The organism is Streptomyces uncialis, from assembly GCF_001905345.1.
GTDB classification, from domain to species: Bacteria; Actinomycetota; Actinomycetes; order Streptomycetales; family Streptomycetaceae; genus Streptomyces; species Streptomyces uncialis.
The window spans coordinates 461,373-517,487 of the sequence record NZ_LFBV01000004.1 but is presented as its reverse complement, the minus strand read 5'-3'; the positions used below and the strand labels follow the sequence as shown (position 1 = coordinate 517,487).

52 protein-coding genes (1 of these 52 cut by a window edge) are annotated in these 56,115 nt (G+C 72.8%); 22 read left to right on the top strand and 30 right to left on the bottom strand.

Annotation, left to right across the window (positions count from 1 at the left end; translation table 11 throughout):
* Positions 1 to 248: 248 nt before the first annotated feature.
* Positions 249 to 2,036: a glyoxylate carboligase gene (gene gcl / locus AB852_RS19335; RefSeq protein WP_073789982.1), complete on the bottom strand. Its 1,788-nt coding sequence runs from the start codon at positions 2,034 to 2,036 to the stop codon at positions 249 to 251.
* A gap of 398 nt (positions 2,037 to 2,434) precedes the next feature.
* Between gcl and AB852_RS19330 the strand changes: the two genes are divergently transcribed.
* Positions 2,435 to 3,154 (top strand): hypothetical protein, encoded by a 720-nt coding sequence (locus tag AB852_RS19330; RefSeq protein ID WP_073789980.1) that lies wholly within the window; start codon positions 2,435 to 2,437, stop codon positions 3,152 to 3,154.
* Between the two features lie 81 nt (positions 3,155 to 3,235).
* On the opposite strand, the gene AB852_RS19325 is transcribed toward AB852_RS19330, so the two are convergent.
* Complete coding sequence (locus tag AB852_RS19325) at positions 3,236 to 4,873, bottom strand: AMP-binding protein (RefSeq protein WP_073789978.1); 1,638 nt, start codon at positions 4,871 to 4,873, stop codon at positions 3,236 to 3,238.
* Positions 4,870 to 6,546: an AMP-binding protein gene (locus AB852_RS19320; RefSeq protein ID WP_073789976.1), complete on the bottom strand. Its 1,677-nt coding sequence runs from the start codon at positions 6,544 to 6,546 to the stop codon at positions 4,870 to 4,872. Before AB852_RS19320 ends, AB852_RS19325 begins: the two co-directional genes overlap by 4 nt.
* A 117-nt stretch (positions 6,547 to 6,663) precedes the next feature.
* Here AB852_RS19320 and AB852_RS19315 point away from each other — a divergent pair, with 117 nt between their 5' ends.
* Positions 6,664 to 7,551 (top strand): LuxR C-terminal-related transcriptional regulator, encoded by an 888-nt coding sequence (locus AB852_RS19315; RefSeq protein WP_073789974.1) that lies wholly within the window; start codon positions 6,664 to 6,666, stop codon positions 7,549 to 7,551.
* A gap of 179 nt (positions 7,552 to 7,730) precedes the next feature.
* On the opposite strand, the gene AB852_RS19310 is transcribed toward AB852_RS19315, so the two are convergent.
* From AB852_RS19310 to AB852_RS19275, 8 genes are all read right to left on the bottom strand, one after another.
* Complete coding sequence (locus AB852_RS19310; protein ID WP_079184768.1) at positions 7,731 to 9,062, bottom strand: winged helix DNA-binding domain-containing protein; 1,332 nt, start codon at positions 9,060 to 9,062, stop codon at positions 7,731 to 7,733.
* 167 nt (positions 9,063 to 9,229) lie between these two features.
* Positions 9,230 to 10,309: a hypothetical protein gene (locus tag AB852_RS19305; protein ID WP_073789972.1), complete on the bottom strand. Its 1,080-nt coding sequence runs from the start codon at positions 10,307 to 10,309 to the stop codon at positions 9,230 to 9,232.
* Positions 10,310 to 10,419: 110 nt separating this feature from the next.
* The gene (locus AB852_RS19300; RefSeq protein WP_073789970.1) at positions 10,420 to 10,692 is read right to left on the bottom strand and encodes a DNA-binding protein; all 273 of its coding nucleotides are present in this window, start codon (positions 10,690 to 10,692) and stop codon (positions 10,420 to 10,422) included.
* Entirely contained in the window at positions 10,689 to 11,417 is a 729-nt protein-coding gene (locus AB852_RS19295) for a hypothetical protein (protein WP_073789967.1), read from the bottom strand. The genes AB852_RS19300 and AB852_RS19295 overlap by 4 nt, the downstream gene beginning before the upstream one ends.
* Positions 11,418 to 11,430: 13 nt before the next feature.
* Positions 11,431 to 13,506 carry a hypothetical protein gene (locus tag AB852_RS19290; protein ID WP_073789965.1) on the bottom strand — a complete coding sequence of 692 codons (2,076 nt, stop codon included), beginning with the start codon at positions 13,504 to 13,506 and terminating at the stop codon, positions 11,431 to 11,433.
* A complete protein-coding gene (locus AB852_RS40870) occupies positions 13,496 to 13,780 on the bottom strand; it encodes a hypothetical protein (RefSeq protein ID WP_073789962.1) in 285 nt (94 codons plus the stop codon). The genes AB852_RS19290 and AB852_RS40870 overlap by 11 nt, the downstream gene beginning before the upstream one ends.
* Before the next feature lie 319 nt (positions 13,781 to 14,099).
* A complete protein-coding gene (locus AB852_RS19280) occupies positions 14,100 to 14,978 on the bottom strand; it encodes a hypothetical protein (RefSeq protein ID WP_073789959.1) in 879 nt (292 codons plus the stop codon).
* A 147-nt stretch (positions 14,979 to 15,125) separates the two neighbouring features.
* Positions 15,126 to 15,782, bottom strand: coding sequence for a Crp/Fnr family transcriptional regulator (locus tag AB852_RS19275; protein WP_079184767.1), 657 nt, complete (start codon positions 15,780 to 15,782; stop codon positions 15,126 to 15,128).
* A 248-nt stretch (positions 15,783 to 16,030) separates the two neighbouring features.
* Here AB852_RS19275 and AB852_RS19270 point away from each other — a divergent pair, with 248 nt between their 5' ends.
* On the top strand, positions 16,031 to 16,828 hold the full coding sequence (locus AB852_RS19270; RefSeq protein ID WP_073789957.1) for a thymidylate synthase: 798 nt from the start codon (positions 16,031 to 16,033) through the stop codon (positions 16,826 to 16,828).
* On the top strand, positions 16,825 to 17,328 hold the full coding sequence (locus AB852_RS19265; protein ID WP_073789955.1) for a dihydrofolate reductase: 504 nt from the start codon (positions 16,825 to 16,827) through the stop codon (positions 17,326 to 17,328). Before AB852_RS19270 ends, AB852_RS19265 begins: the two co-directional genes overlap by 4 nt.
* A 257-nt stretch (positions 17,329 to 17,585) precedes the next feature.
* Here the strand turns inward: AB852_RS19265 and AB852_RS19260 are convergent, their stop codons facing one another.
* From AB852_RS19260 to AB852_RS19250, 3 genes are all read right to left on the bottom strand, one after another.
* Positions 17,586 to 17,789, bottom strand: a complete 204-nt coding sequence (locus AB852_RS19260; protein ID WP_073789952.1) for a cold-shock protein — start codon at positions 17,787 to 17,789, stop codon at positions 17,586 to 17,588.
* A gap of 333 nt (positions 17,790 to 18,122) precedes the next feature.
* Complete coding sequence (locus AB852_RS19255; protein WP_073789950.1) at positions 18,123 to 19,094, bottom strand: zinc-binding dehydrogenase; 972 nt, start codon at positions 19,092 to 19,094, stop codon at positions 18,123 to 18,125.
* A 222-nt stretch (positions 19,095 to 19,316) separates the two neighbouring features.
* Positions 19,317 to 20,150, bottom strand: a complete 834-nt coding sequence (locus AB852_RS19250) for an MBL fold metallo-hydrolase (RefSeq protein ID WP_073789947.1) — start codon at positions 20,148 to 20,150, stop codon at positions 19,317 to 19,319.
* A 90-nt stretch (positions 20,151 to 20,240) separates the two neighbouring features.
* Between AB852_RS19250 and AB852_RS19245 the strand changes: the two genes are divergently transcribed.
* Positions 20,241 to 20,861 (top strand): ABATE domain-containing protein, encoded by a 621-nt coding sequence (locus tag AB852_RS19245; protein WP_073789944.1) that lies wholly within the window; start codon positions 20,241 to 20,243, stop codon positions 20,859 to 20,861.
* Between the two features lie 661 nt (positions 20,862 to 21,522).
* Here AB852_RS19245 and AB852_RS19240 read toward each other — a convergent pair.
* The 6 genes from AB852_RS19240 to AB852_RS19215 form a co-directional block, all read right to left on the bottom strand.
* A complete protein-coding gene (locus tag AB852_RS19240) occupies positions 21,523 to 22,662 on the bottom strand; it encodes an endonuclease/exonuclease/phosphatase family protein (RefSeq protein ID WP_079184766.1) in 1,140 nt (379 codons plus the stop codon).
* Complete coding sequence (locus tag AB852_RS19235; RefSeq protein WP_079184765.1) at positions 22,659 to 23,630, bottom strand: D-alanyl-D-alanine carboxypeptidase family protein; 972 nt, start codon at positions 23,628 to 23,630, stop codon at positions 22,659 to 22,661. Before AB852_RS19235 ends, AB852_RS19240 begins: the two co-directional genes overlap by 4 nt.
* Positions 23,631 to 23,748: 118 nt before the next feature.
* Positions 23,749 to 25,029, bottom strand: coding sequence for a sensor histidine kinase (locus AB852_RS19230; RefSeq protein ID WP_073789942.1), 1,281 nt, complete (start codon positions 25,027 to 25,029; stop codon positions 23,749 to 23,751).
* A complete protein-coding gene (gene cseB / locus AB852_RS19225) occupies positions 25,026 to 25,673 on the bottom strand; it encodes a two-component system response regulator CseB (RefSeq protein WP_245876855.1) in 648 nt (215 codons plus the stop codon). The genes AB852_RS19230 and cseB overlap by 4 nt, the downstream gene beginning before the upstream one ends.
* Positions 25,674 to 26,052: 379 nt before the next feature.
* Entirely contained in the window at positions 26,053 to 26,730 is a 678-nt protein-coding gene (locus AB852_RS19220) for a response regulator (protein WP_073789939.1), read from the bottom strand.
* 24 nt (positions 26,731 to 26,754) lie between these two features.
* Positions 26,755 to 27,927, bottom strand: a complete 1,173-nt coding sequence (locus tag AB852_RS19215) for a sensor histidine kinase (RefSeq protein WP_079184763.1) — start codon at positions 27,925 to 27,927, stop codon at positions 26,755 to 26,757.
* A gap of 351 nt (positions 27,928 to 28,278) precedes the next feature.
* On the opposite strand from AB852_RS19215, the gene AB852_RS19210 reads away from it, so the two are divergent.
* A complete protein-coding gene (locus AB852_RS19210; RefSeq protein ID WP_073789937.1) occupies positions 28,279 to 28,986 on the top strand; it encodes a hypothetical protein in 708 nt (235 codons plus the stop codon).
* Positions 28,987 to 29,217: 231 nt separating this feature from the next.
* Here the strand turns inward: AB852_RS19210 and bla are convergent, their stop codons facing one another.
* On the bottom strand, positions 29,218 to 30,168 hold the full coding sequence (bla, locus tag AB852_RS19205; RefSeq protein ID WP_073789935.1) for a class A beta-lactamase: 951 nt from the start codon (positions 30,166 to 30,168) through the stop codon (positions 29,218 to 29,220).
* Between the two features lie 170 nt (positions 30,169 to 30,338).
* On the opposite strand from bla, the gene AB852_RS19200 reads away from it, so the two are divergent.
* A complete protein-coding gene (locus AB852_RS19200) occupies positions 30,339 to 31,220 on the top strand; it encodes a LysR family transcriptional regulator (protein WP_245876834.1) in 882 nt (293 codons plus the stop codon).
* Positions 31,220 to 32,125: a serine hydrolase gene (locus AB852_RS19195; RefSeq protein WP_178391062.1), complete on the top strand. Its 906-nt coding sequence runs from the start codon at positions 31,220 to 31,222 to the stop codon at positions 32,123 to 32,125. The genes AB852_RS19200 and AB852_RS19195 overlap by 1 nt, the downstream gene beginning before the upstream one ends.
* 114 nt (positions 32,126 to 32,239) lie before the next feature.
* Here AB852_RS19195 and AB852_RS19190 read toward each other — a convergent pair whose 3' ends face one another.
* The gene (locus tag AB852_RS19190; protein ID WP_073789928.1) at positions 32,240 to 32,989 is read right to left on the bottom strand and encodes a nucleotidyltransferase domain-containing protein; all 750 of its coding nucleotides are present in this window, start codon (positions 32,987 to 32,989) and stop codon (positions 32,240 to 32,242) included.
* 244 nt (positions 32,990 to 33,233) lie between these two features.
* On the opposite strand from AB852_RS19190, the gene AB852_RS19185 reads away from it, so the two are divergent.
* From AB852_RS19185 to AB852_RS19170, 4 genes are all read left to right on the top strand, one after another.
* The gene (locus AB852_RS19185) at positions 33,234 to 33,725 is read left to right on the top strand and encodes a hypothetical protein (protein WP_073789926.1); all 492 of its coding nucleotides are present in this window, start codon (positions 33,234 to 33,236) and stop codon (positions 33,723 to 33,725) included.
* 158 nt (positions 33,726 to 33,883) lie between these two features.
* On the top strand, positions 33,884 to 34,333 hold the full coding sequence (locus AB852_RS19180; protein WP_178391061.1) for an SRPBCC family protein: 450 nt from the start codon (positions 33,884 to 33,886) through the stop codon (positions 34,331 to 34,333).
* Between the two features lie 310 nt (positions 34,334 to 34,643).
* A complete protein-coding gene (locus AB852_RS19175; protein WP_073790500.1) occupies positions 34,644 to 35,123 on the top strand; it encodes a MarR family winged helix-turn-helix transcriptional regulator in 480 nt (159 codons plus the stop codon).
* Between the two features lie 205 nt (positions 35,124 to 35,328).
* Positions 35,329 to 36,534 carry a cytochrome P450 gene (locus AB852_RS19170; RefSeq protein WP_073790498.1) on the top strand — a complete coding sequence of 402 codons (1,206 nt, stop codon included), beginning with the start codon at positions 35,329 to 35,331 and terminating at the stop codon, positions 36,532 to 36,534.
* A gap of 76 nt (positions 36,535 to 36,610) precedes the next feature.
* Here the strand turns inward: AB852_RS19170 and AB852_RS19165 are convergent, their stop codons facing one another.
* From AB852_RS19165 to AB852_RS19135, 7 genes are read right to left on the bottom strand one after another with little or no spacing between them, the layout of a single operon-like run.
* Positions 36,611 to 37,729, bottom strand: a complete 1,119-nt coding sequence (locus tag AB852_RS19165) for a WD40 repeat domain-containing protein (RefSeq protein WP_178391060.1) — start codon at positions 37,727 to 37,729, stop codon at positions 36,611 to 36,613.
* 44 nt (positions 37,730 to 37,773) lie between these two features.
* Positions 37,774 to 38,622, bottom strand: coding sequence for an ABC transporter ATP-binding protein (locus AB852_RS19160; protein WP_143201256.1), 849 nt, complete (start codon positions 38,620 to 38,622; stop codon positions 37,774 to 37,776).
* Positions 38,619 to 39,644 (bottom strand): ABC transporter ATP-binding protein, encoded by a 1,026-nt coding sequence (locus tag AB852_RS19155; RefSeq protein ID WP_079184759.1) that lies wholly within the window; start codon positions 39,642 to 39,644, stop codon positions 38,619 to 38,621. The genes AB852_RS19160 and AB852_RS19155 overlap by 4 nt, the downstream gene beginning before the upstream one ends.
* The gene (locus tag AB852_RS19150; protein ID WP_073789917.1) at positions 39,641 to 40,600 is read right to left on the bottom strand and encodes an ABC transporter permease; all 960 of its coding nucleotides are present in this window, start codon (positions 40,598 to 40,600) and stop codon (positions 39,641 to 39,643) included. The genes AB852_RS19155 and AB852_RS19150 overlap by 4 nt, the downstream gene beginning before the upstream one ends.
* 38 nt (positions 40,601 to 40,638) lie before the next feature.
* Positions 40,639 to 41,604 carry an ABC transporter permease gene (locus AB852_RS19145; RefSeq protein ID WP_073789915.1) on the bottom strand — a complete coding sequence of 322 codons (966 nt, stop codon included), beginning with the start codon at positions 41,602 to 41,604 and terminating at the stop codon, positions 40,639 to 40,641.
* A gap of 13 nt (positions 41,605 to 41,617) precedes the next feature.
* Positions 41,618 to 43,528, bottom strand: coding sequence for an ABC transporter substrate-binding protein (locus tag AB852_RS19140; RefSeq protein ID WP_073789913.1), 1,911 nt, complete (start codon positions 43,526 to 43,528; stop codon positions 41,618 to 41,620).
* A 16-nt stretch (positions 43,529 to 43,544) separates the two neighbouring features.
* Entirely contained in the window at positions 43,545 to 45,515 is a 1,971-nt protein-coding gene (locus tag AB852_RS19135; RefSeq protein WP_073789910.1) for a S9 family peptidase, read from the bottom strand.
* Between the two features lie 141 nt (positions 45,516 to 45,656).
* Here AB852_RS19135 and AB852_RS19130 point away from each other — a divergent pair, with 141 nt between their 5' ends.
* The 4 genes from AB852_RS19130 to AB852_RS19115 all read left to right on the top strand — a co-directional run bounded on the left by AB852_RS19130 (position 45,657) and on the right by AB852_RS19115 (position 49,713).
* Positions 45,657 to 46,628, top strand: a complete 972-nt coding sequence (locus AB852_RS19130; RefSeq protein ID WP_073789908.1) for an Lrp/AsnC family transcriptional regulator — start codon at positions 45,657 to 45,659, stop codon at positions 46,626 to 46,628.
* Between the two features lie 53 nt (positions 46,629 to 46,681).
* Positions 46,682 to 48,025 (top strand): M20/M25/M40 family metallo-hydrolase, encoded by a 1,344-nt coding sequence (locus AB852_RS19125; protein ID WP_073790494.1) that lies wholly within the window; start codon positions 46,682 to 46,684, stop codon positions 48,023 to 48,025.
* Between the two features lie 207 nt (positions 48,026 to 48,232).
* Positions 48,233 to 49,045 (top strand): L,D-transpeptidase, encoded by an 813-nt coding sequence (locus tag AB852_RS19120; RefSeq protein WP_245876833.1) that lies wholly within the window; start codon positions 48,233 to 48,235, stop codon positions 49,043 to 49,045.
* A gap of 128 nt (positions 49,046 to 49,173) precedes the next feature.
* Positions 49,174 to 49,713, top strand: a complete 540-nt coding sequence (locus AB852_RS19115) for a putative immunity protein (protein ID WP_073789905.1) — start codon at positions 49,174 to 49,176, stop codon at positions 49,711 to 49,713.
* Positions 49,714 to 49,717: 4 nt separating this feature from the next.
* Here the strand turns inward: AB852_RS19115 and cynR are convergent, their stop codons facing one another.
* Positions 49,718 to 50,716: a transcriptional regulator CynR gene (cynR, locus tag AB852_RS19110; RefSeq protein WP_079184757.1), complete on the bottom strand. Its 999-nt coding sequence runs from the start codon at positions 50,714 to 50,716 to the stop codon at positions 49,718 to 49,720.
* A 134-nt stretch (positions 50,717 to 50,850) separates the two neighbouring features.
* Here cynR and AB852_RS19105 point away from each other — a divergent pair, with 134 nt between their 5' ends.
* The 6 genes from AB852_RS19105 to AB852_RS19075 all read left to right on the top strand — a co-directional run.
* Positions 50,851 to 51,453 (top strand): carbonic anhydrase, encoded by a 603-nt coding sequence (locus tag AB852_RS19105; RefSeq protein WP_073789903.1) that lies wholly within the window; start codon positions 50,851 to 50,853, stop codon positions 51,451 to 51,453.
* A 97-nt stretch (positions 51,454 to 51,550) separates the two neighbouring features.
* Positions 51,551 to 52,021, top strand: coding sequence for a cyanase (cynS, locus tag AB852_RS19100; protein ID WP_073789901.1), 471 nt, complete (start codon positions 51,551 to 51,553; stop codon positions 52,019 to 52,021).
* A 190-nt stretch (positions 52,022 to 52,211) separates the two neighbouring features.
* A complete protein-coding gene (gene cutA, locus AB852_RS19095; protein ID WP_073789898.1) occupies positions 52,212 to 52,541 on the top strand; it encodes a divalent-cation tolerance protein CutA in 330 nt (109 codons plus the stop codon).
* Between the two features lie 140 nt (positions 52,542 to 52,681).
* Positions 52,682 to 53,269, top strand: a complete 588-nt coding sequence (locus AB852_RS39850) for a hypothetical protein (RefSeq protein WP_178391059.1) — start codon at positions 52,682 to 52,684, stop codon at positions 53,267 to 53,269.
* A gap of 431 nt (positions 53,270 to 53,700) precedes the next feature.
* Positions 53,701 to 54,933, top strand: coding sequence for a helix-turn-helix domain-containing protein (locus AB852_RS19080; RefSeq protein WP_245876832.1), 1,233 nt, complete (start codon positions 53,701 to 53,703; stop codon positions 54,931 to 54,933).
* A gap of 314 nt (positions 54,934 to 55,247) precedes the next feature.
* A protein-coding gene (locus AB852_RS19075) for a helix-turn-helix domain-containing protein (RefSeq protein ID WP_245876831.1) crosses the window boundary here: on the top strand, positions 55,248 to 56,115 show its 5' portion. It continues 335 nt past the right edge of the window; 868 of the gene's 1,203 nt are visible here — the first part of the coding sequence; its start codon is at positions 55,248 to 55,250; the stop codon falls past the right edge of the window.

Here is a 56,115-nt window from a genome sequence, read left to right as displayed (position 1 = left end):
ATGGCCGACAGCACGACATACAGTCAACTCTTCATTGTGAACACTTCGTTCATCACGAGAAGCGCACCCTGGAGCCCCGGAGCGTCGACCCCGCTCCGCGACCGCCGCACACCCAGCCGGACACCCCGGCCGGGACATGACCGGCCGGGGCACCCGGGGATCGCGGGGCATCCGGGGACGCTCAGGGGCACCCCGCGATCGCAGGGCACCCCGGGATCGCGCGGGGGCATCCCCCACCCCTCACCCCGTCAGGGCTTCAGCGGGGTGAGGGAAGTCGGCGCGTGCCACGACTCCGTGGCGATGTCCTCGAACTCCGTGACATCGCTGATGTCGGCCGTCCGGCTCATGGCGATGTTCGTGATCCGCTCCAGGATCACCTCGACCACCACCGGCACCCGGAACTCCGCCGCCAGCTTGCGGGCCTGCGCGAACGCCGCGCCCAGCTCCGCCGGGTCCGTCACCCGCAGGGCCTTGCAGCCGAGGCCCTCCGCGACCTTCACATGGTCGACCCCGTACACGCCCAGCTCGGGCGAGTTGATGTTCTCGAACTCCAGGTTCACCTGGAAGTCGATGCCCAGCCCGAGCTGGGCCTGGCGGATCAGACCGAGATACGCGTTGTTGACCAGGACATGGACGTACGGGATGCGGTGCTGGGCGCCGACGGCCAGTTCCTCGATCATGAACTGGAAGTCGTAGTCACCGGAGAGCGCGACCACCGGGTTGAGCGGGTCGGCGGTGGCGACCCCGAGTGCCGCGGGGATGGTCCAGCCCAGCGGGCCGGCCTGTCCGCAGTTGATCCAGTGCCGGGGGCGGAAGACATGGAGCATCTGCGCGCCCGCGATCTGCGAGAGGCCGATGGTGGTGACGTACCGGGTGTCCGGCCCGAACGCCTTGTTCATCTCCTCGTAGACCCGCTGGGGCTTGATGGGGATGTCGTCGAAGTGGGTGCGGCGCTGGAGGGTGGCCCTGCGCTCACCCACGGAGGCGACCCACTCGGCGCGGTCGGGCAGCTCGCCCGCGTCTCGCAGTTCACGCGCGGCGGCGACGAACAGCTCCAGGGCGGCCTTCGCGTCGGAGGCGATGCCGTAGTCCGGGGCGAAGATCCGCCCGATCTGGGTCGGCTCGATGTCGACGTGCACGAAGGTACGGCCCTCGGTGTAGACGTCCATCCGGTAGCCGGTGTGCCGGTTGGCCCAGCGGTTGCCGATACCGAGGACGAAGTCCGACGCCAGGAACGTCGCGTTGCCGTGGCGGTGCGAGGTCTGGAGGCCGACCATCCCGGCGTTCAGCTCATGGTCGTCGGCGATGGCCCCCCACCCCATCAGGGTCGGCACGACAGGAGTCCCCGTCAGCTCCGCGAACTCCACCAGCAGTTCGGCGGCGTCGGCGTTGATGACACCGCCGCCCGCGACGATCAGCGGGCGCTCGGACGCCAGCAGGTAGGAGAGGGCCTTGTCGATCTGGGCGCGGGTCGCGGCGGGCCGGTGGACGGGCAGCGGGGTGTAGGTCTCCGGGTCGAACTCGATCTCGGTGAGCTGCACATCGATCGGCAGATCGATCAGGACCGGCCCCGGGCGCCCGGACCGCATCAGATGGAACGCCTGCTGGAAGACGCCCGGGACCTGCGCCGCCTCCAGGACGGTCATCGCCATCTTGGTGACGGGACGGGCGATCGAGGCGATGTCCACCGCCTGGAAGTCCTCCTTGTGGAGCACCGCGGTGGGCGCCTGTCCGGTGATGCACAGGATCGGGATCGAGTCACCGGTGGCGGAGTACAGCCCGGTGATCATGTCGGTGCCGGCCGGGCCCGACGTACCGATGCACACGCCGATGTTGCCGGGGTGGGTGCGGGTGTAGCCCTCCGCCATGTGCGAGGCGCCCTCGACATGGCGGGCGAGGGTGTGCCCGATGCCGCCACCCTCCTTGAGCGCCTTGTAGAAGGGGTTGATGGCCGCTCCCGGCACACCGAACGCGTGGCTGACGCCCTCGCGCTTGAGGATCTCGACTGCCGCGCGGGCAGCGGTCATACGAGCCATGGGGTGCTCCTGCTGATCTCGACTGGTCTCGGCCGGGAGTCCGGCTCGCCGTCGCGCCCCGCGACGAGCGGTCTCCGTCCAACTCCGCGCGTGCGTACGCGCCCTCACCGCCGCGGTCCGCGCACCTGACGTGCACTTTCCGCATTACGGAAACTTTATTCTGCTATACGGAAGCAATGTAGGCAGGTGGGCCGGGCAGCGTCAAGGGCGGGGCGCACGGGACGTCCGGGGAGCGCGCCGGCGCGCGGGCATGCCCATAGGCCGGTGGCATACGCGGGGAACGGCTGCGCGGACGGGGAGTTGTGGAGCACGATGGATGTCCTGTCCGCGGGCCGCTCCGAGCGGCGGCCGGGGCGGGGTCCCGTCCACGGACCACCGAGCCGAGTCCTGGAGAGGTCATGGCCGAGAGCGTGCCGGTGCGATGCCCGGTCTGCCGCCGCGATCATCAGTTCACCGCGACCGCCTACCCCTGTCCGTGCGGGGAGCCCGTCGCTCCCCCGCTGGACCCGGGCGGCGCACCCGAGGAGGTGACCGACCGGGCGTGGTCGGCGGACTGGGTGACCGTCCCCTGCCGGGCGTGCGCCCGCGCGGACGACTGGCCCCGGCCCGAACTCGGCTGCCCCTGCGGGGCGGTGCTGCGGATACCGCTGCGCGTCCTCGGGCAGGGCGCGCCGCCTGTGGCCGCACCCTCGGTCCGCCCCGCCCATATCCCGCTGCCCGCGACGGCGCCGGCGCCCCGGCCCGCGTTCCGTCCGATGGCGATCCGTACCGCGCGGGACGCCGTGACGGCCACGGCGCTGTATCTGCGCTGGCTGGGGTTCCGGGAGATCCGGCGGGCCGCCTGGCCGGTGCCGTCCGGGGTGGGGCTCGCGGCCGAGGGGCTGTTCGCGGTCGTCGAGCCGACGGTGCGGGTCACGTCGGTCCGGGACGTGGAGTGCTTATGGCTGACCGCGCTGAGCGAGTCCGTGACCTGCGTCTACGTCACCCTCGCCGGATACGGGGACGGCGCCCGGGAGCGGGCCGACTCGCTGGGCGTCCCGCTGTTCGTGGTGGACCTCGCGGGGGTGCCGCAGCCGGCGAACGGGGCGGGCGAGGAACTGGTGGTCGGCGGGGCGTAGCCCGCCGCGGGGGAACGCGTAGCCCGCCGTAGAGAAAGGAAGGGGTGTCCGGGCCCCGCGCCGACACGGGGCCCGGACGTCTCAGTCCGCGTATCTCTCGCGGAGTTCGATCTTGCGGACCTTGCCGCTGACCGTCATGGGGAAGGCGTCGAGGAGTCGCAGCCTGCTGGGGATCTTGTAGTGGGCGAGCCGGTCGTGGCAGTACGCCCGCAGCTCGTCCAGGGTGACGGGGTCGTCCGGGTCACGGGGGATGACACAGGCCAGGACCTCCTCCCCGTACCGTTCGTCGGGCACGCCGACGACCTGCACATCGGCGATCTTCGGATGGAGGTGGAGGAACTCCTCGATCTCCCGGGGGTAGATGTTCTCGCCACCGCGGATGATCATGTCCTTGATCCGGCCGACGATCTCCACATAGCCGTCCTCGCGCATCACCGCGAGGTCACCCGTGTGCATCCACCGTGCCGGGTCGACGGCCTCCGCGGTCCGTTCGGGCTCGTCCCAGTAGCCGAGCATCACGCCGTAGCCCCGGGTGCACAGCTCACCGGCGGTGCCGCGCGGCAGGGTCGTCCCGTCGACCGGGTCGACGACCTTCACCTCGGTGTGCGGCAGGACCCGGCCCACCGTGGCGGTGCGGCGTTCGAGGTCGTCGTCGCGGCGGGTCTGCGCGGAGACCGGGGAGGTCTCCGTCATGCCGTAGCAGATCGACACCTCGGCCATGTTCATCTCCGACATGACCCGCTTCATCACCTCGGCCGGACACGTCGAGCCCGCCATGATCCCGGTGCGCAGCGACGACAGGTCGTACATGGCGAAGTCACGGAGGTTCAGCTCGGCGATGAACATCGTCGGTACGCCGTACAGGGCGGTGCAGCGTTCCTGTTCGACGGCCTGGAGGGTGGCGACGGGGTCGAAGGACGGGGCCGGGATCACCACACAGGCGCCGTGCGTGGTGGCCGCGAGATTGCCGAGGACCATGCCGAAGCAGTGGTAGAAGGGCACCGGCAGACAGATGCGGTCCGCCTCGGTGTAGCCGACCGTACGGCCCACCCAGTAGCCGTTGTTGAGGATGTTGTGGTGGGAGAGGGTGGCGCCCTTGGGGAAACCGGTGGTGCCGGAGGTGTACTGGATGTTCACCGGGTCGTCGCAGCTCAGTTCGGCGGCGCGGGCCGTCAGCCGGTCCTGGAGGTGCGGTGCCCCGGCGGCGAGGAGGTCCGTCCAGGAGCTCTCCCCGAAGAACGCCGTCTCGCGCAGTTCGGGACACTTCTCCCGGACCTGGCGGACCAGTACGCGGTAGTCGCTGCCGCGGTGGCCCGCCGAGGCGAGCAGGACGGACACCCCGGACTGGCGCAGCACGTACTCCAGCTCGTGCGCGCGGTAGGCCGGGTTGACGTTGACCATGATCGCGCCGAGCCGGGCGGTGGCGTACTGCACGAACATCCACTCGGGGCAGTTGACCGCCCAGATGCCGACCCGGTCCCCCTTGAGGACGCCCCTGGCGAGCAGCGCGCGGGCCACCCGGTCCACCTCGGCGCTGAAGGCCGCGTAGGTCCAGCGGCGGCCGGACTCCACGTCGACCAGGGCCTCGCGGCCGGGGAAGGCGGCGACCGCGCGGTCGAGGTTCTCGCCGATGGTGTCGCCGAGCAGCGGCACGGTGCTGGTGCCGTGGTCGTAGGACGCGGTGGGGGCGGGGGCCGCGAGGGCGCCGGGTGCGGTCATCGGTGGTCCTCCTCGCGGTACTCGGCCGACGCGTCACGGGCGGTGCGTTCCCGCAGTTCGACCCGGCGGATCTTGCCGGAGACCGTCTTCGGCAGATCCGCGAACTCCAGCCGCCGGATGCGCTTGTAGGGCGCGAGGACCCGCCGCGAGTGCTCGAACAGCAGCTTCGCGATGTCCGGGCCCGGTTCATGCCCGGCGGCCAGCACGATGTACGCCTTGGGGACGGCGAGCCGGACCGGGTCGGGCGCGGGGACGACGGCCGCCTCGGCCACCGCCTCGTGCTCCAGCAGGGCGCTCTCCAGCTCGAACGGGCTGATCTTGTAGTCGGAGGCCTTGAAGACATCGTCCCGGCGCCCGACGAAGGTGAGGTAGCCGTCGGTGTCCACGGAGCCGATGTCGCCCGTGCGGTAGTAGCCGTCCGCCATCGCCTCGGCGGTGTGTCCGGGGTCGCCGTGGTAGCCGGTCATGACACCGACGGGACGGTCCGCGAGGTCGACGGCGATCTCCCCCTCGGCGGCGCCGGGTTCCCCGGTCAGCGGGTCGAGGAGAACCACCCGGTAGCCAGGGCTCGGACGGCCCATGGAACCGGACTTCAGCGGCTGACCAGGGCTGTTGGAGACCTGGACGGCCGTCTCCGTCTGCCCGAACCCGTCCCGGACGGTCACCCCCCAGGCCTGCCGCACCCGCTCGATGACCTCCGGGTTCAGCGGCTCCCCCGCGGCGACCACCTCACGCGGCGGGGTGCGCAGCGCGCCGAGGTCGGCCTGGATGAGCATCCGCCACACCGTCGGCGGAGCGCAGAACGTGGTGACCCGCGCGCGGTCCATCGCGGCCATGAGCCGGGCCGCGTCGAAGCGGGTGTAGTTGTGCAGGAAGACGGTCGCCTCGGCGTTCCACGGGGCGAAGAGGTTCGACCAGGCGTGTTTGGCCCAGCCGGGCGACGAGATGTTCAGATGCACGTCCCCGGGCTGGATGCCGATCCAGTACATGGTGGCCAGATGGCCCACCGGGTACGACACATGGGTCTGTTCGACGAGTTTGGGCCGGGCCGTCGTCCCGGAGGTGAAGTACAGCATCAGCGGGTCGTCCGCGAGGGTCACCCCGTCGGGTACGAAGTCCTCGCGCGCGGCGGCGCTCTCCTCGTAGCGGAGCCAGCCCGCGACCGGGGCACCGACCGCGACCCGGGTGAAGCCGCCGGGCACGTCGTCGAACTTCGCGGTGTCCTCCGACCGGGCGATCACATGACGGACCGCGCCGCGCGTCACCCGGTCGCGCAGATCGGCGGGTCCGAGCAGCGGGGTGGCGGGGATGACGACGGCCCGCAGCTTCATCGCGGCGAGCGCGGTCTCCCACAGTTCCGTCTGGTTGCCGAGCATCACCAGGACCCGGTCCCCGGCGCCGACGCCCCGCGCCCGCAGCCAGTTGGCGACCTGTGCGGACCGGCGGGACATCGCGGCGAAGCCCGTCCTGCGCTCGCTGCCGTCCTCCTCGACGATGTGCAGGGCGGTCCGGTCGTTGCCCTCGGCGATCACGTCGAACCAGTCGAGCGCCCAGTTGAAGCGCTCGGGGCGCGGCCAGCGGAAACCCTCGTACGCGGTGTCACGGTCGGTGCGGTGCCGCAGCAGGAAGTCCCGCGCGGCACGGAACTCGTCGGTGGCGCTGGTCGCGTTCATACGTCCTCCTCGTCACGGCTCCACCCGGACCCTTGCCTACCATCGTGCGATCCGTGATACAGGTCTCACTACCCCCGAACGGGGGTGGTGAGCGGCGAACGGGCGGAAGGCGGGCCGGTGGCGGCGGAAACGGTCGGGACGGCCGAGATCAGGACGGCGCTGCTGCGGCTGCGCCGTACGACCGGTCTGCCGGTGGCCTTCGGCGGGCTGATCGAGAGCGGCGGGCGGCAGGTCCGCATCCAGGAGCTCTCCGGCACGTCGACGACCGCGCTGCGCGCCCTCACGGTCTCCTCGGGCAACGGCCTCGGCGGCAAGGCCCTGGCGCGGTCCCGCCCCTGCGCGGTCACCGACTACAGCTCTTCCCGGCACATCAGCCATGAGTACGACGCGCCCGTCCAGGCGGAGGGACTGCGCTCGGTGCTGGCCGTACCGATCGTGGTCCGCCGCCGGGTCCGGGGCGTGCTGTACGGGGCGCTGCGGGACGCCCAGCCGCTCGGTGACCGGACGCTGGGGGCGGCGGTCGCGGTGGCCCGCGACGTGGAACAGGCCCTGGTGGTCCGGGACGAGGCCCGTGCGCTGCTCGCCGCCACGGAGCCCCGGCCGCGGGACGGCGCGGGGATGGGCGCGGGAGCGGGCGTGGCGGTGGGCACGGCGGCGTGGGAGCAGGTCAGGGAGGCGCACGGAGTGCTGCGCGCGCTGGTGCCGCGCATCGGTGATCCCGCGCTCCGGGCCGAACTGCTGGCCGCGTGCGGTCTGCTGGCGACGGCTCCCCTGCCGGACCCGCCCGGCAGAACCGTCCGGACGGCCCCGGTGGAGCTGGCGCCGCGTGAGGTGGATGTGCTCGCGTGCGTCGCGGCGGGCGCGACGAACGCGGTGGCCGGGGAGCGGCTGGGGCTGCGGCCGGAGACGGTGAAGGCGTATCTGAGGTCGGCGATGCGCAGGCTGGGCGCGGGCACCCGGCTGGAGGCGGTGGTGGCCGCCCGGCGGGCGGGACTGCTGCCGTGACGGGGACGGTTACGGATACGGGGACGGTTACGGGTACGGGTACGGGGACGGTTACGGGTACGGGGGTGTGGGCCGTGGCCGGGGTGTGACGGGGCGGGGACGGGGCGGGGTGTGATCGGCTCGGGGCCGCGGCAGTGTCCGGGCCTGGCCTACCCATGCGGCCCAGGCCAGGCCGGGGGCTACGTCCGCCGGACGGCGCCGAAGCGGACCTCGTGGGTGACCGACGGTTCGGCGAGCAGGCGCAGCACGCGTTCGCCCTCGGCGAGGGTGGCCTCCCGCCGGCCGCGGCCGAGCGGGGCGAAGGGCTCGATCGTCAGGACGGCCGAGTCCGCGTTCTCCTCCAGCTTCCACACCCCGGCGACCAGTCCGTCGGTCATCAGTACGCGGTACGCGTAGTTTCCCTGCCAGGTGAGGCCCTTGTACTCGGCCGGCACCACCCGTGACCGGTCGGCGTGCGACAGCAGGAGGTTGTCGTACTCGGGCAGCAGCCGGGGCGGGGCCTCGGTGTCCGCGTCGGGGCGGGGCGCGTCCGGCAGGTCGAAGAGTTCGGTGCCCCGCTCGTCGCGGAAGGTCAGCAGCTCGGGTCGGAGCCGTTCGAAGACCTCCTTCAGCCGGGTGAGCCGGGCCCAGGTCTGCATGTCCTTGACGGAGGCGGGCCCGAACGCGGCCAGATAGCGGCGTACCGCGTCCTCGGCGGACGGCTCGGGATCGAGCGGGCGGCCCAGCCAGCGGTCGACGGTCGTGAGGGCGACCTGGCCGCTGCGGCGCCACAGCCCGCGCGGGGTGACCTGGACCAGCGGGAGGCGGCAGCGCGCGACGAGCGACAGCGCCAGCGGGTCGGCGTCCGGCCACTCCTTCAGCAGCACCTCGCGCAGCTGCGCCATGGTCCGGGGCTCCGACTCGACCAGGTCCCGGCTCAGTGCGACGAGCCGGTCCTGGTCGACCCCGACGAGACCGGCCCGGAAGCCGTGCAGTTCCCGTTCGAGGGCGGGCTGGACGAGGGAGCGCAGGGTCAGGGCGTCGGCGGCGGTGTGGGTGTGGATGGTGGACCGCATGGTGACGATCCGCACGGCGGCGCGGTTCTCCATCGACGCCGACAGCTCACGCGGGTCGAAGTCCTCGATCCGCGCGGCGAGTCCGTAGTAGGGAGGCTTCACGTTCTGGGCCTGGAGACCGACGAGGTGGGTGAGCGCTTCTGCCACGGTGAGGGTGCCCGGGGCGGCGGGCGCGAGCAGGTACTGACGGGCGAGGGTGGCGCGGCCGAGGGCACGGTCGCTGAGCACGGGGGCGGGGGCGGAGGCGGTGCGTCGGCCGGGGGAAGACGCGGAGGGGGTCCGGGTCCCCCGCCGGGTGGTGGCGGAACGCCCTGCCGCACCGCCCGAGGTCGCCGCCACACCTGCCGCTCCCGTACCGGCCGTGGTGTCGGGGGCCGGGTCCGGGGCCGGGTCCGGGTCCGGGTCCGGGTCCGGTCCCGTCGGGCGTCGCGCGCCGCTGTTCCTCGTCGTCGTCATATCCGCACGCTAACGCGGCTTTAGGACAGTTCCTGTCCTCGATCGCCGACTCGGGACACCTCGCACCCGGAATCGCGAACAGCCTCACCGGGGCAGGCTCCTCCTGCGCCCGGCGGCGAGGGCCGTCCTCCCGGGCGGCCCTCGGACGAGGCGGAAGCCGTCGGAGGTCAGGCCTGCTTGAGGGCCACGGCCATGCCCTGCCACTCCTCCAGCACCGTGAAGCTCCGGAACAGTGTCCGCAACGCCGTGCCGATCCGCCGGGCGGGCCCGCGCAGATTCCGGCTGGAGGCACCGAACATATCGATCAGCGCGATCACCTCCTGGAAGCCGACCGCATCGCTCCGCAGCTCGAAGGACGTCCCGGTGAGCTGGTCCAGGAGCCCGGGCATGCTGTCCGGCCATTCGTCGCGGGGTGTGTTCCCCGCCCATTCCAGACACGCGGTGAAGCCGATGGCGCCGATCCGCATACGCTCGGCGAAGCGTTCGGCCGCTGACTCCAGGTCGTGGGCCGGCCCTTCGATGGCTTTGGCCATCCGGTTGATCACCGCCAGCATCGCGCTCGTCGGGGCCCCGGGACGACCGGCCCGGACCATGTCCTCGGCCATGAGTTCCATCATCGCCTTGAGGTCCTCCATCGCGGACTCCACATCGGCCATCTCCCCGGTGATGGCCGCCAGTTGCGCCTCGGACTCCGCCACCAGATCGAACAGACCGGGGGCGTCGTCGTCGGGCTCGCCGACCGGGTCCGCCACGGCCGGTACCACCGCGCCGACAGGCAGAGCCACGCACGGCACCTCGCGCAGGGCGTCGGTCAGCAGTTCCGTGAGCTGCTGCCGGGCGGTGTCGGGGGCCGTGGAATGCGGTGGGATCTCGATGCGGGGGGTCCACCCGGCCCCGGGAAGGGCCACAGCTCCCTCGGTGAGATGGATGGTGCGGCGGCCGAGCGCGTGGCGTACCCCCAGCGCGAAGGACAGCTCCTCGTCGGCGCCGCTGAGGCTCACGACGACGATGTCCACTTCGGAGACCAGGCGCAGCAGTTGGTCCGCGGGCAGACCGGCGTCCGTCAGCTGATCGGCCTGGACGAAGGTGACACCGAGCTCTTCGCAGGTGGGGCGTACGACATCGTCGTAGAAGGTCGTGGACCGCTGCCGCTCGTCCGGGACAGGTCGGCCGGGCTCGTCCGGAACGGGTCGGCGGGAGGGAGGAACGACGGTGGCCGTCGTCCCGATGGCCAGGCAGGTAGGCATGGCGAAGCCCTTCGGATGGTTGGGGGATGTGCCCTGTGGGCGGTGATCGGTGATCGGTGACCGGTGACCGGCCGATGGGCCCGAGGTACGGGTCCGGGTACGGGTCCGGGTCAGTCGAAGAGGGTGAGCGCCGCTCCGTCGGCGATCTCGTCGGCGAAGACGGGGCGTTCGTCGACGCCCAACGCGCGCAGCAGATCCGTGGTGAGCACCCGGTGCCGGTGCCCGACCCGGAGCGTGGGGCAGGGGAACGTGCCGAGGGCGATGAGCCGGTAGGCCGTGCCGAGGCACATACCGAAAGCCCTGGCCGCTGTCCTCAGGTCGACGCTGACCGGAAGGTCGAAGATCTCACGGAAGGTGAGCGGCGTCGGGGCGGGAGCGGTCATCCGTTCCTCCCGACCCGCCGCAGGGAGAGCGTCGCGACCCGGTGGCCCCGGCCCGAGTACCGGGGGTCCGTGGCCGTCCCGGCCAGGCCCCACGCCTGGGCCAGCGCGCCGATCCGTACGCCTTCGACGCGGTGCGCGGGGACGGTGATGCGCAGCCCGGCCGGGAGTCCGGACGGACGAACGGGCGGTTCGTAGTCCGCCTGCCAGACCTCGTCCGTGCCCGTGCCGGGCGAACGCCCGCCGACGTACTCCACGTCCGCCACGGCCAGTTCGGGGCGGACCGACCGCCACGCCGTCCAGGTGCGGGAACAGGCCGACCGCAGGATATGGCCGCCCGGATCGGGGGTGTCCGCCCCGGTCTCCGCGAGGGCTTCGAGGTAGCAGGTGACGAGTTCGGCCTCGACGTCCTGTCGCTCCGCGCGGAAGGAGCGGACGATCCTGGACGCGGTGCGGCTGAGACCTGGCAGCCCCAGCCACACCACCGCCGAAGGCCAGTCGGACCGGTCGGCGTCAAGGCGCCCCCGCTCCGCGATCTGGTGCCACAGCGCGGAACGCGCCGCGGGGTCCGCGGAGCGGTCGTAGAGCGTCCGGCGGGCCAGTTGCATGGAGACCGGGACGCCCGCGGGGTCCGACCCGTCGATCAGTCGCAGCTCCGGGGCGGGATTGCGTTCGCCGTACCGCCGTTCGACGGAGGTGAAGATACCGGGGTGAGGGGGAAGGGACATCGGTTCCTCCTGATCAGTCCGTGTCCGTGTACGTGTTCGTGTCCGTGTCCGTGTCCGTGTCCGGGGTCGCGGCCCTGCCGTGCCACACCGTCAGCAGCCGCGCCGCCGTCTCCTTGCCGGGCATCGCGTCGTGGCCACGGGCGACGGCCATCAACCAGCGGAGGAATCCGGGCTGCCGGGCTTCGGTGAGAGCGTGGAGAAGTTCCTCCAGCCCCGGGTCCGGCCGCGGTGTGCCGTCCGCCTCGCGGCACCAGGAGAGAAGGACGTCACGCATGGACGCGAAGGTGGCCGCCTCGTTCAGGGCGTGTCCGGTCAGCCGGACCAGCTCCGAGGCCGCCTCGCCGCCGGTGAGCATCCGGCTGCCGCACCAGGCGGGGTCCGCCCCCGCCATCGCGGGAAAGGCGAGGGCGGCGATCAGCTCCGACATGTCGTCCGACCCGGCCCATGTCCGCATCCGCTCCAGGACGATCCCCCTGGTACGGGTGTCGCCCGTCGCGAAGCGCTGCACCAGCGCCTCCACGACCGCCAACGCGACGGTCACCTCGTCCGTGCCACCGCCCGTCGTCTCCATGAGCTGGTGCGCCAGCAGCAGGGCCTGCGCGGTCGTCACCCCGCTGTCCGAGCGGCAGGCGTACGCCACCGCCCTGCGCAGGGCGGTCTCGGGCGCGACGCTCCACCGCTCCAGCAGTTCCGCCGCCCCGGCCGCCGAGGCCGGGTCCCGCAGGGCCGTGCCCAGCCCCCGGGCGGCGACCTCGACGGCCGCGGGCCACGGGGCCGACGCCACACCCGGCAGCAGGTCCAGCGTCCGGCCGTCGGTCCCCGCGGCCATGGCCGCGACGGCCCGGCCGGCCCGTTCGACCTGGTCCGGCCGGTCGCCGGTGCGGGCGAGCCAGGTGTGCAGCAGGGGCAGCAGTTCTCCGTGCTCGCGGCACAGGACCCGCCACACGGCGTCGCCCACGGCGGGCCAGAAGAACGAGAGGGTGTCCGGGTCACCCGTCCCCGCGCGTGAGGTGCGGTGCGCCCCGAGAGTGCGCAGGGTCTCGGACAGGGGCCGCTGAGGTGCCGTGCCCTGCGGAGGCCTGTCGGGCCGAGGGGACAAGCGCGGCGCGGCGGTCTCCCGTTCCCCTCCGGACCCCGCCAGCTCCAGCAGGTCCGAGGCCCGTTCCACCACGGAGTCCCGGTCGAGCCCGCCGTAGACGCTGAGCGCGAGCAGATGGGCGAGGAGTACGGGATCTTCCTGTGCCCTGGCCACGAGGTCAGGGGCCTCGGCCCGGGCCAGGGCGTCCAGCACCTCGGCGCAGTCGGCACCTCCGGCGGCACCGAGCCGGGCCACGGCTCGCGCCACCCGCGCCGCCTGGCGGGGCGGCAGTTCCGCGGGCAGCAGCTCCTGGAAGTGGCCCGCTCCCAGGGCCCGCAGCAACCGGCCGCGCACCTCCTCGTCGGAGCAGATGTCCGCCAGGTGGGCGGCGAAGACCTGCCGTGGGTCGGGTGGCAGATGCCGGACGACCGGTGTACCCAGGCGGTTCGCGAGGTCGGACGCCAGGCCGGGCGCCTCCGCCAGCACGATCAGGAGGCGTGCCCCCGCCTCCGCCAGGGGCGCTTCCAGCCGGGACAGGTCCCAGGGGCGGAGGGCGAACGGGTCCGGAGGTTCCATCACGAGATAGCCGTGCACTCCCTGCGACCGCGGCGCCCACCGGGTGAGGTCCACGGACCCGTCCACCTGGAGGAGCACGGGATCTTCCCTGCCGTGGGCCAGCAGATTGAGGGCGTGTGTCTCACGGCCGGTCCCCGGCGCTCCGACCAGTACGGAGACTCCGGAGTCGAGTGCCGTGAGCGCGCTCTCGAACCCGGGCGGGGGCATGAAACGGCGCCGCGCCGTCCTCAGGTCCTTCGCCCGTACGGGTCCCTGCCTCGTCGTTCCGGCGGCAGGGCCGCCACCCATCGCGGCGGTGACCGTCTGCCGTTGGCCGCCTGTCACCACACCGGTGTTGACCGTGCCGTGGGGAGCGAGAACCACCATGTTCCGCTCGGGGGGCAGGGCCGCGACGAGGGCGTCAAGGCCGTCGCCCGGAGGCATGTCAGAGATCATGACCGGCTCCGGCGGCACGGTGACCGGGGAATTCGACGGTCGTGACGTGCTGACCGCCGTGGACGGTGCCGGTGTTGATGATTCCCCGCTCGGCGTTCAGCACCGTGGTCGGCACGGGTTCGGCCGCTTCGACGCCGTCCCGCGTCTCCCGGTGGTCGGTCACCTCCTCCGACGCCGACGCCGCCGCCGCCCGGGGGCGGTGGTTCCGGGGCTGATGCTTGTGCTGGTGCAAGGTGATGACCTCGTCCGCCTGGGGCGCTTCCGCTTCTCGCATGTCGTCCTTTCGAAGCGTTCGGTTGGCCGGGGATTGCTCATGCGCTGTTTCCCGACGACTTGAGATTCGCGGATTCCCGGGTGCCCGTCCGCTTCCGTGGTGCGTACGGAAGGTGTCTGCGGTCACATGCGCGGACGGCACGTAAATCAGCGCGCGAAAGGACGGGCGTGCCACTCCGAGGCAACACGCCAGTCCACTTGTTCGCACATCTCCCGCGCTCCGTACGCCACATCGGATACCTGGCGTCCGCATGCGGATATCCGGTCGACCGCGCACGGGGTCGCCGCGGGACGCGGGGAACTCGTCCCGCTCCGGTCCGTCAGCCCTGACCCCGGACGATGTCGGCCGTGGTCCCCTCGACGTGGTCCCCGGCGACGTGATGGTTGCTCACGCTCTGACCGCCGTGGACCGTACCGGTGTTGATGGCGCCACGGGGAGCGCTGTTCCGCACGCGGGGGCCGCGCGGTCCGGCGCCCCCCGGCGGCCGGGTGCCCTCGCGGGCCTCGGCCTCGTCGCCGTCCGGGGCCTCTTCGTGCAGCGGCCCGGACGGCTGGGGTACGTAGACCCAGGCCCGCTGGGAGAAGGGCTTGCCGTCCACCGTCGCGGCGACCTCCACGAAGTGGTCGGGGTGACGCCCTGTGTACCCACCGGCGACGGCGTCCTCGTAGCAGCGGTCCGAGAGGATGGCCGCGACGTGCGTGATGTTCTCCTTGTGGGAGGCGAGCACCGCTTTGACGGGGCGGGAGTCGAGCAGCCGGTGCGTGTCGTTGCGTACTGTCCCGTTGCCGCCGAACTCGTCGCCGGTGTCCGGCAGCGGGCCGACGTTCAGGCTGACCCGGAGCCTGATGGGCACCACTCCGTGGGACAGCACGTTGAAGTCGGTGAGCACGTCCTGGAGGACGAGCAGCAGGGGATGGATGACGAAGGGCATCAGCGCGGTGTCGAACCCGAACACGTACCCGTCGCCGGTCGAGTTGGGGAACGCCCGGTCGTCCCAGAGTTCCTGGAGACCCGCCCGGGTCAGGGCGGCCTTGAGGAGTTCCGGGACGGCACGGCTGATGGCCTCGTGCTCGATGGCGGGATGTCCCGTGAAGCCTTTGGCGTCCACGGCCAGGACACCCCGGTAGGGGGGCAGGAGGCGGCTGCGGGTGAAGGGCGCCGCGCTCCCCCGGGGCAATTCACCGATGTGCTCGCGCATGGGGCAACTCCTCCGTGAAGCCCTGCCCGGCAGGGGCCGGACAGGGACGTGTCCGTCCGGATGGTCGTGCCACTGGAGCTTCACAGCGCGGGCGCGGACGCTCCGCTCCACGGGTGCGGACAGCCCGTGACGTGAGTCACATCACCGTCACACGCCGATGAAGCCGGCGAGCGCGGACCGCAGACCTTCCACGCTGATCACGTCGATACGGCTCTTCGTGGCGTGCACGCGGTCCGGACCGAGGCGCGCCAGCGCCTTGCTGACGGAGTTGCGGCCGACCCCGATGTGCTGGGCCAGCTCCTCCCGCGTGAGGGAGAAGGAACGCGTCCCCCCGGAGACCTCGACCAGCCGGAGCAGCGCCATGGCCAGGCGTTCGTGCACGGAACCGTCGCCCACCTCGGTCTGCTCCCGCAACCGGCTGGAGGCCAGCCGGGCGAGGGGATACGCCAGTCGGTGCCGGAGAACGAGGCGGTGGAAGTCCTCGGCGGGCACCACGGATGCCGTGCATCCGCTCATCGTCCGCACATCGGCGAGCCGTCGGCCGCCGTCCTGGAGTGCCATCTCGCCCAGGATCTCCCCCGGCCCGCGGAAGGCGAGCAGTCGCTGCCGACCGTCGCGGTCCGTGCGGACCACCTTCACCATCCCACCGGTCAGGGCGAGCACATGGGTGCCCTCGGTCCCCTGCCGCAACAGGGTCAGGTCGGCCGCGTAGGTCCGGGACGGGTAACGGGTCAGCCCGTCCCACGCCTCCGCCGGCAACAGATCCCGCAAGGCTCGCGCCGAGCCGACATATTGTTCGCTCATGCGAATATGTTAGACACACTCTCCTCGCAGGAGAAGGAATTTGGCCCTTTGAACTCGTGTACTAATGCTACGCAGTAAAGTCCGGAAGCACTCATACGGCCTCCCCGACCCCACGGACCAATCGGCCGCGTTCCGGGCGGAGTTCACCGCCGGGGCCGGCGCCGCACCCCGGTACCCGGACGGCCGGCCGCGCGGGGCGAGCCGTCGCCGTCGAACGTGCCCGTCGGTGGCCCGTAGAATCGACGCCTGTGGCCGACACCCAGTACGAAGACCTGTTGCGGCTGGTGCTCACCTCCGGGACCCCCAAATCCGACCGGACGGGCACCGGCACCCGAAGTGTCTTCGGACACCAGCTGCGTTACGACCTCTCGCGGGGATTCCCGCTGATCACCACCAAGAAGGTGCATCTGCGGTCCATCGTGTACGAACTGCTGTGGTTCCTCCGCGGCGAGACGAACGTCGGCTGGCTCCGTGAGCACGGCGTCACCATCTGGGACGAATGGGCCGGACCGGACGGCGAGCTCGGCCCGGTCTACGGCGCCCAGTGGCGCTCCTGGCCCACGCCGGACGGCAGGCACATCGACCAGATCACCGAGGTCCTGGACACACTGCGCCGCGATCCGGACTCCCGCCGGATGATCGTCTCCGCGTGGAACGTCGCCGAGCTGGACAGGATGGCGCTCGCGCCGTGTCACGCCTTCTTCCAGTTCCATGTCGCCGACGGCAAGCTCTCCTGCCAGCTGTACCAGCGCAGCGCGGACCTGTTCCTCGGCGTTCCGTTCAACATCGCCAGTTACGCCCTGCTCACGCACATGGTGGCGCGGCAGACCGGCCTCGAACCGGGCGACTTCATCTGGACCGGCGGCGACTGCCATATCTACGACAACCACGTCGAGCAGGTGACGGAGCAGCTGTCGCGCACCCCGTTCGACTTCCCGGCGCTGCGGCTGCGTCCGGCGGACTCGCTCTTCGACCACACGTACGCCGATGTGGAGGTGCTCGACTACCGGCACCACCCGGCCATCAAGGCCCCGGTGGCGGTGTGAACGTCGGACTGATCTGGGCGCAGACCGTCGACGGGGTGATCGGCGCGGACAACACGATCCCGTGGCGGGTGCCCGAGGACATGGCGCATTTCAAGGCGACCACCCTCGGCCGTCCCGTGGTGATGGGGCGCAGGACCTGGGATTCGCTGCCGCCGCGGTTCCGCCCGCTGCCCGGCCGGCGCAATGTCGTGGCGACCCGTGATCCGGGATGGACGGCCCGGGGCGCCGAGCGCGCCGGGTCCGTCGTGGAGGCGCTGGAACGCGCGGCCGAGCCGCTGGACGGGACGGCCCCTGACACGGTGTGGGTGATCGGGGGCGGGGAGATCTACCGGGCCGCTCTGGGCCATGCGACAAGGCTCTCGGTGACCGAGATCGACTCGCCGGTGAAGGGGGACACCTACGCCCCGGTGCCGGACCCGGCGTGGCGGGTCGCACAGGACACGGGCTGGCTGTCCTCGACGTCGGGGCCGCGCTACCGCATCCGCGAGTACATCCGCTGACCAGGGGTCCGCCCGGCACGGTCGGCGAGGGCCGACGGCGGTCCTGATCGCGGGAAGCCCACGTCCGGTCCCGGGAAGCCCACGTCCGGTCCTGGAGCGCCCGCGTCCGATCGCGGAAAGCCCGGGTCCTCGGACCCGGGCGGTGTGCCGGTGCCCCTGCGGGCGGGGAACGCTCCCCCGCCGTGGGCACCTCCGCCGGAAGGCCGACGGGTGCGTGCCGCCCCGCACCGGTGGGTGCGGGACGGCACGGCATCAGATCAGACCGGTACGACGTTCTCCGCCTGCGGACCCTTCGGGCCCTGGGTGACGTCGTAGCTGACCTGCTGGTTCTCCTCCAGCGACCGGAAGCCGGCAGCGTTGATGGCGGAGTAGTGGACGAAGACGTCCGGGCCGCCGCCGTCCTGGGCGATGAAGCCGAAGCCCTTTTCGGCGTTGAACCACTTAACGGAACCGGTGGCCATATTGTCCCCTTGTCCAGGGTTGCGGGGCACTGGCTTGTCAATGCCCCTGGGGTGAGGTGATCGCCCTGGTCCTCGGGCACTGCTGCACAGCACAGCGCCCACGGGCGAACCGCGGGCGCTGACTTCGAACCACGACTACTGACGAGAAAGTTAGCCGATCCGCGATCGCCTGGCTACACGGCGCAGCAGCAGAGCGCGTTCCCGCCCAGCTCAGCGGCCGGATTTGCTCTCCACGACGGTCATCAGCGGGCTGACGCCGAAACGATCGTCCGACGTCCCTTTCGTGTACGACGGCCCCCTTCGCCGCCTTCCGCCCGCGCGGTCGCGGCCCTGTCACACGGTGATCACCGCCTTGCCCAGGAGTTCGCGGGACTCGATCGCCCGGTGCGCCGAGGCCGCCTGGTCGAGGGGAAAGGTGGCGCCTATCACAGGGCGGAGGGCACCCTTGGCCACCTCTTCGAGGGCGCGCGCCACGAGCCGGGCGCGCTCGTCGGCGGGCAGCTGGACGTCCGCGATGCCGAACAGGCGGATGCCGCGGGCCGCGGCGGCGTCCGGGTCCACCTCGCTGAAGCCGCCCGACGGGGCCCCGTGGGCGGAGAACCGGCCGCCGTTCGCGACCAAGGGGAACGCGGCGGCGCCGGTCGCGCCGCCCACTCCGTCCAGGACGACGTCCGCTCCCGTCCCGCCGAGTGCCGCGCGGGCCTGCTCCACCCAGTCGGGACGGCTCGCGTCGACGACCGCGTCGGCGCCCAGTTCCCGTACCAGTGCGATCTTGCGGTCGCCGCGCGCCGTGCCGACGACCCGTGCGCCCGCCGCCTTCGCGAGCTGTACGAGCACGGTGCCCATACCGCCGGACGCACCGAGGACCAGTACTCGCTCGCCGGGCCGCAGGTCCGTGGCGCGCAGCAGCGTGAGGGCCGTCACACCGTCGTGGACGAGGGCCGCCGCGTCGGTGAGGGAGACCTGGTCCGGTACGGCGGTGAGCGCCCCGACGGGGACCGCGACCAGTTCCGCGTACCCGCCGGACAGGTCGAGGGAGGCGGCGACCCTGCGGCCGGTCCAGTCCGGGTCCACACCGTCACCGAGGGCGCGGACGGTACCGGCGACGCCGCTGCCGGGGACGTAGGGCGGAGCGATCGGGAAGTAGTCGCGGCCCCACCCGGCGCGTATCTGGGTCTCCACGACGAGGGTGTCCACCGCCTCGACGGCGACCAGTACCTCGCCCGGGCCCGCCACCGGGTCGGGCAGCCGCACCGGTACCAGGACGTGCGGGTCACCGAACTCGATCACCTGTGTCGCGCGCATGCCGCCCACTCCTCCGCTCGGACCCCGGACCGTGCCGGGGTGGCCTTGGCCCCCGGACTTCCCGGGGGCCGCTGCGTGAAGTCTTGAACGCCAAGCTTGGTTGAGGTCAAGCGCTCATGGAATGTCCGGCCCGTGGGGGTGCGGGCCGGGCACCGGACCCGCCCGGCCCTTCCGTTCCCCGTCGCGCGGAGGCGTCCGGTCCTCCAGGTCGAGCGGCTGCCCCTACAGGTCCGGCCGACCGGAGAGGCCCGGTCGCTCGCCCAGGCCAGGTCGCTCGCCCAGGTCCAGCCGGTCGGACAGTCCGGCCCCGGCGAAGGCGGCGATCAGCGTGTCACGGCCCTCGGTGAAGTGGGACCAGCTGTCGTGGTGCACCGGGACCACCCGGCGGGCGCCGAGTATCCCGGCGGCTTCGGCGGCCCGGACGCTGTCGAGGACGAGGAGCCCGCCGCCGAAGAGACCGGGGACCCGGGGGGCGCCGGCGAACAGGACGGCGGTGTCCACCGGGCCGAAGCGTTCGGCGACCTGCCGGACCGGGTCGAGCGAGGCGTTGTCGCCGCTCACATAGACCGTGGGCAGGCCGTCACCGGTCAGGACGAAGCCGACGACCTCACCGAGCACCGGCTCGACATCGGCGCGCTCACCGGGGCCGTGCACGGCGGGCACGCCCGTCACCGTGACCGTGCCGCCGCCGGGCCGGTCGAGCCGGACCGGTTCCCAGTCGGCCAGGCCCCTGGCCCGGCCACCCAGGCGCCGGGCGCCACCAGGGGTGGTGAGGGTCAGCGGCACATCGGCGAGGAACTTCCGGCCCGAGTGGTCGAGGTTGTCCGGGTGCTCGTCGTGCGACAGCAGGACGACGTCGACACGGCCGACCCCGGCCGGACCGGCCGCCGAAGGCGCCGTCTTGACCAGGGGCGGACCGCCCGGCACGGGGTACTCACCGGGCGCGTCGAAGGTGGGGTCGGTGAGGAAGCGCAGACCGCCGTGGTCGAACAGGGCGGTCGGACCGCCGAGGACACGGACGGGCATCGGCTCGGCGGGCGGGCGGGATGTGACCATGGGAAAGGCGACCTCACGGTTGAGGGGTGATTTATCCGTGATGAACGTAGCCGTCTCTCACGGATGGAGGCAACCCGTAACATGAGACGGATGAAGGAGACCCTGACCGGCGAGCCCGTACCCGCGCCCGCGCCCGGCGCGGACCGGTATCCCGCGCTCGACCTCGCCAACAGCGCCGTCACGCTGCCCGGCGGCCGGGCCCTCGACCTGCTCGCCACCCCCGCCGACGCCACCGGCTGGCTGACCGGACGCGACCTCGCCCCGGGCGGGTCGGACCTGCGGGAGCCGTGTGCCGCGCGGCTGCGGGCGTTGCGCGCGGAGATCCGCTCACTGCTCGCGTCGCGGGTCGGCGGCCACCCGGCGTCGACCGGGGCCCTCGCCGCCGTCAACGAGGCCCTCACCCGGGCTCCGGCGGCCTCCCTGCTGCACTGGGACCCCGTCCACGGCCCCTACCGCGCCGCCGCCCACCCCACCACCCAGCTCGTCGAGCACGCGCTCGCGGTGCTCGCCGCCGACGCGGCCGATCTGCTGACCGGTCCCGACGCGGAACGCCTCACCGCCTGTGGCTCCGCCCCGTGCGACCGGTATCTGCTGCGGCACGGGCGCCGCCACTGGTGCTCGACCCGGTGCGGCGATCGGGCCCGTGCCGCACGCGCCTACGCCCGGCGCGGGGGCCGGGGGCGGCGTGACCGGGAGACGGCGGAGGGCTGATCCGCCGTTCCTCCTGGCCCGGGTGCCCTGGGTTCCCTGTGCTGGGCGCACTTGTTCCTGGGCCGTTGCTCGTCGTTTTGCGCAGTTCCCTGCGGGTCGCCTTCGCTTGCGCTTCCCAGGTCTGTCCGGCGGGGCGCACTTCGTTCCTGTGCCGTCGTTCGGTGGTTTTGCGCAGTTCCTCGCGCCCCTGGATGCTGCCCCTTCGGGTTTGTTCGTCGGGTGCGGGTCTGCCCTCGTCTTTTGCGCAGTTCCCCGCGCCCCTTTGGGGCGCTCCCGGTGGGTTCTTCGGGTCGGTGCCGGTCGGGATTCTCCGTCCTCGCTCCAACGCGCTCGGTACGGACGTCCAGCGGATGTACTGGTGGCGTCGGAGTCTGCGGGCAGAGATTCCCGCCCACCCCCTTCGCTGAGTCCTGCGACTGCGCGAGGAGGGGGTTCCGCAAGCGACGACCCCGCACCCGACCGACAGCCTGAAGGGGCGCCCCCAAAGGGGCGCGGGGAACTGCGCAACCCACGAGCGACGGCACAGGAACAAGTTCGCCCAGCACAGGAGACCTCAAGGGCGCGGGGGACTGCGTGACCCGTCGTCGTGCTCGCGGTGGGCCTGACGTTCCTGGACGGCTTCGTGCCCGGCGGCAGCCGTCACGCACGGGACGGAGCGGGGTCAGAGCGTGAAGGAGGCGGTCACGGGCAGGTGGTCGCTGCCGGTGCCGGGCAGGGTCCCCGCGGAGAGCGGCCGGATTCCCCGCGCCAGGACGTGATCGATACGGGCCAGCGGGAATCCGGCGGGCCAGCTGAAGCCGAACCCGTCCCCCGCCACGTCCTGCGCGGAGGTGAGCCCGCGCAGCAGGGGGGCCAGCGCACGGTCGTCCGTCGTGCCGTTGAGGTCCCCGACGACCAGGACCCGCCCCGGGCGTTCGGCGGTGACGGCCCGGGCGAGCAGGCGTGCCGCGTCGTCCCGGCGGCCCGTGGTGAAGCCGTGGACCGGGGACACCCGCACCGACGCCAGATGGGCCACGAAGACGGTGAGCGGGCCCTTCGGGGTGGCGAGCGTGGCGCGCAGTGCGCGGGGCCACGGCATGATCTCCACCGGTTCGGCGCCGGTCATCGCGTACGTGCTCCAGAGGCCGACCCCGCCGTGGACGGTGTGGTGGGCGTAGCGGGCGGGCAGTGCGCGGTGGAACGTCTCCCGTGCCTCTGCGGCCAGTTCCTGGACGGCGATGACCTGGGCGCCGGTGTCCGCGAGCCTGCGGGCGGTGCCCGCGGGGTCCGGGTTGTCCTCACCGACGTTGTGGCTGACCACGATCAGCTCGCCACCCGATTCGCGTTTGTCGACGAGCGTGCCCCCGAACCGGACCGGCCAGGCCACCGCGACGAGCACGACCCCGAACAGGACGAGCGGGGCGCGACGGTACAGCCCGAACAGCGTCAGCGGGAGAAGCAAGGCCACCGTCCAGGGCAGGAAGGTCTCGACCAGGCTGCCGAGGTTCCCGAGGCTGTTGGGGAGGAGGGGGTGGGCGAACGGCAGCGCCGCGCAGAGGGCACCCGCGACGGCGAGCCAGGCGCCCCTCCACGGCCGTACGGACCATCGCCGTGCCCCGCGTGCCCCGATGCCCTCGGCGGGCGGTACGGGGCCCTCAGCGGGCGGCAGGGGGCCTGCGGCGGGCGGTAGGGGTGCGCCGGGGGGCGGTGTGCCGGGGACTCCTGGGGCGGGCGGTGGTCCGGTGGCGGCCGGGACGGACGCTGCGGGGGCGTTCGTGGGGAGGGCGGGGGCGTCGGTGGGGGGTGGTGTGCCTGTGGTCATCGTCGGACGCCCTGCCGGGCCGCGACGGCGAGCCGTTCGGTGGCGTCGAAGGCGGCCTGCATCCCCGTGGCCGGGGTGGTGTGGGGCAGCTGGTGCAGGACGACACCGAGGATCAGACCCGGTCGCGCGCCGCGTCCCGGCTCCGCGGCCCACATCAGGGCGCCTCCGGCGGGCGTGCTCGATCCGGTCTTGCCGCCCACGATCCCCGCGATGCCGAGCAGCCGGTTGGTGTTGGCGACGGTGCCCGTGGCTCCGCCGATGGTGCTCTCGCGGGTGGCGACGACGTCCCGGAAGACCGGGTCGCGCATGACCGCGCGGGCGAGCCGGAGCTGATCGTCGGAGGTGCTCGTGGTCGTCGGCTCGAAGCCGCTCGCGCCGGTGTAGGTGGTGCGGGTCATCCCGAGGTCCGCCGCGGCGCGGTTCATCCTCGTGACGAAGGCGCGCTCGCTGCCCGAGTCCCAGCGGGCGAGCAGCCGGGCGACGTTGTTCCCGGAGGGCAGCAGCAGCATCTCCAGCAGCTGGCGCTGGTTGAGCCGCTGGCCCGCCTCCACGCGTGCGGTCGACTCCGAGAGCGAGTGCGACTCGTCCTGTGCCCGCTGGTCGACCGTGACGGTCGGGCCGGGCTCGCCCGGCTTCAGCGGGTGGCGGGTGAGGACGACGTACGCGGTCATCACCTTGGTGACGCTGGCGATGGGCACCGGCTTCTGCTCACCGCTGCTCCCGGATCTGCCGCTGCCCGTGTCGGCCACGCTCGCCTGGCCGCCCATCGGCCACGGGAGCGCCAGCCTGCCGGTGGCCGGGCCGGGGGCGGCCGGCCCTGCGGGGTCCGCCCCGGCCCGGGTGGTGACGGCCCAGCCGCCGAGCAGGGTGAGGAGCAGCGCGGCGACCGCGCCCCACAGCACGGACGCGGGGACCCGCGCCGGTGGCCGGCGGCCGGGGAACGGACCGGGGTCGGACTGGACGCGCAAGGCTGCCTCCGGGGGACGGGTACGCGGTGGTGCGTACGTCGTCCACCCTCGGGAAGGGCTGTGTCCGCGTCGCGGAGACGGTTCGTCCGTCGCCGCTCGGACCTGTGTCCGCCGTGTATCAGTCCGGCGGCCGGTCCCCGTCGGGCAGGCGCAGCACGGCGACCGCGCCGCCGTCGGGGGCGTTGGCGAGTTCCAGGCTCGCGCCGATGACCCGGGCCTGGCCCACCGCGATGGTCAGCCCCAGACCGTGTCCGTGACCGCGTTCCGAGGCGCCGGTACGGAACCGTTGCGGCCCGTCCGCCAGCAGCGCGGCGGGAAAACCGGGGCCGTGGTCACGGACCACCACGGTCGGGCCGTCCACCCGGACCTCGACGCGTCCGCCGCCGTGGCGGTGCGCGTTGAGCACCAGGTTGGCGATGATGCGGTCGAGCCTGCGCGGGTCGGTCGAGACCTGCCGGTTGTCGACGACCGTCGTCAGGGCCGGCTCGCCGGTACGGGTCACCGACGCCTCCACGACGCTGCCGACGGGGACGAAACGCGCGTCGGACGCCTCGGCGCCCGCGTCCAGCCGGGATATCTCCAGCAGGTCCTCGACCAGTGCGCGCAAGACACTTACCCGGTCCCGTACGAGCTCGGTGGCCGGGCCGTCGGGCAGCAGTTCGGTGGAGGTGACCAGGCCCATCAGCGGGGTGCGCAGTTCATGGGCGACGTCTGCGGTGAACCGCTGTTCGTCGAGGAGCCGCTGCTGGAGGGACTGGGCCATCGAGTCGACGGCGGCCGCGATGCCGGTGACCTCGTCCCCGTCGTGCCCGACCTTCCCGGTGCGGGCGTCGAGTTCACCGTCGGCGATGCGCCGGGCGGTGCGTGCGACATGGCGGAGCCGTCTGCTGAGCAGTTCGGTGAGCAGGACGGACAGTGGGACGATCACCAGGAGGGTGGTACCGGAGACCTTGATGATGGTCCGGTCCAGGGCCGCCAGTTCCCGTTCCTCGGTGCCCATGTGCGTCGTGACGCCGAGGATCTCGCCGCCCCCGACGGGCTGCGCGGCCCACAGCCACGGGCCGTCGCGCTCTGTCTCGTCGTACCAGAACGCGATCCCGTTCTCGCTCCTCACCCGGCTCAGCAGTTCGGGCGGCATTTCCGCCTGGTCGTACTCGGTGCCCTCCGGCGGCACACCGCCGTTCCTGTGGTATTTGGCCACCGAGGATTCCAGTGACAACTCGGCCCGGCCATAGGCCTCCTTCTGGAAGCGGTTCGCGGTGGCCTGGTGCACCAGACCGCCGACGGCGAGCGCGACACCGCAGGACGCGGCGATCACCAGCGCGGCGATCTTCCACCGCAGCGATCTCCAGCTCCACAGCCCCGGTCCCCCGGCGAACGGGTGCCTTGCACCGGTCATGGTGAGCGCCGCATCTTGTAGCCGAAGCCGCGGACGGTCTCGACGCGTTCCGCGCCGATCTTCCGGCGCAGCCGCTGCACACACAGGTCGACGACCCGGCTGTCGCCGTCCCAGCCGTAGTCCCAGACGTTGCGCAGCAGTGTCTGGCGGTCGAGGACGATCCCGGGGTGCGCCGCGAACTCCAGCAGCAGCCGCAGTTCCGTGGGGGCGAGCGCGATCCGCTCCCCCGCCCGGAACACGTCCAGGCCGCGGGTGTCCACCGTGAGGTCGCCGAAGACGAGCCTGTCGCGGTCGGCCGGGGCCGTCGGCGACAGTTCCTCGGCGGGGTCCGGGGTGAAGGTGGTCCGGCGGAGCAGGGCGCGGATGCGTGCGACCAGGACCGGGGTGTCGACGGGCTTCACCACGTAGTCGTCGGCCCCCGCCTCCAGGCCCGACACCACGTCCAGGGAGTCACCGCGCGCGGACATCATCAGGATGGGGGCCTGGCTGGACTCCCGTACCCGGCGGCACAGGCCGATGCCGTCCAGCTCGGGCAGCATCACGTCCAGCAGCAGCAGGTCGGGGGTGTGCTCGCGGAACATCTCCAGCCCGGTGAGGCCGTCGGCGGCGGACAGCAGCCGGTAGCCGTAACGTTCCAGCGCCATGGAGACCGAGGTACGGATCACCTCGTCGTCCTCGACCAGCAGGATGACGGGCTCCCGCTCGGACGGCTCGGCACCGTGCCCGGCGTCCGTCTGCGCTTCTGTGCTCACTGCGGGCCTTCCCCACGTACGACGCCTGTCACCGGTCCTCCATCCTGCCCTGCCGGGCTTGTCGGCCGGACCGCCCGGCCCGCCGGGCCCACTGTGCGACAGCCACCCATCCGCCGTACGGAGACCGTGTATCGATCGTGAAGTGGCCGGATGACGGATGGCTCTGAGATTCCGGTCACAGGGCGGTCGTCACCGGGGCCGTGGCCGGGTCCTGGGGGCGCGTGGCGGCGGGGGACGGGGCGGGTCTCGCGCGGTGAGGCCGTGCGCCGGGTCAGGTCGTGCCGGGGGTCGTGGTGCGCTGCCAGGTCCAGGCGGCGATGCCGACCCGGTTGCGCACTTTGAGCTTCGCCTGGATGTTGGCGATGTGGGTCTTGGCCGTGCCTGCGGAGATGAACAGCTCGGTGGCGATCTCCGCGTTGGTGAGGCCGTCCGCCACCAGCCCGGCTATCTCCTCCTCGCGGGGCGTGAGGACGGACGGCGGCGGCACGGGCGGGGCCGGGGCGGTGGCGGCACGCTCCTTGAGGAGTCCGACGGTCAGCTGGGGGCTGATCAGCACATCGCCGGCCATCGCGGCCCGTACCCCCTCGATCAGCAGGCCGGGTCCCGAGCGTTTGAGGAGGAAGCCGCAGGCGCCGTCGCGCAGGGCGGTGCGGACGTGGTCGTCGTGGTCGAAGGTGGTGACGACGAGGACGCGCACCGGGTCGGTGACGCCGGGGCCCGCGAGCCGCCGGGTGACCTCCAGTCCGTCCAGGCCCGGCATCCGGATGTCCGCGACGACGAGATCGGGGCGCAGCGCGCGGGCCAGCGCGACGGCCGTGATCCCGTCCGCCGCCTCACCGACCACCGTCATGTCCGGCTGGGAGTCGAGGATCAGCCGGAATCCGCTGCGGACGTCGTCCTGGTCGTCCGCGAGCAGGATGCGGGTGGTGGGGGTGGTGGACGCGTTCATGTCGGGCCCTTCGGGTGCGGCGGGTCACGGGGACGGCCGGGGTGGTTCGGCGGGGACGCGCACGGCGGCGGGGAAGTCGGCGGTGAGCGCCCAGCCGCCGGTCCCGTGCGGACCGGCGTACAGGGTGCCGCCGAGGGCGCGGACGTGTTCCGTCAGGGCGGGGACACCGAGCCCGCCGGGGGTGCCCCGGCGCGGGAGCGGGGCGAGTGCCGTGCGGCCCCGGTCGTTGGTCACCCGCAGCCGGACCGTGGTGGCGGTGCGGGTGAGCCGGACGTCCACGCGGGTGGCCGCCGGGGCGTGCCGCCGGACGTTCGTCAGCGCCTCGACCACGACCCGGTACACCGCCGCGCCCGCCTCCCGGGACAGCGCGGCGGCCAGGTCCGGGGGCATCCGCAGCCGGGCCCGTGCCCCACCGGGCGAGGCGAAGTCGACGACGAGGGCGGGCAGCCGGTCGAGCCCGGGGAGCGGCTGTGCCGTCGTCCCGTCGTCGTGCAGCATCGCCACCGTCCGGTCCATCGCGGCCAGGGCGTTCAGCCCCGCCTTCTCGATGCGTTCCAGGGCGAGGGCCGCCTGGCCGGGATCGTGCGCGGCCACGAAGCGGGCCGCCTGTGCCTGGACGACGATGCCGCTGATGTCATGGGCCACGAAGTCGTGCAGGTCGCGGGAGAGCTGGAGCCGCTGGTCGCGCCGGGCCGCGGCCACCGCGTCGGCCCGGCGCCGGGCGAGCCGCCGCTGGTGGACACCGAACGCCGTCGCCACGAGCGCGGGCAGCAGCCAGAACACCACCGCCCCGGCGCGTTCCACCGGTCCTCCGCCGATCAGGACGGCGGGCCATACGGCCACCGCGAGGCAGGCCAGGGGCACCGCGGCCCGTCGTGCGCGGGGCGGCGACCAGCGGGTCACCGCGGCGATGAGCAGCAGCAGGGGGACGGCCTCCACGAGGCTCCACCACGCGCGGGCCGGCGCGGACACCCCGGTCAGGGGGTGACCGGCCGTCAGCGCCAGCGAGAGCAGCGCGCAGAGGGCGAGGGGGCGCGCCAGCCGGGTGCGGTGGGCGGGGCGCGCCAGGGCCAGGACGACGGTCGCGGTGGCCGCCAGCGCGGGCAGGGCGGGCAGGGCGGCCAGCGCGTGCCCCAACGCGTCCGTCGTGGCGACCGTCGCGCCCCACGGGACGGCTGTGGTGACGCTCGTCGTCATCGGCTCCCCCTGTCACCCGAGATCATCAGGGTACGAGGGAGAGGCTGTTGACACCCTCACCCGAACGGTGGAGAGCGGTCCGCGCCGGACGGAATTCCTGTGCCGATCGGCGGATGGGCGGGGGGACGGGGCAGGGGCGAGGCTGGTTCCTGTTCGGCGGACGGCGGTCCGGGTCCGGTCAGGTCGGGGTCCGGTCAGGTCCCTGTCGGGTCCGGTCGGGGTTCTTATGCGGGTCCCTGTCGGGTCCGGGTCCCTGCCGGTCCGGGTCGGGTCGGTTCCCGTCGGGTACCGGCGCCTCCGGGCACGTCACCGCCTCGTCACGTCTCATCTCATCGTCCAAGGGAGTTCCCCATGTCCGTCATCACCGCCCGTACCCTCGCCGCTGTCGGCGTCACCGCGCTGCTCGCCGGGTTCGCCGCCGTGGGCCCGCCGGCCGCCGCGTCGACCGCCGAGGCACGAGGTGCCGCGTCCCCGGCCACGGCCCCGTCCGTCGCCACGGCCGGCACCGCACACGAGAAGGCCGGGGTGGCGCGGGTGCGGGGTGCGGGGCGGATCGACTACGTGTACTCGCCCGACGACACGATCCGTTTCAGCGTGGACGCCGAGGCGGTGCCCTTCACCCGGCCGCTGCCCGGTGTCGAACTGCCGGGACTGCCGACGGACGCCCGGGGCACGGTGCGGATCTCGCACCACGTCAAGGCGACCGGCCGGACCGGCTGGTCCGTGGCCGATGTGGACTGTCTGGTGACCGGGGGCGGCACCGCCACCCTGACGGCGACCGTCCGTAAGTCGAACGTCACCGACCCGGGAACGCGGTTCGGTGTCAGCGTGCAGCAGGGGCGGCAGGGACAGCCGGACCGGCTCGGGTTCAGCTGGGGCGTGGTCAATGTGGCGGCCGACACCACGGGCGGGCTCAAGGCGTCCCCCGTGGGCAGTTGCATGGCCCCCGCCCCGTTCGCCCCGGTCACGGACGGCGGGTTCACGGTCAGGCACACCGAACTGCCGCTGCCCCCGGCCGGATCGGCGCGACCGGCCGCACCGCACTCCCGTCACCGCTGAGCGGGCCCGGCGGGCCGGGCGGACGAGCCGGACCGGTGCGGCCGGGAGCCGCCGGTGCGGGACGGTCCCGCCGCAGCGCCACCGGCTCGTACGGCGCCGCCGGCTCGTACCGCACACCGGCCCGTACCGCGATGCCACGGCTCGTACGGGGCGCTACGGGCGCGTGCGGCGCAATGGGCCCAGGGGCGGTATCGCGGGCCGGGGCGAGGCCGTCGGGCGGGGGGCCGGGATTCAGGTCAGCGCGTCGGCGACGACGGACGCCGCCTCCGCGATGAGCTTGTCGTCGTGGACGGCGTCCTTCTCGTCACGGCTCGACATGATCGCCATGACGATGGGGGTCCCGCCGGGGGGCCACACCACCGCGATGTCGTTGCGGGTGGCGTAGTGGCTCCCGGTGCCGGTCTTGTCCCCGACCGTCCAGCCCTCCGGCACCCCGGCCCTGATGAGCGCGTCGCCGGTGGTGTTGGTCCGCAGCCACTTCGTGAGCGTCGCGCGGTCGTCCTTGCCGAGGGCGTCCCCGAGGACGAACGCGCGCAGGCTGCCCGCGAGCGCCCGGGGCGTGCTCGTGTCCCGGGTCTCGCCCGGTGCCCAGCGGTTGAGTTCGGGCTCACGGCGCACCATCCGGGTGACGTCGTCCCCGACCTCCTCCAGTACCTCGTCCAGGCCCTCGGGGCCGTCCAGCTCGTCGAACAGCAGATTGGCGGCGGCGTTGTCGCTGTGGCGGACCGCCGCGTCGCACAGCGCGCTCAGGCTCATCCCGGTCCGGACGTGCTTCTCCGTCACCGGGGAGTGCGGGATCAGGTCGTCCTCGGAGTACTTGACCACCCGGTTCATCCCGCTCGGGGACTGCTCGCGGAGCACGGCTCCGGCGGCGAGGGCCTTGAACGTGGACGCGTAGGGGAACCGTTCGCGGTCGTTGTGGGCGATCTCGCGTCCGGAGCCGGTGTCGACGGCGTGGACACCCAGCCGGGCGTCGAACTTCCGCTCCAGCGCCTTGAGTTCGTCGGCGAACGGCTTCATGGCGGCCCCCGGGTCGCTCGCGCCGGCCGGTGCCGTCCGGTTCGGCTGGGCGGGCGGGGCCGAGGACTGCGGGGAGCCGCCCGGGCCGCAGGCCGTGAGCGGGACGAGGGACAGTGCGGCGAGCGCGGCGAGGGCGGCGCTGCGGGCACGGGTGCGCGGCATGGTCGAATCCTCCGGGGTGCCCCGGGCAGGGGCGCAGGGGGGACGGGGCGCCGGACGGCCCCGTCCCGGTGGGCGGTCACGGGACGCGGGACCACCCTCACCCCCGGCGGTCCATGCGGTCCAATACGCTTCCGCGCGGTTCCATGCCGATCCGGCATAGAGTGCGGACCGTGGATCTGGTGGGAGCGTGCCGCGCGTTCGTCAGTGTCAGCGATCACGGCGGGTTCACCGTCGGGGCGGCCGCGTCCCGGATGTCCCAGTCGGTGGCCAGCCGCCGGGTCGCGGCCCTGGAGGAGCACTTCGGTGAGCAGCTGTTCGAACGCGCCTCGCGGGGGGCCGTGCTGACCCCGTTCGGCCGCGACATGCTGCCGGTGGCCCGGCAGTTGGTGCGGGCGGCCGAGGTGCTGCTGCACGAGGCGGAGGCCGCCCGGCGTCGGCCGTGGCGGCTCGCGGTGCCGGGGATCTGCTCCACGGCCGGTCTGGCCCGGCTCGTCGCCGAGGCGCGCGGCCACGGGGTGACCCTCGATCTGCGGGCGGCCGGTCCGGCCCGGCGCAGGGAGCTGTTCCACGCCCAGCAGGTGCGGGCCGCGCTGCTCGCGGTGCCCTCGGACGAGGCGACCTGGTCCGTGCCGCTCGGGCTCGCCGGTGCCCTGGACCTGGGGGTCAACCGCGTCCATCTGGAGACACTGCGGGTCGGCCGGGCGTCCCCGGGTCCGGCCCGGCGGATCTGGGTCCAGCCGGAGGACGACGTACCGCACATCCGTGATCCGCTGGCCCGGCTGCGGGACGCGGTCGGGCTGCGGCCCGCGCAGCTCGTCACGGCGCCGGATCTGACGACCGCCGCGGCCGAGGTGCTCTGCGGTGGCGACCTGCTGCTGTGCTCCCCCGCGCAGGCCGGGGAACTCGCCCTTCGGTGGCGGCCCCTCGGCGGGATCACCGTCAGCCGGGGGTTCGCGCTGGCCGCGGCGGCGGACGGCCGGCCCGAGCGGATCGAGGCCCGGCTGGACGGCGCGATCGCCCGCTGTCTCGGCGTACCGGAAGGGACGGCGTGATGACGGGTACCGAGGGCTTGCTGGCCGACATGCGGCGGCAACTGCGGGACGGTGGACTGCGCGGCTGTCTGCTCGTCCGGGATCTGCGCTCCGGCGAGGAGGTGGGCATCGAGCCGGATGTCGCGCTGCCCGCCGCCTCCCTGGTCAAGGTCCCGCTCGCGCTGGCGACGGCGGAACGCGTCCGGCGCGGCGAGCTCGACGGGGCGACGGCGCTCGATGTGCCGCCCGGCCGGATCACCACGCCCGGCCCCACCGGGCTGAGCCGCTTCCGTCATCCCGCGCGGATCGCGATCGACGATCTGCTGTACCTGAGCACCTGTGTGAGCGACGGGTCGGCCGCGGACGCCCTGTTCGGGCTGACCCCGCCCGCCCGGGTCACCGCCCTGCTCCAGGAGTGCGGGGTGGACGGCATCACCGTCCGGCACAGCGTGAGCGAGCTGTCCGACACCCCCGTGGAACGCTTCGACGCCGACGGGGCGCATCTCGCGCACGCCCTCGCCATCGACTCGGGCACCGGCGGACGCGGCCACCGGGTCCCGCAGCTCGACACCACCCGCGCCAGCACCGGTACCGCCCGCAGCTGGGTCGGGCTGCTCCAGGCCCTGTGGACACCGTCGCCGGTCCATCCGGAGGTGGCCGGGCGGGTGCGCGGGCTGATGGCGCACAACGTGCTCCGGCACCGGCTCGCCCCGGACTTCGACTCCGACGCGGCCACCTGGTCGTCGAAGACGGGGACGCTGCTCAACCTCCGTCATGAGATCGGTGTCGTCGAGCACGCGGACGGTCAGGCGTTCGCCGTGGCCGCCCTCACCGAGTCACTGGTCCCGGCCGCCACCCAGCCGGGCGCGGACGCGCTCATGGCACACGTCGCCCGCACCCTGCGCGATCACCTCCGCCAGCTCTGAGCGGCCACGCTAGAGGTACGGGTACGGGCGCCGTCGACCGGGCGGTGCCGTTCACCACGCCCCGCCGTTCGGCACACCCCCACCGCACCCCGCCCGTTCACCGCGTCCCGTCGTTCAGCGCGCGGCGTCGAACAGCGCCTCCGCGTCGTCCAGGACCCGGGCGAGGGCGCCGGGTTCCGGGCGCAGCGCGGCCACCAGCGGGTCGACGCCCCGCAGGCCCGCCCGTTCCAGCAGCCGCTTCTCGTTGGTCACCCACTCGCCGCGGGCCGCCAGCACCGCGTGTGCCGTCTGGGCGGCGGCGGTGGCCAGGGCGCCCGCGACCTCGGTGGCCCGGCCGTGGGGGACATGGGCGCCGCGCGCGTACCCGAGCGTGCCGGCCGCCCGGCCCCGCCATACCGGTGGGGCCGCCTCCCGGAGCGCCGCCGGGTAGCCGGGCCGGGGCAGGGTGCCCCGCAGGACCTGGTTCACGGCGAGTTCGGCGACGACCAGATAGCTGGGGATGCCCGCGAGGTGGAACATCAGCGGTTCCCAGTGGAAGCGGCCCTGGCGGGCCTCGGCGAGTTCGTGCTCGACGGAGTCGAGGTCCCGGTAGTGGACATCGACCTGGCGGCCGTCGATCGTGAGCCAGGCACCGCCGTTGAAGACTCCGCCGCCCCAGTCGCCGATCCCGCAGACCTCGCCGTCCCAGCCGACGGCGCGCAGTTCGGCCGGATCGAAGCGGCCCCGGTAGTAGACGGCGAGGTCCCAGTCGCTGCCGGCGGTGTGGGTTCCCTGGGCGCGGGAGCCGCCGAGGGCGACGGCGTGCACGGCGGTCAGTGCGGCGAGGCGGTCGGCGATGTCGTCGAGGAAGAGTGCGTCGGTCATAGGGGATTCCGATCGGGCGCGGTGGGCGAAGGGCGCGCGGGCACGGGGGCGGGACGCCGGAGCGGTAGGGCTCGGACGGCGTCGCACGGACCGGTGTGCCGGGGTCATCGCTTCATGTCGGGCACCCTACCCGCCCCCGCGACGACGGACCGGCGGCCTTCGCGCGGCGCCCGCGAGGTGGTCGGTTCCGCGGCGCCCGCGGGGGCCGGTTCCGCCGTGCCTCGCACCACCTAGACTCCCGGCCATGGACGACTCGGCGCGTATGTGGATCACCGCGGTTCCGCCCTTCGGCCCGGACGACACCGGGGTGCTGCTCGCCCTGGACCACGACTCCCAGGACCCCGGCGAACTGACGGCCCTGGCACTGCTGGACCGCGGCCACGAGGGCGAGGAAGGGGTGTTCTATCTGCTGCCGTTCGACCTCGCGGCCCGCTACGAACGCGTCGGTGACCGGCTCGCGGTCAGGATCACGGCGTCCCGTGAGGTGCTCGCGGACGAACCGGCCGGTGGCCGTGGTCCCGGCGGCCCGTCGGCCGGACTCCCCCCGGACGCGGACGACGCGGACCGGGTCACCTTGCTGCGCCGTGAGCTGGTGACGGATTTCGTGCCGTCCGGGCCGGACGGCGAGAAGCAAGGGGTGCTGCTCATCGATCACCCGGGTCCGGCGTCCCTCCCGGAGCTGTTCGCGCGGTTCGAGCGGGGCGAGTCGGGATTCGCCGTCCTCAACGCGAGCTGAGCGGGGGCGCGTACGCGGAACACCCCGTGCACGGGAACATCGCCACGCACGGGCAACCCCACGCATGGCGGCATACGCGTACGCGCGACTTCGCCGTGCCCGGGACAGTCGTCCGAATTCCGCATTCCATGACGGCCACCACGCGAAATATGGTTTCCTTGCAGAAACCATTCGATCGTGAGGACGCCATGTGGAATTATGAGCACAGCATCACCACCAGTGCGGCGGCGGAAGCCATTTGGGCCTACTACGAGGACCCGGCCCGCTGGCCGGAATGGGACCCGGAGATCAAGGAACTGACGCTGGACCGGCCCTTCGGCGCCGGGGCGAGCGGCTTCCTGCATCTGCACGACCTGCCCCCGGCACCCCTCGCGGTCACCGAGGTGCAGCCGCCCACGGACTTCCGTACCGAGACCGGGATGCCGGACGGGACGGTCATCGGCTTCACACACCGGCTGCGCGCGGAGACCGGCGGGCGGGTACGCATCACGCACGGGGTCCAGATCGCGGGCCCGTCAGCGGGTGCGGAGCTCGGAGCGCTGCTCACGGCGGGCGTACCGGACGCGATGCGTCGGCTCGCCGATGTCGCGGAGGCCGACGCCGGGTAGCCGGTCACCGGCCGCCCTTCACCCGTCGCGCGCCCCGGGTGACCGGTCACCACCGGCCGCCGGTCACGGGTCACGGGTCGCCGCCAGGAAGCGATCCGCGCCCGGGCGGGGCGGCCGCAGCACTCCCCGGGCCGACACCCGCTCCGCCGATAAGATTTCCCAAAAGAAATCGCCTTGAGGTAATCACCGAATGCGGTTCGACCGGCCGGGCGTTGGCCGAAATCGGAACAGCCTGCGGTAAAGTGCGTTCCTCAGTGAATTGAAGGCGGGGGTGCGGCGGCCGGGCACCCCGCGGAAGTGGAGTGCCGCGGTGACCGGACCCGAGACCGTACCGCCCCCGGCGCGGGGCGCCCCGAGTCTGGAGGACGCGCTGTCCTCGCTCCAGTGCGTCCTGGTCGCCCGGCGCGCCGGCAGCGGCCCAAAGCCGATCAACTGGCAGCAGTACGACGTGCTGGAGATCCTGCGCGTCCGCGGCCCCATGACCCCCTCACTGCTCAGCGGGTCGCTCGGGGTGTCCCGGCAGACCGTCTCCAAGTCGCTGCGGGTGGTGAAGGATCTGGGGCTGGTCGTACAGGCGGCGCTCGGCGAGGACAGACGTGAGCAGACGACGTCCCTGACCCGTGCCGGTCATGTCTTCCTCGCCCGCAACGCGCGCGGTCGCCGGGAGAACGCGCGGGCGGCGATGTCGGTACTGGACCCCGACGAGCGGGAGGCGTTCGCACGGATGTGCCAGAAGGCGGCCGACGCCATCAAGGAGTTGCTGCCCGAGCAGCCGCCACAACGGCACTGAGCTGGGCCGATCCACCGACGCGCGCCGGAGCGCGAGGCGCGGCCGGCGGACGGGTGGGCGCGCCCGTTCGAGCCGCGAGGATGAATCTCCGGGGAGGAGCGGCGATCCTGTGTGCGCGGCCGGCGGGCCGGGTACCGCTCTGGTTCCCGGCCAGGGCGCCGCCCCGCCGCCGCGGCATGTGAACCGACCCCCGGAGATCCCCTTCATGCACACCCGTTCCAGCACGCAGCACTGCCCCTTCGACCATGCCGAGGCCCTGGAGTTCGACCCGACGCTCCAGCGGTTCCTGGACGAGGAACCCGTCGCCCGGGTCCGGCTGCCCTACGGCGAGGAGGAGGCCTGGCTGGTCACCGGGTACGACGACGTGCGGACGGTGACCACCGACCGGCGGTTCAGCCGCAGTGCCGTGATCGGCCGTGACTTCCCCCGGATGACGCCGGAGCCGATCGTCCAGGCCGAGGCGATCAATGTGATGGACCCACCGGTCAGCAGCCGGTTGCGGCGGCTGGTGGCCAAGGGGTTCGCCCCGCGGCAGATCGCCCGGATGCGGCCCCGTATCCAGAGCGCCGTGGACGAGCTGCTGGACGGGATGGAGCGGCGGCCCGCGGCGGCGGACCTGGTGGAGCGGCTGACCGGGCCGCTCCCGCTCCTCACCATCTGCGACATCCTGGAGATCCCCGCCGCCGACCAGGCCGGACTGCGGGCCCACGCGCGCACCATGATGGACGTCGGCCTCGACAACCGGGCCGCCGCCGTCCGGGCCAAGGCGGAACTGCGCTCCTACTTCACGGAGTTGACGGCACGACGCCGCGCGGACCCCGGCGACGACCTGATCAGTGTGCTGGCCGCGGCCCGGGACGGCGACGAGCTCCTGGACGACGACGAGCTGGCCGTGATGGCGATGGTCCTGCTGATCACCGGGCAGGACACCACGATGTACCAGCTGGGGAACATCTCGTTCACCCTGCTGACCCGGCCCGCGCTGGCCGCCGCGCTGCGGGAGCGGCCCGGGGAGCTGCGCCGGACCCTCGACGAGCTCCTGCGCCTCATCCCGTTCCGCAAGGGGGTCGGCATCCCCCGGGTGGCCACCGAGGACGTGGAGCTGAGCGGGGTGACGATCCGGGCGGGCGACATCGTGCATGTGTCGTACCTGACGGCGAACCGGGACGCCCGTAAGTTCGAGCGGCCCGACGAGCTGGACACGGGCCGGGCCGGGCCCTCGCACATGACCTTCGGCTGGGGCGCGCACCACTGTCTCGGGGCGCCGCTGGCCCAGGCCGAGATCGAGATCGCGATCGGGACGCTGCTGAGGCGGTTCCCCAGGCTGACCCTGGCGCGGCCCGCCGGGGAGGTGGAGTGGAACAGGACGTCGATCTGGCGCTACCCCCTGGCCCTGCCCGTCACCTGGTGAAGCCCCGGCGGGTGCCCGTCACCTCGTGGCCGACCGGCCGCCCACGGCGTGACGACGACGGGCACGACCGCCGTCGTCACGCCGTGAGGGGCCAGTCGCCTATCCGCTTGTCGTAGCCGCCGGTGACGAGCCGGGGTTCACCGGCCACCTCGACCTGGCACAGCGCGCGGACCCAGCCGCAGCCGTAGGGGCCGAAGATGAAGGCGGCGCCGCCGACGGTGTCCACCAGGCTGCCGTCGGCCGGGTCCCAGAGCTTGACGCCCGGCCCGTCGCCCCCGGACGCGAGCAGGGTCCGGCCCCCGTACGTGACCGGGGACAGCGCGTGGAGCCATCCGAAGTCGTCCTTCATCGCGCGGAGTTGGTTCCCGGTCGCGGGGTTCCACAGCCGTACCCGCTCATCGGTCCCGGCCGACGCAAGCAGGACGCGCTTCGGTCCTGGCACCACGCACAGCGCGTTGGGCCAGCCGCCGACGTGACCGGTGAGCGTGCGGACCGGCTCGCCGGTGGTGGGGTCCCACAGCCGCACGGTCCCGTCGGTGTGGCCGGAGGCGAGGAGTTCCCCGTGCCCGCCCTTGACGGGCACCCCGCAGACGGCCATGACCTCACCGGCCTCCGGGGCCAGGACATGGACCGGCGCACCGGATTCGGGTCGCCACAGCCGCAGTTTGCCGTCCTGCGCGCCCGAGGCGACGAGGACCCCGCCGGGCGCGCGCACCTGGCACACGGACGACGGCCCGATACCCGCGCCGGTGAGGACGGCGACCTCCGCGGCGGTCTCCGGGTCCCAGAGCCCTACCGTGCGGTCCCTCGCCGCGGAGGCGAGCAGGACACGGTCCCCGGTGTCCACCTCGCACAGCGCCATCACCCAGCCCCGGTGGCCCTTGAGCACGGTGACGGCGGAGCCGGTGGCCGGGTCGGTGACCTGTATCCGCCGCCGGGGTCCGGCGACGGCCAGCAGGGTGCGCCCGTCGCCGCGCACCGGGCAGAGCGCGGTGACGCGCGGGGCGAACGCCCTGCGCAGGGACCACCGGGCGGCGACGAGGACGACCGTGATCACCCCGGCGGTGATGAGCGCCTGGACGACGTCGAGCACGCCGAACAGGGCGAGCACGAGAACGATCAGCCACAGCAGACGGACGCGCAGTACGCGGAACAGCAGCCGGTGCAGCCCGTTCAGCATATTCTCGTTCACCACTGCGGTAGCCCCCATGATTCTCGTCGTCGCGCACTGATGCGGCGTCAAGTGTCTTGCCCTGTAGGCGCATTGGGCAACCCACCAACCGTGACGGCGGGTACCGGCCGGGGCGATGGGGGCTTCGGGACGGCGGCGAGGAGTTCACGGGTGTACGGGTGGCGGGGGGCGCCGAGGACGTCGGCGGTGTCGCCGTACTCGACGACGCGGCCCTGGTGGAGGACTGCCACCCGGTCGCACAGGGCCCAGGCGAGGCCCACGTCATGGGTGATGAACAGCAGCCCGATGCCCTCCTGCCGGCGCAGCGCGTCGAGCAGTCCGAGCACCTGGGAGCGGACCGAGACATCGAGGGCGGACACCGGTTCGTCGCAGATCAGCGCCTCGGGACCGAGGGCGACGGCGGCGGCGATCACCACACGCTGGCGCTGACCGCCGGACAGCTCATGGGGGTAGCGGTGCCAGTAGCGTTCGGCGGGGGCCAGCCCGCAGCGTTCCATGGCCGCGACCGCGCGGGCGGTACGGTCCTCGCCGGGGGTGCCGATGCCCTGGATCTCCAGCCCTTCCAGTACCTGCGCACCGACCGTCCGGCGGGGGTTGAGGGACTGATAGGGGTCCTGGAAGATCATCTGGACGCTGCGCCGGAAGGCGCGGTCGGGTGTTCCGTCCAGGGGCCGGCCGCGGAACCGGACCGTGCCGTGGCTGGGCCGCTGAAGGCCCGTCAAGGTCCGGCCGAGGGTGGACTTGCCGCTGCCGGAGGCCCCGACCAGGCCCAGCACCTCACCCTCGTCCCAGGTCAGGTCGACGCCGCTGAGCGCGGTGACGGGGGCGGCGCCCCGGGTGCGGGCGGGAAAGGTGACGCCGAGATCCTCGACGGCGAAGAGGGGCTGGTCGCTCATCGTGCGGCCTCCGGGGCCGGGGCGGGCCACGGCAGGAGGTGGCAGCGCGCGGTGTGGGACTCATGGGGGTGGGCGCGGGCCGTCGGGGCGTCGGCGCGGCAGCGGTCCACCGCCGCGTGGCAGCGCGGGGCGAAGGCGCAGCCCGGTTCGGGGGCGGCGGGGTCGGGCGGGGCGCCGGGGATCGGCGGGGGGAGTTCGCGGGGGCCGCCGACGGCGGGGAACGACGCGAGCAGCCGCTGGGTGTAGGGGTGCTGGGGGGAGCCGTAGACCTGGTCCACGTCCCCGGCCTCGACGACGCGTCCGGCGTACATGACGGCGACGCGGTCGCAGGTCTCGGCGAGGACGGACAGGTCGTGGGTGATCAGCAGGACGGACAGGTCGAGTTCCCGGCGGAGTTCGTCGAGCAGGTCGAGGATGCGGCGCTGGGTGATGACGTCCAGGGCGGTGGTCGGTTCGTCGCCGATGATCAGGTCGGGTCCGCAGGCCAGGGCGAGGGCGATCATCAGTCGCTGGCGTTGTCCGCCGGAGAACTCGTGCGGGTAGGAGCGGGCCCGGGCCGGGTCGAGCCGGACCTGGTCGAAGAGCTCGTGGACGCGGGCGTCGGCGGCGGCGCGGTCGAGTTCCGGGCGGTGCAGCCGGATGGCCTCGCGTATCTGGTCGCCGACGCGCATGACGGGGTCGAGGGCGTTCATCGCGCCCTGGAACACCATGGAGACGCGCCGCCAGCGCACCGCCCGCATCCCGCGTGGGGACAGGGTGTGCAGGGGGCGCGGTCCGTGCTCGGTGTCGAGCAGGAGTTCGCCCGCGGTGCGGACCAGGGCGTCGGGGAGCAGGCCGAGGAGGGCGAGCGCGGTGGTGGTCTTGCCGCAGCCGGACTCGCCCGCGAGGCCGAGGGCCTCGCCGCGGCGCAGATCGAGGTCGACGCCGTCCACGATCCGGGCGGTGGGCAGGTCCTTGCGGGCGACGGTCAGGCCCCGCACGGTGAGCAGCGGGGGGCGGAGGTTCGTGGGGACGGTGTTCATCGGTGCTCCCTGAGGCGGGGGTCGACGCGGCTCTCGATGGCGTGGCCGAGCAGGGAGAACCCGAGGACGACCAGGGTGATGCCGAGTCCGGGGGCGAGGAAGTAGCCCCAGGCCCCGCTGCCCATCGCCCCGGAGTCCTGGGCGGACTGGAGCATGCCGCCCCAGGAGAAGCGGTCGGGGTCCCCGAGGCCGAGGAAGGACAGGGTGGACTCGGTGAGCACCGCGAGCGCGACGTACACGACGGCGTTGGCGAGGACGAGCGGCATCACATTGGGCAGGATCTGGGTGCGGATCACCCGGGCGCGTCCGGCGCCGAGCACGACGGAGCGTTCCACGAAGGCACGGCGTTTGAGGGACATGACCTCGGCGCGGACGATGCGGGAGGTGCCCGCCCAGCCGAAGAGGCCGATGACGAGGATGAGCACGCTGGTGCGGCCGAGCGGGAGGTCCGCGGCGCGGTTGCCGAGGAGGCTCGCGGCGAGCACGGTGACCGGGATCATCGGCAGTACGAGGAACCAGTCGTTGAGGACGCCGAGGGCCCGGTCGACCCAGCCGCCGAAGTATCCGGCGGCGACACCGACGGCGGTGCCGATGACGGAGGACACGAGGGCCGCGGTGAAGCCGACGAGCATGGTGTCCTGGGTGCCGAGTATCAGTTGGGAGAGCAGGTCGCGCCCGTTCTCGTCGGTGCCGAGCCAGTGGCCGGCGGAGGGTCCGGCCATGATGTCCGCGGAGAAGGAGGCGGCGGCCCGGGGGTCCTGTGGTGCCAGCCAGGGAGCGGTGGCGGCGACCAGGGTGAACACGGCGAGCAGTGCGGCGCCCACCGCGCCGCGGCCGTCGCGCAGGACGGCCCGTACGGCGGTGGCGGCGCGGGCGCGGCGGCCCCGGTCGCCGTGGCCGAGGAGGCGCCGGGCGGTGGCGCGGTGCTCCTCGTTCGTCGTCAGTGAGGGTTCCATGGTCGTCTCTCCCGTGGGTGTCGTCCCGTTCATGGGCGTCAGTCCCCGATCCGGGGGTCGAGCCGCCCGTAGAGCAGATCGATGGCCAGGTTCATCGCGATCACCAGGACGGACGAGAGCAGGAACAGCCCCTGGAGCATGGGGTAGTCCTTGCCGTGGATGGCCTCCATGGTCAGCTGTCCGATGCCGGGCCAGGAGAACAGTGCCTCGACGGTGATGGCCCCGCCGAGGACGAAGCCGAGGTTGAGGCCGATCACGGTGACGACGGGCAGCATCGCGTTGCGGACGACATGGCGGCGGCGTACGGCGCGGGGGGTGAGGCCGATGGCGCGGGCGGTCAGGACGTAGTCCTCCCGCAGGGTGTCCACGACGGCGCTGCGCATGTTGACGGCGTACTGGGCGAGGAGGCCGAGGGTCAGGGTCGCCACGGGCAGGACGGCGTGCCGGGCGACGTCCGCGGCGTGCGCGAGGCCGGTGGCGGTGGAGCCGGGGGTCGACGCCAGGCCGGTGGGCAGCAGTTGCCACCACTGGGCGAAGACCGCGATGAGCACCATCCCGAGCCAGAAGCTCGGCATGGAGTAGAGGACGACGGAGCCCTGGGTGAGGAGCGTGTCGCGGGCGCGGCCGCGTTTCCAGGCGGCGAGCAGTCCGATCCAGGGGCCGAGCAGCGAGGCGAGGACGGTGGCGACCCCGACCACGAGCAGGGTGTTGGGCAGCGCGGTGAGCAGTTCCTCGGTGACGGGGCGGTTGGTGATGAAGGAGGTGCCGAGGTCACCGCCGAGGGTGTCCTTGAGATAGCGGACGAACTGGACCCAGGTGCTCTGGTCGAGTCCGCGCTGCCGGATCAGTGCTTCCTGGGCGGCCTCGGTGAGACTGGGGTTGCGGGCCAGGTCGTGCTTGGGGTCGCCCATGGCCCGGAAGATCACGAAGTTGAGCACGAGGACGAAGGCGAGGGTCCCGAGCGCGGTCAGCAGCCGGCCGGCGAGACGGCGTGGTGTCAGCATCCGTGTGTCCCCCTCACTCGTCGGTCCAGTCGCGGATCTCGGCGGGACGGGCGCCCCGTCGGCGGCCCAGCGCGTAGCCGCCGCAGGCGGTGAGCAGGGCGAGCGCCAGCCAGGCGGGGGCGGGCACGCCGCTGCCGGTGTCGGCCGCGGCGGCCGTGGTGCCGGGCCTGGGGCCCGCGCGCAGGGCGGTGAGCTGGGACCAGTTGGTGCCGAAGGGTGAGCCCTTGCCGGTGCTGGGCGACGGCTGGTGGCCGTGCCAGGTGTCGTTGCGGGTGAGGACGATGTACGCGGAGAACACGGTGGGGATGTAGGGCAGTTCGGTCAGGGCGATGCGTTCCGCGCGGTGCATGGCGGCGACCCGTCCGGGCATCTCGCGGGAGCGCACGGCGTCCAGGGTGGCCTTGTCGTAGCCGGGATCGGAGTAGTACACATCGGCCCACGAGCTGCCGGTGCGCAGTACCTCCAGATTGAGGTCGGGGGTGCCGACGTCGCCGCTCCAGGCCCAGTAGAAGGCGTCGAAGCTGGGGGCGGTGCGGCCCTTGACGCTGCTCGGGTTGTAGATGGCGTTGTTGAGGGCGTCCTCGGTGACCACGGACATGTCGATGGTGATGCCGATCTCCGCGGCCCAGGCGCGGATACGGCGGACGGCGTTCTGGTCCTGGGTGGAGGTGGCGCGGACCATCATCTCGAACTCGGCCTTGGTGCCGTCCTTGACGCAGGGGGTGGTGGCGCAGTCCCAGCCGCCGTCCTTGAGGAGGGCGCGGGCCCTGGCGGGGTCGTGGCGGTAGCCGATCTCCGGGTCCTTCGCGAAGCCCTTGTAGTAGGCGGAGTAGTAGGGCGAGATCAGTCCGTCGGCGGGGAGGTTCTGTCCGGCGTAGATGGTCCGGGAGAGGTTGTCGCGGTCGATGCCCCAGGCGAGGGCGCGGCGGACGGCGGGGTCCTGGACGACGGCGGTGCGGACGTTCTTCGCGGGTCCGGCGCAGTCCCCGGCGCCGCCGGGCGGGCAGGAGTTGAACGCGATCTCGGAGTAGCCGGGGGCCGGGGAGCTCCAGACGGTGATGTCGCGGTCCTTCTTGAGCTTGGCGACCCAGCTGCTGTCGCCGTCGGCGACCATGTCCAGGCTGCCGAGTCTGATGTCCCGCAGCGCGGCCTCACCGGCCTGGTAGTGGACGAGCAGCACCCTGCGCATGGCGGGCCGTTCCCCGCGGAAGGCGGGGTTGGCGGTGAGGACGGTGGTGCCGCCCTTCTTGTACGCGGTGATCCGGAACGGGGCGGTGGTGACCGCGGGCAGTGGCATCCGTATCTTGTCGATCGACTCGACGGGGTATTTCGCGAAGACGTGCGCGGGCAGGACGGGGACGAAGGCCGATTCCAGCCGGGCGTCGGGGGCGGAGAGCGAGAACACGACGGTGAGCGGGTCGGGTGTGGTGACCTTCTTGATGTTCACGACGTAGCCGCGCAGGACGTTGGTCTCGTTGGCGCGGACGGTGTCGAAGGTCCACTTCACATCGGCGCTCGTCAGTGGCCTGCCGTCGGACCAAGTGATGCCGGGGCGCAGCCGGAAGGTCCAGGTGCGGCCGTCGGGTGAGGTGCGGTACGACTCGGCGAGGGAGTTGTCGAGGTCGGGGCGGCCGTCGGCGGTGCGGTAGTTGAGCAGCAGATCGTAGCCGAGCTGGCTGACGGAGTTGGCGAGCGAGTTCTGCTGGCCGAAGGGGTTGACGCTGTCGATCGGCTGGGAGTGGCCGATGCGGTAGTCGCCGTCCGGTGCGGGGGCCCGCTGTCCGGCGGACCCGGTGTCCGTCGTGGGGGCGGGGGTGGCCGCGGGGGCCGCGGTGGCCCCGGTGAGCGCGAGCAGGAGTGCCGCGACGAGTGCCCCGGTGCGGGACAGTGCCCGTCCGGGGCCGGTTCTGGTGCTGCTGGGCATGGTGGCGCGGGCCTTTCTACGGAGCGTCGAGCGGGAGGTGGTCGCGGAACCAGTCCAGGAGCCGCCGGTGGCGGTCGAGACGCCGGTCGAACCGTCCGGTGCCCTGGTAGAGGTGGCCGGACCCGGGGTAGAGCACGTACCGCACGGTCCGGCGCAGGGTGCGCAGGGCCAGGAAGAGCTGTTCGTTGTCGGCGGCGGGGCAGCGCAGGTCGTCCTCGGCCTGGAGCATCAGCAGCGGGGTGCGGATACGGTCGGCGAGCCGCAGGGGGGACGCCTCCCAGAGCCGGTCGGCGCCGTCGGCGGTGAGCGGGTCGCCCATGCCGGAGGCGGTGCCGTAGCCGGGGCCGATGTCGCAGTTGGCCCAGGCGGACACCTGGTTGCTGACGCCGTTCTCGGCGACGGCCGCGGTGAAGCGGTCGCTGGTGGCGATCATCCAGTGGGTGAGGAAGCCGCCGTAGGAGAGTCCGCAGATCCCGAGGCGGCCGGGGACGGAGCGGCCGGTGGCGACGAGGTGGTCGGCGACGGCGTGCACGTCCTCGGCGTCGGCGCGGCCCCACGCGCCGTGCAGTCCGGCGACCCAGGCGCTGCCCCGGTCGGTCGAGCCGCGGGGGTTGGGCAGGGCGACCCGGTATCCGGCCGAGGCCAGCAGCAGGGCCTCGATGTTCGGCAGGGTTCCCCACTGGCCGGTGGGTCCGCCGTGCAGGGAGATCACGGTCGGCAGGGGCGCGGCGGCGTCGGCGCCGGGCGGGTGCAGCAGATGGACGGTGACGGGTCCGGCGGGGCCGGGGGCCTCGACGGTCTCCACGGTGGGCAGTCGCCGGCCGTCCAGCCAGCCGGAGCCGGCGGTGGTGAGCCGCCGGGTGCTCCCGTCGCCGTCCAGCGCGTGCACCTCGGGGGCGGCGACGGCACCGGGCGGCACCAGGACGGCGGCGGTGAGCCCTCCGTGGCGGGCCAGCGAGGCGACCACGCTGCCCGGTCCGGCGAGCGGACCTCCGGTGACCAGGTCGTAGGGGCGGACGCCGCCCTCCTCGACGACGGCGGTGACCTCGGCCGTGTCCTCGGGTTCGGTCCACCAGTCGTGCAGATCGCTCTCGCCGCCCAGCGCGCCGACCCAGCGGTCCGTGTGCCCGGGGAGCAGGGGGGTGAGAGCGCCGGTGGCCGGGTCGAGGTGGAACGCCTGGGGCGGGTCCTGGTCCCGGGGATCGCGCACGGCGCGGCCGATCAGGGTGAGGGTGCCGTCCGGGCGGACATGGTGGCGGATCACCCCGCCGTCGAGCGCGCCGACCGGTTGTGTTCCCCCGGGTGTCACGGCGTGGACCTGCGGACGGGGTGCGAGGTCCGCGTCCGGTCCGGGGTCGGCGAGGACGTACACCGTGCCGTCGGGGCCGACCCGGGGGCGGGCCACGGAGCGGGGGCCTTCGGTGAGCCGCCGTACCGTGCCGTCGAGGTCCACCCGGTGGACATGGCGGGGGTGCAGCAGCAGCCCCTCGCCGTCCAGCCGCCAGCCCGCCCGTTCCAGGACCCGGCAGGTCGGTTCCGCGTCGGGGCCGGGGTCCCCCGCGGTGGACTGCGCGTCATGCTCCTCGGGCGCGTGCCCGTCCTCGGCGAGGACGGCCAGCCAGCGGCTGTCCGGACCCCAGTCGAGGTCGCGGACCCCGCGGGGGAAGGCGGGCAGCGGCCGGGGTGCGGTGCCCGGCAGCTCCAGGACGTGGGGACGGCCGTCGCGCAGGAACGCGAGGTGGCGTCCGTCGGGCGAGAAGCGCGGTGAGGTGTCGCACCAGGCGCCGTCGGTGAGCTGCCGGGCGGGCCCACCCGCGTGGGGCACCGCCCACAGGCCGATCCGGTCCCGTCCGGCGACGACCGTGCGCAGGGTGAACACGACCAGTCCGCCACCGGCGGCCGGGTGGACCGTGAGAGCGCCGATCGCCGTCTGTCCGGCCAGGTCCCCGGGAGCGATCCCGTCGCGCGGCGGGGTGGAAAGGGACATCGACACGCTCCTTCCCAGTTGTCCGATGTGCGGTCCGGTGTGCGGTCCGGTCCGGTAAGTGGCGCTCAGCTTGCCAGCACATCGATATTCAGACAAGAGACGTCTTGAGATTTACTCAATCAGACATCTACTCTTTGACTCGTGACGGAATCAGACACCCTCGACTCCCTGGACCGGCGGATCGTCGCCGCCCTCCAGATCGACGCCCGGCTGCCTTACGGCACACTCGCCCAGGCACTGGGCGAGGTGGAACGCACGGTCGCGCGCCGCGTCCAGCGCCTCCTGGACTCCGGCGCACTGCGGTTCACCGCCTTCGTGGACGAACTGCGCACCGGCGTGGGGCAGTCGGTGAACCTGCGCGTGGAGGTGGAGCCGGGCAGCGCCGACCGGGTCGCCGGGGCGCTCGCCCAGCGCCGCGACACCCGCTGGGTGGCCGTGGTCACCGGTGACGCGGACGTGTCCTGCGAGCTGGTGGCCGACGGACGCGCGGCACTGCACCGGGTGGTCTCGGAAGAACTGCCGTCCATCCCCGGGGTGCGCAGCACCCGCAGCTTCCCGGTGCTGCGCCATGTGAAGCCCACCACCGCCTGGCACGCCGACCTGCTCACCGCCCCGGAGACCGCCGCGGTGACCTCCGGCGCGGTCGCCGTGTCCGATCAGGGCGGCCGGACCGAATTGCAGCCCACCGACCACCAGCTGATCGAACTGCTGGTGGAGAACGCCCGCTACAGCTGGGTCGAACTCGCCGAACGGCTCGGCGTGGTGCCCGCGACGGTCCGGCGCTGGACCGAACGCCTGCTGAGCGGCGGCGCGGTGGCGCTGCGCGCCGAGATCGAGTCCGCGCTGCTCGGCTACGCGGTCGAGGCGGAACTGTGGATGGAGACGGCGCCCTCCGAGATAGAGCCGGTGACGGCCGCGCTGGCCCCGCACCCCGCGGTCCGGTACTGCGGGGTGGTCGTCGGCAAGCAGGCGGTCAACATCCATGTGGTGCTGCCCGCAATGGACGACCTCTTCGACTTCCAGGTCGGCGTCCTCGGCAGGCTCCCCGGGCTCGTCGGCTGCGAGGCGACCCTGGTGACCCGGGCCCACAAGCGCGGATTCGTGGTCAAGTGAGACCCCCCGCCGCCGGGAACCCCGCCGCGCGGGACGCCGCCGCCCGCGGCGCCATGGGCCAGGACACCGCGGACCGGGGCATCGCCGTCCGCGAGGCCGCCACCGAGGACACCGTCGCCCTGCTCACGGACCTGCTGCGGATCGACACGTCCAACCCCGGCGACGGCGGCGGGCCCGGGGAACGCGAGGCCGCGGAGTACGTCGCGGGCAAGCTGGACGAAGCCGGGCTCGCCCCCGCGTATCTGGAGTCCGCCCCCCGGCGCGGCAACGTCGTCCTGCGGATACCGGGCCGGGAACCCGCCCTGCCCGCGCTGCTCGTGCACGGCCATCTCGACGTGGTGCCCGCCGACCCGTCCGAGTGGTCCGTGCCGCCCTTCGCCGGGGAGCACCGGGACGGCGCGGTCTGGGGCCGGGGCGCCATCGACATGAAGGACATGGACGCGATGATGCTCGCCCTCGCCCGTTCCTGGGCGCGGACGGGCAGCCGGCCGCGCCGGGACCTGGTGTTCGCGTGGATGGCCGACGAGGAGGCGGGCAGCGCGCTCGGCTCCCGCCATCTCGTGCGCCACCACCGGGAGCTGTTCGACGGCTGCGCCGAGGCGATCAGCGAGGTCGGCGGCTTCTCGGTGGAGGTCTCGGCCGAGCGCCGCCTCTATCTCGTGGAGACCGCCCAGAAGGGTCTGCACTGGCTGCGGCTGACCGTCGAAGGCCAGGCCGGTCACGGCTCCATGCTGCACACCGACAGCGCGGTCGCCGAGCTGGCCGCCGCGGTGGCCCGGATCGCCGCGCACCGCTGGCCGCTGGTGCTCACCCCCACCACCCGCGCCTTCCTCACCGAGGCCGCGGACGCCTTCGGGGTGCCCTTCGACGCGGACAGCGGTGACCCGGCGCAGGTACTGGAGTGCCTGGGACCGCTGGCGCGGTTCATCGGCGCGTCGCTCCACCACACCGCCAACCCGACGCGGCTCACGGCCGGGTACAAGACGAATGTGGTGCCCGGCACCGCGACGGCCGAGGTCGACGGACGGTTCCTGCCCGGTCTGGAGGACGAGTTCGAGCGGACCCTCAAGGAACTCGCGGGGCCCCGGGTCCGTATGGAGACCATCGAACGCGATGTAGCGGTCTCGGCGCCGTTCACGGCCCCGCTGGTGTCGGCGATGTCGCGGGCGCTGCGCGCGGAGGACGAGGGCGCGCGAACCGTGCCGTACTGTCTGTCGGCCGGGACCGACAACAAGGCCTTCGCCGCGCTCGGTATCACCGGGTACGGGTTCGTGCCCCGGCGGCTGCCGCCGGACCTGGACTTCTCCGCACTGTTCCACGGCGTCGACGAGCGGGTTCCCCTGTCGGCGCTGGAGTTCGGCGTGAACGTCCTGGACCGGCTGCTCCTCGGCTACTGACCGGGCGGGACCGGGACGGATCGCGGGTGAGCGCACGCCGCTCCGCCCGACCGGGTGACGCCGCTCCACCGATGGGGTGAGACCCACAGCGCGCCTGTTTGCCGACGGGCCCCGCGGTCTACATCTGTTCGTGCCCGCCCGTCCGTGGGTCCCCGGGCGGGACGGACGCGGGCCCGTCACCGCCCGGGGGACACGCGGAGGCGCGGAGTGCGACGGACGAACAGCAGGCAGGCGACGGGACGGGGGACGGCCCGCCGCCGATGGGGACACATATCCGGCGGCCTGATACTCACCCTGGCCGGAACGCTGGGCACGGCCGTACCGGCCGCCGCACCGGCCACCGGCCAGGCCGCGGGACCCACCGCACCCGCACCCGGACCCGTACGCCAGGGAACCGACGAGGACGGACCGGACACCGCCCGGCGGTCCGAGTCCGAGTGCAACCTGTCGACCGGCCCGTACCAGAAGGACGTGGAGAGGCATCTCGGGCTGGTCGTGGACGGCAAGCAGTCCGCCGCCGACTGCGCGGCGATCCAGACGTTCCAGCGCGAGCACGACGTCGTCCCCGCCCAGGGGTACGCGGGCCTGTACACGTACCGCGCGGTGATGTGGCGGCAGGCCCTCGCGGAGGGGGACGCGGTCCGCGGCTGCCCGGACACCTCGGGGGTGGTGGTGTGCATCGACATGAACCGGCAGGTGCTGTGGGTCGAGGACGCGGGGACCATCCTGTTCCGGCCGGTGCCCGCCCGTACCGGTTCGCCGGACTACCCGACGCGCAGCGGGTGGTTCGAGATCTACAAACGCGAGAAGGAGTTCTGGTCGACCCTGTACGACGGCCCGATGCCGTTCGCCCAGTTCTTCGACGGCGGCCAGGCGCTGCACGCCAGCTACCGCAACATCTGGGAGGACCCCGGCTCGCACGGCTGCGTCAATCTCCGCTACGACGACGGCAAGACCCTGTGGGACGTCCTGCGGCTGGGTGACGCGGTGTACGTCTGGGGACGCCGCACCGGAGGCTGACCGGACGGCCGCCCCGGGCTCATCCGGCCATGGACCCGGCGGGCGGCACACCCCTCGTCCCGCCCGCCCCGCCCGGAAGGGCTCCGGAGGGCTCCGGGCGGCGTTCGAGCAGTGGGAGCATCGGGTCCATGACGACGGTGTCCGGTGATTTCACCTTGACCATGGACGAGCTGCGGGTGGTGGCGCGGTACGCGGCCGAGAGCGCTCAGGAAGTCCTCCCGGTGTTCGAGGAGGCCGTTCCCGGTGACCCTCGGCCGCGCGCGGCCCTCGACGCCGCGTGGGAGTTCGTCAACGGCGCGCGAAGGACGAAGCTCCAGCGCGTCACCTCGCTGGACGCGCACCGGGCCGCGAAGGAGGCGGACACCGAGGCGGCACGTCTCGCCGCACGCTGCGCCGGTGACGCCGCGGCCGCCGCGTATCTGCACCCGATCGCGCGGGCCACCCAGGTGGGGCACATCCTGCGCGCCGCCGCGTGTGCCGCGCGCGTCGCCGAGTTGAACGCGGGCGACGACCACGCCGTCGGGAACGCACTGATCGAGCAGGCCGGGCGACGCGCCACACCGGTCCTGGTCGACGTGCTGTCCCGGTACCCTCTCGCGCCGACCGGCAAGAACCGCGTCGCGCAGCTCATGAGCACGTTGGACGCGTCACTGCGCGCACCCCGCTGAGCGATCAGCCCTCGCGGCGCGACGTGGTGCGACCCGGCCGGCCGGGAGGGGCCGGGGCGTCGTCCAGGCCAGCCACCCCGTCCGGGGGTGGGACCTCGTCCGGGGGTGGGCCGAGGCTGCGGGTGTGCTGGCGGGCCAGCTCGGTGAAGGCCAGGGACGCCGCGCTGCGGTAGGCGTTCTCGCGGCGGAGCAGGGTCGCGGTGCGGGCGGGCAGGGGCGGTTCCAGGGGGACGCGGGTGAGGTCGGGGTGGTCGTGGGTGACCGCGTCGGGCAGGACGGTCGCGAGCGGGGTGTGGCGGACGATCTCGGTGAGCGCCTGCACCGAGTCCGCCTCCATCACGACCCGGGGACGCACCCGGTGGGCGGTGAGGTAGGCGTCGACATGCGCCCGGGTCGCGTAGTCGGCGCTGAGCAGGATCAGCGGACGTTCCGCCAACTCCCCTACGGGCAACGGCTCCTGGACCGCACCGGACGCCGGGTTCCGGGTGGCGGTGACGAGGCTGAGCGTCTCGGTGAACAGGGCCGTCGCGGTGATCCCGGGCGGCCGGGGGCCGTGGAAGGCGATACCGAGGTCGAGTTCGTCGGCGAGCAGCCCCGCCTCGATCCGTTCCTGGGTCATCTCCTTCACCTCCAGGGTGATCCCGGGGTGACGGTCGTACAGCGCGGCGGCCAGCGGTCCGGCGAGGTACGCGGTGAAGGTGGGGGTGAGCGCGAGCCGCAGATGGCCGCGTGACAGATCGGCCACGTCGAACACGGCACGCTCCCCCGCCGCGAGGTCCCGCAGCGCGCGGCGGGCGTGCCCGGCGTAGACCTCCCCGGCGTCGGTGAGGCGGACCGTACGCCCCGAGCGGTCCAGGAGCTGTGCGCCCAGGGTCCGCTCCAGCTGTCTGACCTGCTGGGAGAGCGTGGGCTGGGAGATCCGCAGCTCCTCGGCGGCACGGGTGAAGCTGCCCTGCTCGGCGACGGCCAGCAGATAGCGCAGATGTCGGAGTTCCGGAGCCATTCCCCCAGTGTAGGCGGAGGTATAGATGGCATCGATAGAAGTAATGCCTGATGCGTCTTGGACTCTATAGGCGCAGGTCGTGCATGGTGGATCTCGTCAGCCGCTCAGGCCGACAGACCACGAAAGGAGTGACCATGCACGACCTCACCGAGGGTGTCGCGCGGTTCCAGCGCGATGTCCACCCGGCCAAGGCGGAGCTCTTCGCCCGACTGGCCTCGGACCACCGGCCGAGCACCCTGTTCATCGGTTGCTCCGACGCCCGTGTGGTGCCGGAGCTGATCACCCAGAGCGAGCCGGGTGAGCTGTTCGTCATCCGTACCGCGGGGAACCTCGTCCCGGCGTACACACCCGGCGCCGACGCCGTCACGGCGGGCATCGAGTACGCCGTCGCGGTCCTCGGCGTCACCCAGATCGTGGTCTGCGGCCACTCGGCGTGCGGGGCGATGACCGCCCTGGCCGAGGGGCACGACCTGAGCGGCGCGCCCGCGATCGCCGACTGGCTGCGCCACGCGGACGCCTCCCGGGCGCACTCCGTCGCCGCGAACGGTACGACGGAGGTCGACGCCCTGGTGCGCGGGAACGTCCGCGCCCAGCTGACCAGCCTCGCCACCCATCCCTCGGTGGCCCGCGCGCTGGCCTCCGGCACGCTCACCCTGCGCGGCTGGGTGTACGACATCCCGACCGGCCGCATCGAGGAGCTCGTCACCTCCGGCCGCCCGGCCCCCGCCCTGGTCTGACACCAGGCCGGTCCCCTCTTCCCCGCGCCGACCGGCGCCCGGAACTTTCCGGCCCTCCCCCACCGGGAGCGGCCCACCCCCCGAAAGGACACCCTCCATGGTGCACGCACAGCTCGACCCCGCCGCCCGTCAGGCCCTGGCCGCCGAGGCCGTGGACGCGAAGATCCGCAAGGATCTGACCTGGCAGCAGATCGCGGACGCGGCGGGCCTGTCCGTCGCCTTCGTCACTGCCGCCGTGCTCGGCCAGCACCCGCTTCCCGAGGACTCCGCCAAGGCCGTCGCCGAGCTGCTCGGCCTGGACGACGACGCCGCGGCCCTGCTCCAGACCATTCCGATGCGCGGCACCTCCCCCGGCGCGGTCCCGACCGACCCGACGATCTACCGCTTCCACGAGATGCTCCAGGTCTACGGCACGACCCTCAAGGCCCTGGTCCACGAGCAGCTCGGGGACGGCATCATCAGCGCGATCAACTTCAAGCTGGACGTACGGAAGGTCGCGGACCCCGACGGCGGCGAGCGCGCGGTGATCACCCTGGACGGCAAGTACCTCCCGACCAAGCCGTTCTGACCCATGTCCGTGAACCCACCGGCCCGGCAGGGGTACCCGGTGGGTTCACGTGTCTCCGCGTACCTCGGAGTGCGCGCTGGTGGACGTACTCGCACCCGTGCGGGGTGCTCGCCCTGCCTGTCGGGCTGCGCCGCATGGCCCGCAGCCGCCCATGGGTAGGGTCGCGGCATCCGAGGACGAGGAGCACGGTATGCCGGACGATGTCGTGATCGCGCAGACCACCATCGACGACGAGACGAAGGCCGGGGAGCTGGCGGGCGGGGCCGTGGAAGGCCGACTCGCGGCGTGTGCCCATATCGACGGGCCCTTCACCGCCGTCCACCGCTGGAAAGGCGACCTCATCCGCGACAAGGAGTGGCGGATCTCGTACAAGACGACCCGGGAGAGGCTTCCCGCTCTGGCGGAGTGGGTGAAGGCGGCCCACTCGTACGAGGTGCCGCAGTGGATCGTGCTCGCGGTGGACGGCGGCTCCGAGGAGTTCCTGTCCTGGGTGGCGCAGGAGAGCGCGCCGAACGCCTGAACCCGGCGCGGCACGTTGCTTCGATCGCGGCGGCGCATCACCCGATCGTGGCGGCCTGTTCCGAAACGGGAACCCACCGTCGCGGAGTCCGTACGGTGAAGCCTTCTTACAGTCGCTGTTCCAGGGAGGCGAGGGCCGGAATGACCGTGAGCGCAGGGCCGGTGTGGAGTCTTCCACTGGCCTGGGGGCAGGTGGAGGTGCCCGCGAGTATCGGTGGCGTACGAGCGGTACTGCACGAGGGACGGGTGGCCGAGTTCGAGGCCGAGATCGCCCGGACACCGGCGGTGGACCTCGTCTACGCCGTTCTCGCCTGGGCGCTTCCCGCGCGGGCGTTCACCGAGGATCCGGCCACGGTCGCGCGCCTGCGGGCCGGTGACTTCACCGGAGTGCTGGACGGCGACGGCGAGCCCGTCACCCCCACTCATCCACCCCATGACGACACGACGGGTGCCTCCCGGTCCCCCGTGTTCAGGACGGGATTCCCCCTCGGGTCGGTGACCCATCCCGCCACGATCGAGGGCATCCGCGCCGTCCTCGGCAGGGAGAAGCTGGCCGAGTTCGAGGCCGAGACCGCCCGGACCCCGGCACAGGATCTGGTCTACGTGGCCCTGCGATGGGGATATCCGCCCGAGGAGAAGGCCGCGGACGACGCCGTGATCGAACAGGTGAAGGCGGAGCTCGCCGCCGGAGTCACGCGCCCGGCGCGTCCCCCGGTGGAGGAGGCGTGAGCCGGTACCGCATCCAGTACGCGAGCCACGCGGAGAAGGTCCGCGCGGAGATGACGCCCGCCTACCGGGCCCGGTTCGACGCCGAGATGACCAGGACGCTCGGGCAGAGCCCCTAAGGCCACGGTTCCAAGCCTGAGCACCCGCGTGAGAAGGACCGGCGGCTCGCCACCGTCGCCGACGTCTTCGTCCGCTCCTACGTGTCCGAACCGCCCGTCCTCGTGGTCACGACCGTCAACATCACCCACCTCGGCTGACCCGTTCCGCGGGTGCGGACACTTCCGCGTCCCCGGCGGTACGCGGTGAACACCCCGGCCACTTCCCCAGGCCCGCGACGTACCGCCCGTCCGCTGCCTTGCGTGCGCACGGCCGCCCTTTGCCACGAGCCAGCCGTACATTGGTCGTTGAGTGCCCTCACCCATCAAGGGGAACCCATGATCAATGCATCCGTCATGACCACCGGGGAGCGGCTCAGGTACTACCGGAACAAGGCGGGAAAGACCCAGGCGGCGGTGGCCGGGCTGGTGGGCCGTTCCGAGGACTGGCTCAGCAAGGTCGAGCGGAACGTCATCCCGGTCGATTCACTCAGCATGCTGATCGCCATCGCCCGCGAAGTCGGACTCGACAACGTCGCCGACCTCGTGGGCCCGACAGTCAGCCTGAGCCTCGCCGCCGGCGCCGAGCATCCGTCGGTGCCGGCCATTCGACGAGCCCTCAACACACCACCCTCGCTCCTCGGCCTCGGCCTGCCCGGTGACGCCCTCACCGCCGAACAACTCGACGGACGTGTCGTCGAGGCATGGGACATCTACGAAACGCGGACCGAGCGGTACGGACCGGTCGGTGAGCTGCTGCCCGGACTGCTCGCGGAAACGTACGCCACCCTCAGCGCCTCGACGGGTGAGGAGGAGCGGCGGGTCGCGGGGTGCCTGGTGTCGCTGCTGCATCTGCACCAGGTGTTCCTGCGGCGGGTCGGTGAACGTCCCCTGTCCCTGCGGGCGGCCGACAGGGCGATGCAGATCGCTGACGAGACCGGGGACCGCGCGCTGATCGCCGCCGCCGCGTGGAACGTCGTCGGCATCCTCACGTCCAGTGGTGAGGTCTCGGACGCACTCGACCTGGCCCGCCGGATGATCGACCACTGCCACCCGGACGGCGACGCCACCCCCGAACACCTCTCCGCGTACGGCGCTCTGCACCTCGGTGCCGTCATCGCGGCGGTGCGGGACAGCAAGGCACCCACAGCCTGGGACCTGCTTGCCAAGGCCCGGCTGGTCGCCGCGAGGCTCGGCACGGACCGGAACGACTTCCACACCTCGTTCGGACCGACCAATGTGTCGATGCACGGCGTGCACCTCGCGGCTGAAGAGGGAGACATAAGGGAGGCCCCGCGTCTGGCGGACGACGTCGACGTACCTGAGCCCGGAGGTGTGCTGCCACTGGAGCGCACCACCCGCTACCTGGTCGAGGTGATGCACGCCAACCGGCTTGCCGGTGACCAGTACGCCACCCTGCACATGCTGCGCGAGATCATGCAGGCGTCTCCCGAGGAGATCCGCTACTTCCCCCTCGTGCGGGAAGCCGTACAGAGCCTGCTCAAGCGCTCCCGCCCGCAGATGCGGCGTGAGGTGCACGCGATCGCTGAGCATGTCGGAGTACTGGCGTAGGCCACGACAGCCCACCCGGGTCGCTGCCGCATTCTTCCTCCAATGCCGGTGATATGACGGTTGATCAGGATCGACCGGGCCATGGTCGGCCTCGCAGCCGCCCTGTATGCCGAAAGCGGCGGGTTCATCGTCGGCGCACCCACCCCTGCGGACAACAGCGGGACAGGGGAGGAGGAGTGAAATCACCGATTTCTCGTACGCCAGGACAGACCTGCCGCAGCACCGAACGCAACTGCGCCAAGAGGCCGACTCGCCTCGCACGCAACCGTTTTGGGCGTACCGTTTCAAGCGACGAGCCAGAAACGGAGTTCGGCATGAGCATGCACCAGTGGTCTGACTACAGCACCGGCGAGCGAATCAAGGCCCTTCGTGGCACGGAGATCACACAGGACGCCCTGGCCGGGATGACAGGGCTCTCCATCGCAACCATTCAGGCGGCCGAGCAGGACAAGCGGCTCTCCCTTCCGACCCTCCTGAAGATCACCGCGGCACTCGGCGTCGACACGGCAGTCACCCTTGGGCAGCAGCCGCCACGCCGGTCCCTGCAACAGGACGACCGCGCGATGCTGAAGAACCTTTCGCACGCGGTGCACGACACAGCGGCCGGAATCACGCACGCCACCGCCCCTCCGCCGCTGACCGATCTGGAGAAGATCGAGAAACGGGCGTGGGAGCTGTACTGGCAGGGCCGCTACGCCGAGGTGGGAACGATCAGCGCGCCGCTGCTGCGTGACGCCGACGCCCGGCTGCGCGCCCAGCCTGCCGGGGAGCAGGCGCGCGCCTGGGGTCTGGTGGCGGACGCGTACCGCCTGTGCGGCTACGTGGCGAACCTGATGGGAGTGCGTGACCTCGCCTATGCCGCGATCGGTCATGCCCAACAGGCAGCCGAGCGGGCCGGTGACGACCTGCGTCAGGCCCTCGTCGCCTCCGGGCGGTCCTGGGTGTACCTGCGTGACGCGCGTCTTCGTGACGCGCTGGAACTGGCTGAGAGGTCAGCGACCGACATCGAGCCGCTGTTCTCCAAAGCCACCCCGGAGCAACTCACGGTGTACGGATCGCACATCAACTTCGCCGCCGTCGTCGCCTCACGCATGGGCAACGCGGACCGGGCGTCCGACTATCTCTCCCAGTCCCACGCGACCGGCGCCCGGTTGGGCCGGGAGATGCGCGCTCATGGAACCC

Excerpts from the sequence above, each read along its gene's own strand:
- gcl (WP_073789982.1), bottom strand. The coding sequence starts at position 2,036 with ATGGCTCGTATGACCGCTGCCCGCGCGGCAGTCGAGATCCTCAAGCGC.
- AB852_RS19330 (WP_073789980.1), top strand. The coding sequence starts at position 2,435 with ATGGCCGAGAGCGTGCCGGTGCGATGCCCGGTCTGCCGCCGCGATCAT.
- AB852_RS19325 (WP_073789978.1), bottom strand. The coding sequence starts at position 4,873 with ATGACCGCACCCGGCGCCCTCGCGGCCCCCGCCCCCACCGCGTCCTAC.
- AB852_RS19320 (WP_073789976.1), bottom strand. The coding sequence starts at position 6,546 with ATGAACGCGACCAGCGCCACCGACGAGTTCCGTGCCGCGCGGGACTTC.
- AB852_RS19310 (WP_079184768.1), bottom strand. The coding sequence starts at position 9,062 with ATGACGACGACGAGGAACAGCGGCGCGCGACGCCCGACGGGACCGGAC.
- AB852_RS19305 (WP_073789972.1), bottom strand. The coding sequence starts at position 10,309 with ATGCCTACCTGCCTGGCCATCGGGACGACGGCCACCGTCGTTCCTCCC.
- AB852_RS19300 (WP_073789970.1), bottom strand. The coding sequence starts at position 10,692 with ATGACCGCTCCCGCCCCGACGCCGCTCACCTTCCGTGAGATCTTCGAC.
- AB852_RS19295 (WP_073789967.1), bottom strand. The coding sequence starts at position 11,417 with ATGTCCCTTCCCCCTCACCCCGGTATCTTCACCTCCGTCGAACGGCGG.
- AB852_RS19290 (WP_073789965.1), bottom strand. The coding sequence starts at position 13,506 with ATGATCTCTGACATGCCTCCGGGCGACGGCCTTGACGCCCTCGTCGCG.
- AB852_RS40870 (WP_073789962.1), bottom strand. The coding sequence starts at position 13,780 with ATGCGAGAAGCGGAAGCGCCCCAGGCGGACGAGGTCATCACCTTGCAC.
- AB852_RS19280 (WP_073789959.1), bottom strand. The coding sequence starts at position 14,978 with ATGCGCGAGCACATCGGTGAATTGCCCCGGGGGAGCGCGGCGCCCTTC.
- AB852_RS19275 (WP_079184767.1), bottom strand. The coding sequence starts at position 15,782 with ATGAGCGAACAATATGTCGGCTCGGCGCGAGCCTTGCGGGATCTGTTG.
- AB852_RS19260 (WP_073789952.1), bottom strand. The coding sequence starts at position 17,789 with ATGGCCACCGGTTCCGTTAAGTGGTTCAACGCCGAAAAGGGCTTCGGC.
- AB852_RS19255 (WP_073789950.1), bottom strand. The coding sequence starts at position 19,094 with ATGCGCGCGACACAGGTGATCGAGTTCGGTGACCCGCACGTCCTGGTA.
- AB852_RS19250 (WP_073789947.1), bottom strand. The coding sequence starts at position 20,150 with ATGGTCACATCCCGCCCGCCCGCCGAGCCGATGCCCGTCCGTGTCCTC.
- AB852_RS19245 (WP_073789944.1), top strand. The coding sequence starts at position 20,241 with ATGAAGGAGACCCTGACCGGCGAGCCCGTACCCGCGCCCGCGCCCGGC.
- AB852_RS19240 (WP_079184766.1), bottom strand. The coding sequence starts at position 22,662 with ATGACCACAGGCACACCACCCCCCACCGACGCCCCCGCCCTCCCCACG.
- AB852_RS19230 (WP_073789942.1), bottom strand. The coding sequence starts at position 25,029 with ATGACCGGTGCAAGGCACCCGTTCGCCGGGGGACCGGGGCTGTGGAGC.
- cseB (WP_245876855.1), bottom strand. The coding sequence starts at position 25,673 with ATGGCGCTGGAACGTTACGGCTACCGGCTGCTGTCCGCCGCCGACGGC.
- AB852_RS19220 (WP_073789939.1), bottom strand. The coding sequence starts at position 26,730 with ATGAACGCGTCCACCACCCCCACCACCCGCATCCTGCTCGCGGACGAC.
- AB852_RS19215 (WP_079184763.1), bottom strand. The coding sequence starts at position 27,927 with ATGACGACGAGCGTCACCACAGCCGTCCCGTGGGGCGCGACGGTCGCC.
- AB852_RS19210 (WP_073789937.1), top strand. The coding sequence starts at position 28,279 with ATGTCCGTCATCACCGCCCGTACCCTCGCCGCTGTCGGCGTCACCGCG.
- bla (WP_073789935.1), bottom strand. The coding sequence starts at position 30,168 with ATGCCGCGCACCCGTGCCCGCAGCGCCGCCCTCGCCGCGCTCGCCGCA.
- AB852_RS19195 (WP_178391062.1), top strand. The coding sequence starts at position 31,220 with ATGACGGGTACCGAGGGCTTGCTGGCCGACATGCGGCGGCAACTGCGG.
- AB852_RS19190 (WP_073789928.1), bottom strand. The coding sequence starts at position 32,989 with ATGACCGACGCACTCTTCCTCGACGACATCGCCGACCGCCTCGCCGCA.
- AB852_RS19185 (WP_073789926.1), top strand. The coding sequence starts at position 33,234 with ATGGACGACTCGGCGCGTATGTGGATCACCGCGGTTCCGCCCTTCGGC.
- AB852_RS19170 (WP_073790498.1), top strand. The coding sequence starts at position 35,329 with ATGCACACCCGTTCCAGCACGCAGCACTGCCCCTTCGACCATGCCGAG.
- AB852_RS19160 (WP_143201256.1), bottom strand. The coding sequence starts at position 38,622 with ATGAGCGACCAGCCCCTCTTCGCCGTCGAGGATCTCGGCGTCACCTTT.
- AB852_RS19155 (WP_079184759.1), bottom strand. The coding sequence starts at position 39,644 with ATGAACACCGTCCCCACGAACCTCCGCCCCCCGCTGCTCACCGTGCGG.
- AB852_RS19150 (WP_073789917.1), bottom strand. The coding sequence starts at position 40,600 with ATGGAACCCTCACTGACGACGAACGAGGAGCACCGCGCCACCGCCCGG.
- AB852_RS19145 (WP_073789915.1), bottom strand. The coding sequence starts at position 41,604 with ATGCTGACACCACGCCGTCTCGCCGGCCGGCTGCTGACCGCGCTCGGG.
- AB852_RS19140 (WP_073789913.1), bottom strand. The coding sequence starts at position 43,528 with ATGCCCAGCAGCACCAGAACCGGCCCCGGACGGGCACTGTCCCGCACC.
- AB852_RS19135 (WP_073789910.1), bottom strand. The coding sequence starts at position 45,515 with ATGTCCCTTTCCACCCCGCCGCGCGACGGGATCGCTCCCGGGGACCTG.
- AB852_RS19125 (WP_073790494.1), top strand. The coding sequence starts at position 46,682 with ATGGGCCAGGACACCGCGGACCGGGGCATCGCCGTCCGCGAGGCCGCC.
- AB852_RS19115 (WP_073789905.1), top strand. The coding sequence starts at position 49,174 with ATGACGACGGTGTCCGGTGATTTCACCTTGACCATGGACGAGCTGCGG.
- cynR (WP_079184757.1), bottom strand. The coding sequence starts at position 50,716 with ATGGCTCCGGAACTCCGACATCTGCGCTATCTGCTGGCCGTCGCCGAG.
- AB852_RS19105 (WP_073789903.1), top strand. The coding sequence starts at position 50,851 with ATGCACGACCTCACCGAGGGTGTCGCGCGGTTCCAGCGCGATGTCCAC.
- cynS (WP_073789901.1), top strand. The coding sequence starts at position 51,551 with ATGGTGCACGCACAGCTCGACCCCGCCGCCCGTCAGGCCCTGGCCGCC.
- cutA (WP_073789898.1), top strand. The coding sequence starts at position 52,212 with ATGCCGGACGATGTCGTGATCGCGCAGACCACCATCGACGACGAGACG.
- AB852_RS39850 (WP_178391059.1), top strand. The coding sequence starts at position 52,682 with ATGACCGTGAGCGCAGGGCCGGTGTGGAGTCTTCCACTGGCCTGGGGG.
- AB852_RS19080 (WP_245876832.1), top strand. The coding sequence starts at position 53,701 with ATGATCAATGCATCCGTCATGACCACCGGGGAGCGGCTCAGGTACTAC.